Source organism: Agromyces sp. NPDC058126, assembly GCF_042884595.1.
GTDB lineage: Bacteria > Actinomycetota > Actinomycetes > Actinomycetales > Microbacteriaceae > Agromyces.
The window spans coordinates 109,599-167,269 of record NZ_JBHVTS010000001.1; the positions used below are offsets into that span (position 1 = coordinate 109,599).

General features: G+C 70.2%; 45 protein-coding genes (2 of these 45 cut by a window edge). 32 read left to right on the top strand and 13 right to left on the bottom strand.

Translation table 11 applies throughout. The features are described from left to right. On the top strand, positions 1 to 71 hold the 3' end of the coding sequence (locus ACFVTR_RS00550; protein WP_387034050.1) for an alpha/beta fold hydrolase. 994 nt of this gene lie to the left of the window's left edge; the window shows 71 of its 1,065 coding nt (coding positions 995-1,065); its start codon lies off the left edge, out of view; its stop codon occupies positions 69 to 71. Positions 72 to 108: 37 nt separating this feature from the next. Here the strand turns inward: ACFVTR_RS00550 and ACFVTR_RS00555 are convergent, their stop codons facing one another. The 3 genes from ACFVTR_RS00555 to ACFVTR_RS00565 all read right to left on the bottom strand — a co-directional run bounded on the left by ACFVTR_RS00555 (position 109) and on the right by ACFVTR_RS00565 (position 3,228). Then, complete coding sequence (locus ACFVTR_RS00555; protein WP_387034051.1) at positions 109 to 870, bottom strand: amidase domain-containing protein; 762 nt, start codon at positions 868 to 870, stop codon at positions 109 to 111. 103 nt (positions 871 to 973) lie between these two features. Continuing rightward, entirely contained in the window at positions 974 to 1,642 is a 669-nt protein-coding gene (locus ACFVTR_RS00560; RefSeq protein WP_387034053.1) for an ABC transporter ATP-binding protein, read from the bottom strand. 62 nt (positions 1,643 to 1,704) lie between these two features. After that, positions 1,705 to 3,228, bottom strand: a complete 1,524-nt coding sequence (locus ACFVTR_RS00565) for an ABC transporter permease (RefSeq protein WP_387034055.1) — start codon at positions 3,226 to 3,228, stop codon at positions 1,705 to 1,707. Between the two features lie 215 nt (positions 3,229 to 3,443). Between ACFVTR_RS00565 and ACFVTR_RS00570 the strand changes: the two genes are divergently transcribed. The 3 genes from ACFVTR_RS00570 (at position 3,444) to ACFVTR_RS00580 (ending at position 7,786) form a co-directional block, all read left to right on the top strand. Beyond that, complete coding sequence (locus tag ACFVTR_RS00570; RefSeq protein WP_376941608.1) at positions 3,444 to 4,193, top strand: response regulator transcription factor; 750 nt, start codon at positions 3,444 to 3,446, stop codon at positions 4,191 to 4,193. After that, positions 4,190 to 5,800, top strand: a complete 1,611-nt coding sequence (locus tag ACFVTR_RS00575) for a sensor histidine kinase (RefSeq protein WP_387034056.1) — start codon at positions 4,190 to 4,192, stop codon at positions 5,798 to 5,800. Before ACFVTR_RS00570 ends, ACFVTR_RS00575 begins: the two co-directional genes overlap by 4 nt. 138 nt (positions 5,801 to 5,938) lie before the next feature. Beyond that, complete coding sequence (locus ACFVTR_RS00580) at positions 5,939 to 7,786, top strand: Xaa-Pro dipeptidyl-peptidase (protein ID WP_387034057.1); 1,848 nt, start codon at positions 5,939 to 5,941, stop codon at positions 7,784 to 7,786. Between the two features lie 89 nt (positions 7,787 to 7,875). Here the strand turns inward: ACFVTR_RS00580 and ACFVTR_RS00585 are convergent, their stop codons facing one another. Then, complete coding sequence (locus ACFVTR_RS00585; RefSeq protein WP_387034059.1) at positions 7,876 to 8,337, bottom strand: MarR family winged helix-turn-helix transcriptional regulator; 462 nt, start codon at positions 8,335 to 8,337, stop codon at positions 7,876 to 7,878. 10 nt (positions 8,338 to 8,347) lie between these two features. Continuing rightward, a complete protein-coding gene (locus ACFVTR_RS00590) occupies positions 8,348 to 10,081 on the bottom strand; it encodes an MDR family MFS transporter (RefSeq protein WP_387034060.1) in 1,734 nt (577 codons plus the stop codon). A gap of 360 nt (positions 10,082 to 10,441) precedes the next feature. Here ACFVTR_RS00590 and rplJ point away from each other — a divergent pair, with 360 nt between their 5' ends. From rplJ to ACFVTR_RS00610, 4 genes are all read left to right on the top strand, one after another. Continuing rightward, positions 10,442 to 10,930, top strand: a complete 489-nt coding sequence (gene rplJ, locus ACFVTR_RS00595; RefSeq protein ID WP_376941603.1) for a 50S ribosomal protein L10 — start codon at positions 10,442 to 10,444, stop codon at positions 10,928 to 10,930. A gap of 49 nt (positions 10,931 to 10,979) precedes the next feature. Further along, a complete protein-coding gene (gene rplL, locus ACFVTR_RS00600; RefSeq protein WP_157425108.1) occupies positions 10,980 to 11,360 on the top strand; it encodes a 50S ribosomal protein L7/L12 in 381 nt (126 codons plus the stop codon). A gap of 211 nt (positions 11,361 to 11,571) precedes the next feature. Next, a complete protein-coding gene (locus ACFVTR_RS00605; RefSeq protein WP_387034062.1) occupies positions 11,572 to 12,021 on the top strand; it encodes a MarR family winged helix-turn-helix transcriptional regulator in 450 nt (149 codons plus the stop codon). Further along, positions 12,018 to 13,274, top strand: a complete 1,257-nt coding sequence (locus ACFVTR_RS00610; protein ID WP_387034064.1) for an MFS transporter — start codon at positions 12,018 to 12,020, stop codon at positions 13,272 to 13,274. The genes ACFVTR_RS00605 and ACFVTR_RS00610 overlap by 4 nt, the downstream gene beginning before the upstream one ends. A gap of 30 nt (positions 13,275 to 13,304) precedes the next feature. Here the strand turns inward: ACFVTR_RS00610 and ACFVTR_RS00615 are convergent, their stop codons facing one another. Further along, entirely contained in the window at positions 13,305 to 14,330 is a 1,026-nt protein-coding gene (locus ACFVTR_RS00615; protein ID WP_387034065.1) for a LacI family DNA-binding transcriptional regulator, read from the bottom strand. Positions 14,331 to 14,575: 245 nt separating this feature from the next. Between ACFVTR_RS00615 and ACFVTR_RS00620 the strand changes: the two genes are divergently transcribed. From ACFVTR_RS00620 to ACFVTR_RS00650, 7 genes are all read left to right on the top strand, one after another. Further along, positions 14,576 to 15,925 (top strand): ABC transporter substrate-binding protein, encoded by a 1,350-nt coding sequence (locus ACFVTR_RS00620; protein ID WP_387034067.1) that lies wholly within the window; start codon positions 14,576 to 14,578, stop codon positions 15,923 to 15,925. A 113-nt stretch (positions 15,926 to 16,038) separates the two neighbouring features. Further along, positions 16,039 to 17,010, top strand: a complete 972-nt coding sequence (locus ACFVTR_RS00625; RefSeq protein WP_387034068.1) for a carbohydrate ABC transporter permease — start codon at positions 16,039 to 16,041, stop codon at positions 17,008 to 17,010. Continuing rightward, positions 17,007 to 17,999 carry a carbohydrate ABC transporter permease gene (locus ACFVTR_RS00630; RefSeq protein ID WP_387034070.1) on the top strand — a complete coding sequence of 331 codons (993 nt, stop codon included), beginning with the start codon at positions 17,007 to 17,009 and terminating at the stop codon, positions 17,997 to 17,999. The genes ACFVTR_RS00625 and ACFVTR_RS00630 overlap by 4 nt, the downstream gene beginning before the upstream one ends. Positions 18,000 to 18,159: 160 nt before the next feature. Then, complete coding sequence (locus tag ACFVTR_RS00635; protein WP_387035363.1) at positions 18,160 to 20,145, top strand: ABC transporter ATP-binding protein; 1,986 nt, start codon at positions 18,160 to 18,162, stop codon at positions 20,143 to 20,145. An 87-nt stretch (positions 20,146 to 20,232) separates the two neighbouring features. Next, positions 20,233 to 22,446 (top strand): adenylate/guanylate cyclase domain-containing protein, encoded by a 2,214-nt coding sequence (locus ACFVTR_RS00640; RefSeq protein WP_387034072.1) that lies wholly within the window; start codon positions 20,233 to 20,235, stop codon positions 22,444 to 22,446. Between the two features lie 2 nt (positions 22,447 to 22,448). Further along, entirely contained in the window at positions 22,449 to 23,873 is a 1,425-nt protein-coding gene (locus tag ACFVTR_RS00645; RefSeq protein ID WP_387034073.1) for a mechanosensitive ion channel domain-containing protein, read from the top strand. An 82-nt stretch (positions 23,874 to 23,955) separates the two neighbouring features. Beyond that, a complete protein-coding gene (locus ACFVTR_RS00650; RefSeq protein WP_387034075.1) occupies positions 23,956 to 25,449 on the top strand; it encodes a sugar porter family MFS transporter in 1,494 nt (497 codons plus the stop codon). A 49-nt stretch (positions 25,450 to 25,498) separates the two neighbouring features. On the opposite strand, the gene ACFVTR_RS00655 is transcribed toward ACFVTR_RS00650, so the two are convergent. Together ACFVTR_RS00655 and ACFVTR_RS00660 are read right to left on the bottom strand one after the other, a co-directional pair. Further along, the gene (locus ACFVTR_RS00655) at positions 25,499 to 26,221 is read right to left on the bottom strand and encodes a DUF305 domain-containing protein (protein ID WP_387034077.1); all 723 of its coding nucleotides are present in this window, start codon (positions 26,219 to 26,221) and stop codon (positions 25,499 to 25,501) included. Continuing rightward, positions 26,218 to 26,913 carry a DUF3105 domain-containing protein gene (locus tag ACFVTR_RS00660; RefSeq protein ID WP_387034079.1) on the bottom strand — a complete coding sequence of 232 codons (696 nt, stop codon included), beginning with the start codon at positions 26,911 to 26,913 and terminating at the stop codon, positions 26,218 to 26,220. Before ACFVTR_RS00660 ends, ACFVTR_RS00655 begins: the two co-directional genes overlap by 4 nt. Before the next feature lie 321 nt (positions 26,914 to 27,234). On the opposite strand from ACFVTR_RS00660, the gene ACFVTR_RS00665 reads away from it, so the two are divergent. From ACFVTR_RS00665 to ACFVTR_RS00690, 6 genes are all read left to right on the top strand, one after another. Continuing rightward, on the top strand, positions 27,235 to 28,608 hold the full coding sequence (locus ACFVTR_RS00665) for a cystathionine beta-synthase (RefSeq protein WP_387034081.1): 1,374 nt from the start codon (positions 27,235 to 27,237) through the stop codon (positions 28,606 to 28,608). 36 nt (positions 28,609 to 28,644) lie between these two features. Beyond that, positions 28,645 to 29,811 carry a cystathionine gamma-synthase gene (locus tag ACFVTR_RS00670; RefSeq protein WP_387034083.1) on the top strand — a complete coding sequence of 389 codons (1,167 nt, stop codon included), beginning with the start codon at positions 28,645 to 28,647 and terminating at the stop codon, positions 29,809 to 29,811. A 134-nt stretch (positions 29,812 to 29,945) separates the two neighbouring features. Further along, the gene (locus ACFVTR_RS00675) at positions 29,946 to 30,737 is read left to right on the top strand and encodes a slipin family protein (protein WP_387034085.1); all 792 of its coding nucleotides are present in this window, start codon (positions 29,946 to 29,948) and stop codon (positions 30,735 to 30,737) included. Between the two features lie 109 nt (positions 30,738 to 30,846). Next, positions 30,847 to 32,247, top strand: a complete 1,401-nt coding sequence (locus tag ACFVTR_RS00680) for an APC family permease (protein ID WP_387034087.1) — start codon at positions 30,847 to 30,849, stop codon at positions 32,245 to 32,247. Further along, the gene (locus ACFVTR_RS00685; RefSeq protein WP_387034089.1) at positions 32,244 to 33,203 is read left to right on the top strand and encodes a cyclase family protein; all 960 of its coding nucleotides are present in this window, start codon (positions 32,244 to 32,246) and stop codon (positions 33,201 to 33,203) included. Before ACFVTR_RS00680 ends, ACFVTR_RS00685 begins: the two co-directional genes overlap by 4 nt. A gap of 27 nt (positions 33,204 to 33,230) precedes the next feature. Then, positions 33,231 to 34,061 (top strand): aldo/keto reductase, encoded by an 831-nt coding sequence (locus ACFVTR_RS00690; RefSeq protein ID WP_387034091.1) that lies wholly within the window; start codon positions 33,231 to 33,233, stop codon positions 34,059 to 34,061. A 91-nt stretch (positions 34,062 to 34,152) separates the two neighbouring features. Here the strand turns inward: ACFVTR_RS00690 and ACFVTR_RS00695 are convergent, their stop codons facing one another. Next, entirely contained in the window at positions 34,153 to 40,365 is a 6,213-nt protein-coding gene (locus ACFVTR_RS00695) for a GH92 family glycosyl hydrolase (protein WP_387034093.1), read from the bottom strand. A 144-nt stretch (positions 40,366 to 40,509) separates the two neighbouring features. On the opposite strand from ACFVTR_RS00695, the gene ACFVTR_RS00700 reads away from it, so the two are divergent. The 5 genes from ACFVTR_RS00700 to ACFVTR_RS00720 all read left to right on the top strand — a co-directional run bounded on the left by ACFVTR_RS00700 (position 40,510) and on the right by ACFVTR_RS00720 (position 47,460). Further along, positions 40,510 to 41,922 carry an MFS transporter gene (locus ACFVTR_RS00700; RefSeq protein WP_387034095.1) on the top strand — a complete coding sequence of 471 codons (1,413 nt, stop codon included), beginning with the start codon at positions 40,510 to 40,512 and terminating at the stop codon, positions 41,920 to 41,922. Between the two features lie 226 nt (positions 41,923 to 42,148). Continuing rightward, positions 42,149 to 43,189, top strand: coding sequence for a LacI family DNA-binding transcriptional regulator (locus ACFVTR_RS00705; protein ID WP_376941582.1), 1,041 nt, complete (start codon positions 42,149 to 42,151; stop codon positions 43,187 to 43,189). A gap of 160 nt (positions 43,190 to 43,349) precedes the next feature. Further along, positions 43,350 to 44,894 carry a multiple monosaccharide ABC transporter ATP-binding protein gene (gene mmsA, locus ACFVTR_RS00710; RefSeq protein ID WP_387034097.1) on the top strand — a complete coding sequence of 515 codons (1,545 nt, stop codon included), beginning with the start codon at positions 43,350 to 43,352 and terminating at the stop codon, positions 44,892 to 44,894. Then, on the top strand, positions 44,891 to 46,246 hold the full coding sequence (gene mmsB / locus ACFVTR_RS00715) for a multiple monosaccharide ABC transporter permease (RefSeq protein ID WP_387034099.1): 1,356 nt from the start codon (positions 44,891 to 44,893) through the stop codon (positions 46,244 to 46,246). The genes mmsA and mmsB overlap by 4 nt, the downstream gene beginning before the upstream one ends. A gap of 95 nt (positions 46,247 to 46,341) precedes the next feature. Continuing rightward, on the top strand, positions 46,342 to 47,460 hold the full coding sequence (locus ACFVTR_RS00720; RefSeq protein ID WP_387034101.1) for a substrate-binding domain-containing protein: 1,119 nt from the start codon (positions 46,342 to 46,344) through the stop codon (positions 47,458 to 47,460). A gap of 63 nt (positions 47,461 to 47,523) precedes the next feature. Here ACFVTR_RS00720 and ACFVTR_RS00725 read toward each other — a convergent pair whose 3' ends face one another. Continuing rightward, positions 47,524 to 47,910, bottom strand: a complete 387-nt coding sequence (locus tag ACFVTR_RS00725) for a glyoxalase superfamily protein (protein ID WP_376942468.1) — start codon at positions 47,908 to 47,910, stop codon at positions 47,524 to 47,526. Positions 47,911 to 48,062: 152 nt separating this feature from the next. On the opposite strand from ACFVTR_RS00725, the gene ACFVTR_RS00730 reads away from it, so the two are divergent. From ACFVTR_RS00730 to nrdF, 5 genes are all read left to right on the top strand, one after another. Continuing rightward, positions 48,063 to 48,647, top strand: coding sequence for an HhH-GPD-type base excision DNA repair protein (locus ACFVTR_RS00730; RefSeq protein ID WP_387034103.1), 585 nt, complete (start codon positions 48,063 to 48,065; stop codon positions 48,645 to 48,647). A gap of 444 nt (positions 48,648 to 49,091) precedes the next feature. Next, entirely contained in the window at positions 49,092 to 49,325 is a 234-nt protein-coding gene (nrdH, locus tag ACFVTR_RS00735; protein WP_157425078.1) for a glutaredoxin-like protein NrdH, read from the top strand. 50 nt (positions 49,326 to 49,375) lie between these two features. Next, on the top strand, positions 49,376 to 49,795 hold the full coding sequence (gene nrdI, locus ACFVTR_RS00740; RefSeq protein ID WP_376941577.1) for a class Ib ribonucleoside-diphosphate reductase assembly flavoprotein NrdI: 420 nt from the start codon (positions 49,376 to 49,378) through the stop codon (positions 49,793 to 49,795). 5 nt (positions 49,796 to 49,800) lie between these two features. Next, the gene (gene nrdE, locus ACFVTR_RS00745) at positions 49,801 to 51,927 is read left to right on the top strand and encodes a class 1b ribonucleoside-diphosphate reductase subunit alpha (RefSeq protein ID WP_387034105.1); all 2,127 of its coding nucleotides are present in this window, start codon (positions 49,801 to 49,803) and stop codon (positions 51,925 to 51,927) included. A gap of 73 nt (positions 51,928 to 52,000) precedes the next feature. Next, positions 52,001 to 53,023: a class 1b ribonucleoside-diphosphate reductase subunit beta gene (nrdF, locus tag ACFVTR_RS00750; protein ID WP_157425075.1), complete on the top strand. Its 1,023-nt coding sequence runs from the start codon at positions 52,001 to 52,003 to the stop codon at positions 53,021 to 53,023. 106 nt (positions 53,024 to 53,129) lie between these two features. On the opposite strand, the gene ACFVTR_RS00755 is transcribed toward nrdF, so the two are convergent. Together ACFVTR_RS00755 and ACFVTR_RS00760 are read right to left on the bottom strand one after the other, a co-directional pair. Next, positions 53,130 to 54,875: a SulP family inorganic anion transporter gene (locus ACFVTR_RS00755; RefSeq protein WP_387034106.1), complete on the bottom strand. Its 1,746-nt coding sequence runs from the start codon at positions 54,873 to 54,875 to the stop codon at positions 53,130 to 53,132. Between the two features lie 72 nt (positions 54,876 to 54,947). Further along, complete coding sequence (locus tag ACFVTR_RS00760; RefSeq protein WP_387034107.1) at positions 54,948 to 55,427, bottom strand: DNA alkylation repair protein; 480 nt, start codon at positions 55,425 to 55,427, stop codon at positions 54,948 to 54,950. 75 nt (positions 55,428 to 55,502) lie between these two features. Between ACFVTR_RS00760 and ACFVTR_RS00765 the strand changes: the two genes are divergently transcribed. Continuing rightward, a complete protein-coding gene (locus ACFVTR_RS00765) occupies positions 55,503 to 57,041 on the top strand; it encodes an MFS transporter (RefSeq protein ID WP_387034109.1) in 1,539 nt (512 codons plus the stop codon). Between the two features lie 37 nt (positions 57,042 to 57,078). Here ACFVTR_RS00765 and ACFVTR_RS00770 read toward each other — a convergent pair whose 3' ends face one another. Beyond that, positions 57,079 to 57,671, bottom strand: partial view of an APC family permease gene (locus tag ACFVTR_RS00770; protein WP_387034111.1) — the end only. Its footprint extends 853 nt past the window's final position; 593 of the gene's 1,446 nt are visible here — the last part of the coding sequence; its start codon lies off the right edge, out of view — the gene reads right to left on this strand; the stop codon is at positions 57,079 to 57,081.

Consider the following 57,671-nt stretch of genomic DNA (forward strand, 5'->3'; position numbering starts at 1 on the left):
TCCGCACCAAGCTCGGGGTCCCTTCGCGGGCTGCCGCGGCCGCGTGGGCACTGCGGCACGACCTGATCTGACGCGACCGCAGTTCGACCACGGATCGCCTCGCCCCGCTCAGCCGTTGACGCTCCAGTAGGTCACCTGCGTCTCGGGATGCCTCGGGTGGTCGTCGACCGAGCGGTCCCACGTGGCATCCGTGTGGCCGCCGTAGAAGACGTCGACGTTCCCCTCCTCGTCCTCGATGACCGCGGTGACGATCGCGGTGTGGTCGCGGTCACCCGAGGCGTCCCAGTCGAACTGCACGATGTCGCCCGGCTTCACCTGCGCGCGCTGCGCGTCGCCCAGCGCCGTCGCCCGCTCGGGGTGCGCGGCGAGGTACTCGCTGAAGAGCGTCGACGAGCGCCAGGCCGGGCTCGCCGCGTAGGGGTCGCCGTCCTCCGAGTACCACCACTCCTCGTCGGGCAGCCAACCGCGCTCGATCAGGGTCTGCGAGGTGAAGTTCACGCAGTCGTCGTCGCCGAGCACGCCGTAGCGCTCGCTCTCGTCGGCGTCCCAGTGCTCGCGCACGTACTCGAGCTGGCGCAGCACGGGGGCCGGGAGCTCGGGGTCGAGCTCGAGGGCCGCCGCGTTCGGGTGGCTGCCGTCGCCGCCCTGCGTGCCGGGGCCGCGCGGGGCGTTGGCGGCGACGACCGCGCCGATGATCGCGACCGCTGCCCAGACGACGAGCGCGAGCAGCGCGACGAGCGCGCCGCCGACGAGCAGGCGCCGGCGGAGGTACACCCGCCGGTCGGCAGGCGCCGAGGGGCGCGGCGCCGTCCGCTCCGCCACATCAGGGGGCGCCTCGGCCACCCGGCCGGTCTCGCTCACGTCATCCACCCGATCCACCGTACGTGGGTTCAGTGGGCATTCCATCCGTGCGCGGTGGCGGCATGGCGGATGCCCCGCCGTGCCCGCGGCCGGGGCATCCGCCCTGTGCGGCTCAGCGCTCGGTGACCGTGCCCGCCTTGATGTGCAGGCGGCGCTCGGCGCGGCGCGCGACCGCCGAGTCGTGGGTGACCACGATGAGCGTCAGCCCGCGGTCGCGACGGATCCCCTCGAGGATCTCGAGGATCTCGTCGCGGGTCTCCTCGTCGAGCGCGCCGGTCGGCTCGTCGGCGAGGAGCACGTCGGGCTCCTTCACGAGGGCGCGGGCGATCGCGACGCGCTGCTGCTGGCCGCCCGAGAGCTCGCTCGGCAGGTGGCCGGCACGGTCCGCGAGCCCGACCGCGGCGAGTGCCGCCGCGGCGCGCTCCGCCCGTCGGGCGCCGCCCACGGCGAGGGGCTCGAGCGCCGTCTCCACGTTCTCCTGCGCGGTCAGCGTGGGGATGAGGTTGAAGTTCTGGAAGACGAACCCGATCTCCTTCGCACGGATCTTCGCGAGCTTCGCGTCGGGCATCTTCGAGATCTCGTCGTCGCCGATGCTGATCGTGCCCGACGTCGGCCGGTCGAGCCCGCCGAGCATCTGCAGCAGCGTCGACTTGCCGCCGCCGGTCGGCCCCTGGATCGCGACGTGCTCGCCGGTGCCGATCGTGAGGTCGACGTTCTTCAGGGCGTGCACCGTGCGGTTGCCCTGCCGGTACGTCTTCGTGAGCTTCGTGAGTGTGTACATGGTGTCCTCGGTGGTGGTCGTGTCGATGCGATGGATGCCGTCGTGGCGTGGACGGAGCCGGGTCAGCCGACGCTCCGGAGCGCCTCGGCGGGGCGCAGGCGAGCGGCGCGCCAGCCGCCGATCGCGCCCGCGAGCAGGCCGCCCAGGATGGCGATGCCGATCGCGATGGCGATCACCGACACCGTGACGGGGGCGTTGAGCGCGATCTCGGTCGTCGCCGCGGCGGTCTGGCCCATGGGGCCGAACGCGCGCCCGCCGGCAGCGTCGCCACCCGTCGCACCGCCGGGGCCGGCCGCACCGCCGGGTCCGGCGGCCATCTCGAATCCGCCGCCCGAGGCGCTGCCCGACAGGGTGGGCGCGACGAGGTTGATCACCGCGATGCCGACCAGTCCGACCACGAGGCCCGCGGCGCCGCCGATGAGCCCCTGCACGAGCGACTCGCCCGCGACCTGGCCGACGACGCGGCGGTTCGACCAGCCGATCGCCTTCAGCGTGCCGAACTCGCGGGTGCGCCGGGTGACGCCCGAGATGGTGAAGAGGATGGCGATGAGGAACGCCGCGACGAGCACGGCGAGCGAGAGCCAGAGGCCGAGGTTCGACACGAGGCTCGACGCCGTCGAGAGCGATCCCGAGACGCTCGAGGCGAGGTCCTCCTGCGTCGACACGGTCGCGTCGGGCAGTGCGGCCTCGAGGTCGGCCTGCACCTGCGCGATGTCGGTCGACGAGGCCGCCTGCACCGAGATGTTCGAGATCATGCCCTCCTCGCCCGAGAGGGTCTGGGCGACGTCGAGCGGGATGTAGACGTTCGCCGCGCTCGCCGAGTCGGCGGCGTTGGAGGTCACCGTGCCGACGATCTCGAACTCGGTGCCGCCGATGTCGAGGGTGTCGCCGGTCGCGAGCTCGGCGCTCGTCGCGTAGTCGGCGTCGAGCACGGCGACGTGCTCGCCGGTGTCGCCCTCGTCGAGCGCGCGGCCGTCGGTCAGCGAGACGGCCGAGAGCGGGCCGATCGCGTCGGCCGCGGGGTCGAGGCCGAGCACGCTGAACGAGTCGACGTCGAAGGCGCTTCCGCCGGCGCCGTCGGGCCCGCCCTGCGGGGGAGCGGCCTGGCCGGTGCCCTCGTCGGTGACGGAGCCGCCGTCGGTACCCTGCATCTGGCTGAAGTCGGGCATCTCGCCGTTGAAGGTCGTGTTGGTGAGCGAGAGGGTCGCGGCCGCCGCGGCGACGTTGTCGACGCCCTGCACGGTGGCGAGCGCGCTCTCGTCGAAGGTGCTCGAGCCGAAGCCCGCGCTGAGCCGCGACTGGCTGAGCTCGGTGGTGCCGTCGGTCGTGGTGCCCGCGCCCGCGTCGAACTCGAACCGGGGCCCGCCGCCCTCGCCCTCGCCGGGCGGGGTGGGCGACTGGGTGACGGTGATGTCGGTGCCGACGCCGTAGACCGACTCGAGCACGGAGGCCTGCGCGGCTTTCACCCCCGAGGCGACGGAGTTGACGATGATGACGAGGGCGATCGCGAGCGCCATGCCGATGGCGATGATCGCCGTCTGCCTGCGGCGGCCGGCGAGCTCGCGCCGGAGATAGGTGAAGAACATGAGCATCCTCAGGGGGTCGGGAGCGGTCGTGAGGGGACGGGGGAGCACCCCTGTTCGGAGCGCCGATCGCGACGCTAGGCAGTCGTGCTGTGCCCGCTCGATGGCGGGGCTATGACCCCGCTATGCCTGCGGGGCCCGATCGGCACTCGATCGGCGCGCGGCATCCGCTCATGAAAGCCATAGGAAACGCATAGCCGGGTGCGGATACTGGAAGCATGACCACGACCCCCGCCGCCGCGTCCCATCGTGCCCCCGCGATCGCCAAGGGCGACGGTTCGATGGTGCGGGTGCTCGTGGTCGACGACGAGCACTCGCTCACCGAGCTGCTGAAGATGGCGCTCAAGTACGAGGGCTGGGACGTGCGCACCGCCGCAGACGGCCACAGCGCGGTGCGCATCGCGCGGGAGTTCCGGCCCGACGCGATCGTGCTCGACATCATGCTCCCCGACTTCGACGGGCTCGAGGTGCTGCAGCGCGTGCGGGCCGACGGCACCGAGACGCCCGTGCTGTTCCTCACTGCGAAGGACTCGCTCGACGACCGCATCGCGGGGCTCACCGCGGGCGGCGACGACTACGTCACGAAGCCGTTCAGCCTCGAGGAGGTCGTGGCGCGCCTGCGCGGACTCATCCGCCGCTCGACCCTGACCCTCGCCCAGGCGAAGGACCCGGTGCTCACCGTCGGCGACCTCACCCTCGACGAGGACTCCTACGAGGTCGCGCGCGGCGGCGAGCCGATCGAGCTCACCGCGACCGAGTTCGAGCTGCTCCGCTACCTCATGCGCAACCCGCGCCGCGTGCTCTCGAAGGCGCAGATCCTCGACCGGGTGTGGTCGTACGACTTCGGGGGCAAGGAGTCCGTCGTCGAGCTCTACATCTCGTACCTCCGCAAGAAGGTCGATGCGGGCCGGGCGCCCATGATCCACACGGTCCGCGGCGCCGGGTACATGCTGAAGGCCGCAGGATGACCCGGCCCGGCGACCCGGGGCACGCCGCCGCGTCGCGCGAGGCGGTCGTCGCCGTCGCGACCGGTGCGACTGACGCGGTCGTCGACGGGGCGGATGCACCGCGCCGCGGCCGTCCGTGGACCCTCCGCCGCCGGCTCCTCGTCATCGTCGCGTCGCTGCTCGTCGCCGTGAGCGCCGTCGTCGGCCTCGTGAGCGTCGCCGTGTTCCACAGCTCCTCGGTCGCGCGCCTCGACGCGAACCTCGACTCGACGATCTCGCGGGCGAACCTCGCGATCTCGGGCCAGCCGCCCGGGTTCCCCGGCGACCCCTCGGCGGCGCCCTCGCTCGTCCTCAACATCCCGGGCCAGGAGGCGGGCACCCTCGCCGCCCTCGTCCCCGCCGACGGCGAGACGCGGGCCGGCTACATCACCGAGGGCGGCCGGGTGCTCGACCTGCCCGCCGAGCTCGCCGACGTGCTCGCCCACGTGCCGACCGACGGCGAACCCCACTCGATCCGGGTCGGCGAGCTCGGCGACTACCGCGCGCTCGCCCTCGAGCAGACCGAGTGGAACGGCGTGCGGATCGTGCTGGCGCTGCCGCTCGCCGAGGTGAACGCCGACAGCTCGCAGCTCGCCCTGACCATCACGATCGTCGCCCTCGCGGGGCTCGTCGTCGCGATGGGGCTCGGCTCGGTCATCGTCGCGAGGGCGCTCAGCCCGCTCGAGCGCGTCACCGCGACCGCGCAGCGCGTCTCCGAGCTGCCGCTCGACCGCGGCGACGTCGCGCTCGCCGAGCGGGTCGACGTCGACGACGACGGCACCGAGGTCGGACGCCTCGGCTCCGCATTCAACCGCATGCTCGGCCATGTCGCCTCGGCCCTCACCGCCCGCGAGCAGAGCGAGCAGAAGGTACGCCGCTTCGTCGCCGACGCCTCGCACGAACTGCGCACTCCGCTCGCCTCGATCCGCGGCTACGCCGAGCTCACGCGCCTGCACGGCGGGGAGCTGCCCGACGACGTCGTGCACGCGCTGTCGCGCATCGAGTCGGAGTCGCTGCGCATGACCGGGCTCGTCGAGGACCTGCTGCTGCTCGCCCGGCTCGACGAGGGCCGCGAACTCGTGCACGGACGGGTCGACCTGCGCGCCATCGTGGTCGACGCGGTCGGCGATGCGCAGGCTGCGGGTCCCGACCACGACTGGTCGGTGGACGCGCCCGACGACGCCGTCGAGGTCTCTGGCGACGACGCCCGCCTGCGGCAGGTGCTGACGAACCTCCTCGCGAACGCGCGGCTGCACACGCCGGCGGGCACCGAGGTCGTCGCCCGGCTCCGCGTCGACGGTGACCGAGCCCGGCTCGAGGTCGTCGACGACGGCCCCGGCATCGACGAGTCGGTGCGGGCCACGCTCTTCGAGCGATTCGCACGCGGGGATGCCTCGCGCTCGCGCCGCGCCGGATCGACGGGCCTCGGCCTCGCCATCGTGCGCGCCGTGGTCGAGGCGCACTACGGCACCGTCGAGGTCGCGAGCGAGCCGGGGCGCACCGCCTTCACGGTGGAGTTGCCGCTCGCGACGGCCGCGGCGCCCGCACCGGCGCCGGCGCCGACGTCGGCCGCCGCGGCCGCCGAGTAGGCAGCGGAGCGGGCGACTCCGCGGGCGTCTGGCGTGTCGTGCGCGCGCGCCCGTAGCGTGTGGAGCAGCCACGGGGCGGTGGCACCGCGCCCGGCGCGGGTGGAGGCCATGCCCCGGCACGACCGAAGGAGCATCCGCATGATCCGAGCGGTACCTACCACCGCAGGGCGGCGACGCGGTCAACGCGTCGCCGTCGCCATGACGGTCGCGCTCGCCTGCGCGGGCGTCGCGATCGCGTCGCCCGCGTACGCCAGCCCCGAGCCCGCCGAGCCCACGTTCGTCGACGGCCTCTCGCAGGCCGTCTTCACCAAGAACTCGGCGGAGTGGGTGAACGAGGAGGCGTGGGTCGAGAGCGAGGTCGACTCCGACCGCGACGGCCTGCCCGACCTCGTGCACATCGACGTGAGCCGGGTGCCCGAGACCGAGTCGGCGGGCCTCAAGGTGCCCGTGCTCATGGAGCTGAGCCCGTACTACGCCGGCGGTTCGCAGGTCACGAACTGGTCGGTCGATCACGAGATCGGCGACCCGCCGAGCGAGAAGGAGCCGTGGCCCGCCTACGTGCCGCGCAACCGCACGAGCCCGACCATCTCGCGCTCGCTCGAGAGCACCTGGGTGCCGCGCGGATTCGCCGTGGTGCACGCCGAGGGCTTCGGCAGCGGCTGGTCGGAGGGCTGCCCCACCTCGGGCGGCACGAACGAGTCGCTCGCGGGCAAGGCCGTGGTCGACTGGCTGAACGGCCGCGCGACGGCGTACACGAGTCCCGACCGCACGACCGAGATCGCGGCCGACTGGACGACGGGGAGCGTCGGCATGATCGGCACCTCCTACAACGGCACCCTGCCGATCGGCGTGGCCTCGACGGGCGTCGAGGGCCTCGACGCGATCGTGCCGGTCTCGGCGATCTCGAACTGGTACGACTACTACCGCGCGAACGGTGCGGTGCGGGCGCCCGGCGGCTACCAGGGCGAAGACCTCGACGTGCTCGCCGACTACGTCTACACCCGCTTCGACCAGGAGATCTGCCAGCCGGTCATCGACGAGCTGCGGGCGAACCAGGACCGCGTCACCGGTGACGAGAGCGCCTTCTGGGACGAGCGCGACTACCTCGCGAACGCCGACGAGATCACCGCGGCGACCCTCGTCGCGCACGGGCTCAACGACTGGAACGTCATGACGAAGAACGCCGCCGACCTCTACGAGGCCCTCAAGGCGAACGACGTGCCGCACCAGATCTACCTGCACCAGGGCGGCCACGGGGGCAACCCGAACGACACCCTGCTGAACCGCTGGTTCACCCGGTACCTCTACGACGTCGAGAACGGCGTCGAGGCGCTGCCGAAGGCGTACGTCGTGCGCGAGGACCGCACGCTCACCGAGTACGCCGAGTGGCCCGACCCGGCTATGTCGGAGGTCAAGCTGAAGCTCGGCGGTGCAGCGACGGCCGACGGGGTCGGCACGATCGCGGTGTCGCGGTCGGGCTCGAAGGCGAGCGAAGACCTCGTGGATGACACGAGCCTGCTCGCAGCGGACCTCGCCGCCGCGGCGTCGTCGCCGAACCGCCTCGCCTACCGCACCGAGGTGCTGGGCGAGGCGATGCGCCTCTCGGGCACGCCCTCGGTGTCGTTGCGCCTCTCGGTCGACCGGCCGAAGGCGAACCTCACGGCGCTCCTCGTCGAGTACCCGACGACGGGCGCGCCGAAGATCATCACCCGCGGGTGGATGGACGTCGAGAACCGCGACTCCGCCGCGGTGACCGACCCGATCACCCCCGGCCGCGCGTACGACTTCGCGTTCGAGCTCGAACCGAAGGACTACGTGTTCTCGGCCGGCTCGCAGATCGGGCTCGTCGTGCTCTCGAGCGACAACGAGTTCACCGTGCGCCCGGCGCCCGGCACGACGCTCACGGTCGACCCGTCGAAGTCGACGGTGCACCTGCCGCTCGTCGGCGGCATGGGCGCGCTGCAGCAGTCACTGCACGCGGGCTGAGCCGGAGCCCGTCGGGCGGGAACAACGACGGGGCGGCTCGAGAACCTCAGCGGTTCTCGAGCGGCCCCGTCACCCGTCCACCGGGTCGGCTACGCCTCGGCGAGCCCGCCGAGCATCTCGGCGAAGAGCTCGAGCTCGGCGACCGAGCGCTCGCGCAGCACCGCGTGCAGTCGCGACTGGTTGCGGGCCCGCACCGCCGTGATGCGCTCGACCGCCAGGGGGGTGGGCGCGAGCACCCGCACCCGGCCGTCGCGCTCGTCGGGGCGGCTCTCGACGAGCCCCACCTCTTCGAGCATGCGGATCTGCCGGCTCACGACGCTCTTGTCCATGTCGAAGAGCTCGGTGAGCACGTGCGCGTTCGTCGAACCGAGCCGCACGACCGTGGCGAGCAGCTTGTACCCGGCCGGGTTGAGCTCGGGGTGGATCTGCTGCGCCGCCTCCTTCCACACCGCGCGGGCACGGCCGAAGACGAACGACAGCTGATCCTCCACGTGGGCGATCGCCTCGTCGACGGTGGGCTCGGCGGCGGGTTCGGCGGTGGGCTCGGTCACGACGCTCATGCTACTTGCGGGCTCCTGAGGCTTCGGCTCCGGCATCGCGGGCGGATGCCTCGTCGCGGCGGCCGCTCGTGGCATCCGAACCGTCGACGAGCTGGATCGAGGAGGTGACCGGCGCCGCGATCTCGGCCTCGGCGAGGTCGATCGCTACCTGCTCGGCCTCCTCGGCCAGCGTCTGCGCGGCGTTCTTCGTCGACAGCGGCTTGTTCGGGAGGAACGCGATCGCGATGAGGCTGACGACCGCGAGCGGCACGGCGATCCAGAAGACGTCGGCGATGCCGTGGCCGTACGACCCCTCGACGATCACGCGGATCGTGTCGGGCAGCTCGGAGACCTTCGGCAGGCTGCCGCTCGCGAGCGACTTGAGCGCGTCGACCTCGTCGGCGGAGGTCGGCGTGAACTTCGAGAGGCCGTCGGTGATGTGGGCCGTGACCTGGGTGGCGAGCACCGAGCCCATGATCGTCACGCCGATGGTGCCCGCGATCGAGCGGAAGAAGTTCACGTTCGAGCTCGCCGCGCCGAGCTGCGAGGCGGGGGTGTCGTTCTGCACGATGAGCGTGAGGTTCTGCATCACCATGCCGAGGCCCGCGCCGAGCACGAACATGTAGACCGAGACGAGCGAGAAGTCGGTGTCGTAGCGGAGCGTCGTCATGAGGCTCACGCCGGCGAGGGTGAGCACGGAGCCGAGGAGCATCCAGCCCTTCCACTTGCCGAAGCGGCTGACGAGCGCGCCGATGCCGATCGAGGCGCCCATCTGGCCGACGATCATCGGGATGGTCATGAGGCCCGACTCGGTCGGGGTCGCGCCGCGGGCGAGCTGGAAGTACTGCGCGAGGAAGACGCTCGTCGCGAACATCGCCACGCCGATCGAGATCGAGGCGATCACCGAGAGGGTGAAGGTGCGGTTCGTGAAGAGGGTCATCGGCACGATGGGCTCCTCGACGAGGAACTCGGTGACGATGAATCCGATGATCGCCGCGGCCGAGACGCCGATGATGGCGAAGCTCTCGACGGAGTTCCACTCGAACTGGTTGCCGCCCATCGACACCCAGATGAGGAGGAGCGAGACGCCGACGGTGAGGAGGATCGCGCCGAGGTAGTCGATCTTCACGCGCTCGCGGTTCGGCTTCGGCAGGTGCAGCGTGCGCTGGATGAGGATGATCGCGGCGATCGCGAACGGCACGCCGATGAAGAAGTTGGCGCGCCAGCCGAAGGCGTCGGTGATGACGCCGCCGAGCAGCGGCCCGCCGATCGTGGCGAGGGCCATGATGCCGCCGACCACGCCCATGTACTTGCCGCGCTCGCGCGGCGAGATGATGAGGGCGACCGCGATCATCACGAGCGACATGAGGCCGCCGGCGCCGAGGCCCTGCACGACGCGCACGGCGATGAGCATGCCGGTCGACTGCGAGAAGCCGGCGACGACGGTGCCGACGACGAAGAGCGAGAGCGCGATCTGCAGCAGCATCTTGCGGTCGACGAGGTCGGCGAGCTTGCCCCAGATCGGGGTGGAGACGGCGGTCGCGAGCAGGCTCGCGGTGATGACCCAGGTGTAGGCGGACTGGTCGCCGCCGAGGTCGGCGATGATGACGGGCATCGAGGTCGAGACGACCGTGCCCGAGAGCACGGCGACGAACATGCCCATGATGAGGCCCGAGAGGGCGGTGAAGACCTGGCGAGGCGTGCGTGTCGTCTCGAGGTCGTTCGGAAGCGTGGAGGTCACAGAGGTTCCTTGCATAAGTAGTTGATCGACATCAACTATAGAGAAAGTCGTTGCATTCGTCAACTGTCGATGTTCGTCAACTATTCCCGCACACCGCTCGATCAGCCCTCTGTGGTGGATTTGGCGGAGCCCGGGGCATCCGCTACTCTTGACGGAGCCGAAGACCGCTGGTTGTCGTGCGCGCTCGTGAAAACGGGTGAACGCGACCGAAGTCTTGCGAAAGCAAGGGCCCGCGCAGGTGTGACGAAGACTTTCCGAGTGATCGGGCCGAGCTCCGCGCAACTGCGCCGGAGCTTTTTCTTTCTCCCCATTGCTTCCAGCGCTCCAGGCCGTGCATCGCCTCCGCGGTGCACGTTGAATTCACAAGGAGTGGCCATGGCGAACAAGGAAGCCTCGGTTGCCGAACTCACGAACCTGTTCGAGAGCTCCGCTGCCGTTCTGCTGACCGAATACCGCGGCCTGACGGTTGCCCAGCTCAAGCAGCTGCGCAACAGCATCCGTCAGGACGCGAGCTACGCCGTGGTGAAGAACACGCTGACCAAGATCGCCGCGAACAACGCGGGGATCACGACGCTGGACGCCGACCTCACCGGTCCGTCCGCCGTCGCCTTCGTGCATGGTGACTTCGTCGCCACCGCCAAGGCCGTGCGTGACTTCGCCAAGGCGAACCCGAATCTTGTGATCAAGGGCGGCGTCTTCGAGGGCAAGACCCTCGACGCCGACGAGGTCAACAAGTACGCCTCGCTCGAGAGCCGCGAGGTTCTGCTTGCGAAGGCAGCGGGCATGATGAAGGCGACGATGGGCAAGGCTGCCGCCACCATCGACGCGCTTCGCGAAAAGCTGGAGACCGCCGAGGCCGCGTAAGCGCCCGACGGACTCGTTCTACAAAAACCCCACCATTAGGAGAAACATCATGGCGAAGCTCACCACCGAAGAGCTGCTCGAGCAGTTCGCTGGTCTCACGCTTGTCGAGCTCAGCGAGTTCGTGAAGGCGTTCGAGGAGAAGTTCGAGGTCACCGCTGCTGCTCCCGTCGCCGTTGCCGGCGCCGGCGGCGCGGGCGCTGCCGAAGAGGTCGAGGAGAAGGACTCCTTCGACGTCATCCTCGAGGCTGCCGGCGACAAGAAGATCCAGGTCATCAAGACCGTCCGCGAGCTCACCTCGCTCGGCCTCGGCGAGGCCAAGGCCGTCGTCGACGGTGCTCCCAAGGCCGTGCTCGAGGGCGCGAACAAGGAGACCGCCGAGAAGGCGAAGGCTGCCCTCGAGGAGGCCGGCGCGACCGTCACCCTCAAGTAATCGCCGCCCTCTCGGAGGGCAGCAATACCTGAGCGTGCGACCGTCACCCTCAAGTAATCGCCGCCCGCGCGAGCGGGTTCGCAGCTTGAGGTGACCTGCGTCACCAAGCACACGGATGCCCCGTGGTCGATCTCGACCACGGGGCATCCGTCGTCTCCGGGTCGCGCGGGCAGGCTTCGACACATGCATAGCATGGCTATATAGTTAGGCTATGCAAATCTCGGACCTCATCGGCGATCTCGTCGCCGTGAACCACCGACTCACCCGGCTCGCCGCCTCGGCGACCGACAACACCGAATCCCCTGCGGTCTGGCGCACCCTCAGCGTGCTGCGCGACCTCGGCCCCATGCGCCTCGGCGAACTCGCCCGCGTCAGCCGCGTCAGCCAGCCCACGATGACGAAGCTCGTGCACGCGCTCGACGACCGCGGCTGGATCCGTCGCATCGCCGACGCGAACGACGCGCGTGCCTGGCTCATCTCGGCCGACCCGAGCGGCCTCGCCGCGCTCGACGCCTGGCGCGACGAGCTCGCCGGCCAGATGGCCCCCTACTTCGCCGACCTCGCCGACGACGAGCGCGAGACGCTCGCCCGTGCGGTCGCGATCATCCGCACCAGGATCGAGCGGGCCGACGCCGCCGCACGGAACGGAGCCACCGCGTGACCGCGCACGCCGGCCACGGTGCCTCCGCCTCGATCCTCAAGCAGCCCAAGGCCGTCTGGGCCGTCGCCTTCGCGTGCGTCATCGCCTTCATGGGCATCGGCCTCGTCGACCCGATCCTTCCCGCCATCGCCGAGAGCCTGCAGGCGACGCCCACCGAGACCGAGATGCTCTTCACGAGCTACCTGCTCATCACGGGGCTCGCGATGCTCGGCACGAGCTGGCTGTCGAGCCGCATCGGCGCGAAGAAGACGCTGCTCATCGGGCTCGCGCTCATCATCGTGTTCGCGGCGGCCGCCGGACTCTCGCAGAACGTCGAGTCGGTCATCGGCTTCCGCGCCGGATGGGGCCTCGGCAACGCGCTGTTCATCTCGACCGCGCTCGCGACGATCGTCGGCGCCGCCTCGGGCGGCACGGGCTCGGCGATCATCCTCTACGAGGCGGCGCTCGGCCTCGGCATCGCGGTCGGGCCGCTGCTCGGGGGCCTCCTCGGCCACGTCAGCTGGCGCGGCCCGTTCTTCGGCACCGCCGCGCTCATGGCGGTCGGCTTCATCGCGATCGTCGCCTTCCTGAAGGACGACGCGGATGCCTCGGCGCGGACGGAGCCGACGAGGCTCTCGGCGCCGATCCGGGCGCTGCGGCAGCCCGCCCTCGCCGTGCTCGCGGCGGCGGCGCTCTTCTACAACATCGGCTTCTTCGTCCTGCTCGCGTACTCGCCGTTCCCGCTCGGCTTCGACGCGCTCGGCCTCGGGTTCACCTTCTTCGGCTGGGGTCTCGCGCTCGCGATCACCTCGGTCTTCGTCGCGCCGCTGCTCACCGCGAGGTTGCCGCGCACCCGCGTGCTGTGGATCGCGCTGCCGCTGCTCTCGCTCGACCTCATCGCGGCGGGCCTGTTCATCGACGACCCGGCCGCGCTCGTCGTCTGCATCGTCGTCGGCGGACTCGTGCTCGGCGTGCTCAACACGGTGCTCACCGAGTGCGTGATGGAGGCGACCGACCTCCAGCGGTCCGTGGCGTCGAGTGCGTACTCGGCGGTGCGGTTCCTCGGCGGCGCCCTCGCGCCGCCCGCCGCCGCCGAACTCGCCCACCTGATCTCGCCGTCGGCGCCGTACTTCGCGGCCGCCGGCTCGGTGCTCGTCGCGGCGCTCATCGTCGTCGGCGGACACCGTGCGCTGCGCCGCGTCGACCGGGTCGAGCACGACGTCGCGGCCGCCGAGCGCGAGGCCGAGGCGATCACGGTGGGCGACGCCGCCTGAGGCCGCCCTGCGCGGTCGCGCCCGTCGCGCTCAGCCGCGCGGCGGCGCGGTCGTGCTCGAGCGCACGACGAGACGGGTCGGCAGCGGGGCGCCCGAGTCGGGGAGCGGGTCGGCGACCTCGCCCTCGCCCAGCAGGCGCAGCACGGCCTCGACCGCGAGTCGTCCCTGCTCGCCGGGGGACTGCTCGATCGTGGTGAGGCCGAACATCTCGGCGTACTCGTGGCCGTCGACGCCGATGACCGAGAGTTCGCCCGGCACCGCGATGCCGAGTCGCTCTGCGGCGATCATGGCGCCGAACGCCACCTCGTCGCAGGCGGCGAACAGCGCGGTCGGGCGCGGGCCGGGCTGGCCGAGCAGCTGCAGCGCCGCGGTGCATCCGGCGGGCATCGTCGTGTCGGTCTCGAGCACGAGGGCCTCGTCGGGTGCGAGGCCGGCGGAGGCGAGCGCGTCGAGGTAGCCGCGCAGCCGTTCGCCCGGCACGGTGCCCGGCTCGGCGGCGGCGTCGGGGCCGGCCAGGTGCGCGATGCGGGTGTGGCCGAGACGGAGGAGGTGCTCGGTCGCGAGGGTGCCGACGGCGCGGTCGTCGACCGACAGACGGGCGTCGACGGCGCCCCGCCCGCCCAGGCAGACGAGCGGCTTGTCGCTCTGCGAGAGCCGGGCCGCCTCGTGCTCGGCGAGGTCGACGCCGACCGCGATGACCGCGTCGACGCGCTTGCGGGCGAGGAAGAACTCGAACACCCGATCGCGCTCGGGGCCGACGTCGGCGACGTTGTAGAGCGTCAGGTCGTACCCCGCCGAGAGCAGGGCGCGCTCGATGCCCTCGAGCACCTCGCCGAAGAACCAGCGGTTCACGATCGGGATGACGACGCCCACGTTCTTCGTGCGCCCGGTGACGAGACTGGCGGCGGCTGGGGAGGCGATGTACCCGATCTCGGATGCCGCGGCCTCGACCCGCCTGCGGGTGGCGACGGCGACGTGGCCGCCTCCGGAGAGCGCTCGCGAGGCGGTCGCCTTCGAGACGCCCGCAAGGCGCGCGACATCGCCGATGGCCGCCATCCGCAACCCCCTCCGTCGGGCAGTTCCGGAGCCGAGCCTAGCGGCAGACCGGCTTCGGATGGAACCGGTTCCGGCGAATTCGCCGCTCGAGGCGTGGGAGCGCTCTCGCACTGCGAACCCGGACGTCGGCACGGTGACTGATTCGTGACCCGGGTTCCCTTGTGGACGCCCGCAACACTGGCCTACCGTGGGGTCTGGAACCGGTTTCCGGCTCCGCCCTGCACCACACTCAACGAGGAGATGACATGAGATTCACACGGCATCGCCGTCTGATGGCCCCCGTCGTGGTGGCCGCAGCGGTCGGTCTCACGCTCACGGCCTGCACGGGCGACGTTGCGAACGAGGAGTCGGCGACCGGGGACTGCGGCCCTTACGAGACCTACGGCTCGTTCGACGACGGCACCGAGGTCGACGTCTACGGCACGATCCTCGACCCCGAAGCCGAACTGCTGAACCAGTCCTGGGCCGACTTCGAGAACTGCACCGGCATCGACATCGTCTACGAGGGCTCCGACCAGTACGAGGAGCAGCTCAACGTCCGCATCGAAGGCGGCAACCCGCCCGACCTCGGGATCACCCCGCAGCCGGGCCTCATCGCACGCCTCGCCCAGCAGGGCGACCTGCTGCCGGCTCCCGAGTCGGTCGCCGACAACGTGGCCGAGTACTGGTCAGAAGACTGGGCGGCCTACGGCACCATCGACGGCACGCTGTACGGTGCACCGCTGATGGCGAACATCAAGGGCTGGGTCTGGTACTCGCCGACGCTGTTCGAGGAGAACGGCTGGGAGGTGCCCGAGACGCTCGACGACCTCGCCGCGCTGACCGAGGAGATCCGCGGATCCGGTGCGGTCGACAAGCCCTGGTGCGTCGGCTTCGCCTCCGGCGTCGCGACCGGCTGGCCCGGCACCGACTGGGTCGAGGACTTCGTGCTCCGCATGTCGGGCCCCGAGGTCTACGACCAGTGGACGACGCACGAGATCCCGTTCAACGACCCGGCCATCGCCGAGGCGTTCGACTCGGTCGGCGAATTCATCCGCACCGACGAGAACGTCAACGGCGGTCTCGGCGACGTGCGCTCGATCGCGACGACCGACTTCGGCGACGCGGGCCTGCCCATCATGGACAACGCCTGTGCGATGCACCACCAGGCCTCGTTCTACGAGGGCTTCTGGCCCGAGGGCACGACGGTCGCCGAGGACGGCGACGTGTGGGCGTTCATGCTGCCGGGCACCGAGGCCGGTGCCAACGCGGTCACGGGCGGTGGCGAGATCGTCGCGGCGTTCTCCGACGCCGACGAGGTCGTGGCCGTGCAGACGTACCTGTCGAGCCCCGAGTGGGCGAACTCGCGCGTCAGCCTCGGCGGCGTCATCAGCGCCAACACCGGGCTCGACCCCGAGAACGCCGGCAGCGCACTGCTGCAGGAATCGGTCGCCCTCCTGCAGGACCCGAACACCACGTTCCGCTTCGACGGCTCCGATGTGATGCCCGCCGCGGTCGGTTCCGGGACGTTCTGGACCGGCATGGTCGACTGGATCGGCGGCAAGAGCACGGCCGACACGCTCGACTTCATCGAAGCGAGCTGGCCGCAGGAGTGACGGATGCCCCGGGGTCGCGCCGCGCGCGGCCGGCCCCGGGGTGACCCGTCCCACCGGCCGCGCCGCAGCGCGCCGGACCGTCGTCGTATCCGCTTGCGATCGGAGGCCTCCGGGTGACCACCGCCGACCTGATCGGCAAGATCTTCCAGATCCTGCTCGGGCTCGCGATCTTCGCGGCCGTCATCGGGCTGATCCTGTTCCTGATCGACCGCGCCCCCAAGCGCGGTCGTGACTGGTACCAGCTCGTCCTGTTCCTCGCCCCCGCCTGCATCCTGCTCGCGGTGGGCCTGCTGTACCCGGCGGTGCGCACCGCCTTCACGTCGTTCACCAACCGCGCGGGCGACTTCATCGGCTTCGACAACTACGTCTGGATGTTCACCCAGCCCGAGGCCCTGCTCACCCTCGGCAACACGATCCTCTGGGTCATCCTGGTGCCGACGCTCTCCACCGCGGTGGGCCTCGCCTACGCGGTGTTCATCGACCGCTCGCGCGGCGAGCGCATCTACAAGTCGCTCGTGTTCATGCCCGTCGCGATCTCGTTCGTCGGTGCGGGCATCATCTGGAAGTTCGTCTACGAGTACCGCCCGGCCGCGAGACCCCAGATCGGCCTGCTCAACCAGATCGTGGTCTGGTTCGGCGGCGAGCCGGTGCTGTGGCTGCAGGAGCCGATCGTCAACACGATCCTGCTCATCATCGTCATGATCTGGGTGCAGACCGGCTTCGCGGTCGTCGTGCTCTCCGCGTCGATCAAGGGCATCCCGTCCGAGCAGCTCGAGGCGGCCGAGCTCGACGGGGCGACGAACTGGCAGCGGTTCCGCAACGTGACGCTGCCCGGAATCAGGGGCGGCCTCGTCGTCGTGGTCACGACGATCACGATCGCGACGCTCAAGGTGTTCGACATCGTGCGCGTCATGACCGGCGGCAACTTCAACACGAGCGTCATCGCGAACGAGATGTACACCCAGGCGTTCCGCGCAGCCGAGCCGGGTCGCGGCGCGGCGCTCGCGCTGGTGCTGTTCCTGCTCGTCGTGCCGGTCGTGGTCTACAACATCCGCGTGCTCCGCAAGCAGAGGGAGATCCGATGAGCCAGACCACCGGTTCGACCGACAAGGCCGTCGTCAGAGAGCTCGACGCCGCCGCCCGGCGAGGCTACAACCTCGACGGCACGAAGGCGGCACGCGTCAAGCGCCGCCTGACCTCGCGCCCGGCGACCGTCTTCGCCCTGCTCATCGCGGTGCTGTGGACGCTGCCCACCTTCGGACTGTTCGTCTCGTCGTTCCGGCCCGCCGAGCTCATCAACACGACGGGCTGGTGGACGGCCTTCGAGAACTGGGGCTGGACGCTCGACAACTACAACGAGGTGCTCTTCTCGGCCTCGTCGTCGGCGCCCCAGCTCGGCTCGTACTTCGTGAACTCGCTCGCGATCACGATCCCCGTCGTCGTCTTCGCGACCGTGCTCGCCGCGATGGCGGCCTACGCGCTCGCCTGGATCAAGTTCCCCTTCGCCGACTGGGTGTTCGTGATCATCTTCGCGCTGCAGATCGTGCCGCTGCAGATGGCGCTCATCCCGCTGCTCCAGATCTTCACCACGACGCTGAAGCCCGCGCAGGAGTGGCTGCACGGCGTCGTGCCGATCATCCCCGATGAGACCTACGTGCAGGTGTGGATCGCGCACACGATCTTCGGCCTGCCGCTCGCGATCTTCCTGCTGCACAACTTCATCTCCGAGATCCCGCGCGAGCTCATGGAGGCCGCCCGCGTCGACGGGGCCACGCACGGCCAGATCTTCCTGCGCATCGTGGTGCCGCTCTCGGTGCCGATCCTCGCCTCCTTCGCGATCTTCCAGTTCCTCTGGGTCTGGAACGACCTGCTCGTCGCGCTCGTGTTCTCGGGCGGCACCGCCGACGTCGCGCCGCTCACGCAGCGCCTCGCCGAGCTCGCCGGGCAGCGCGGGCAGACGTGGCAGCGACTGACGGCCGCGGCCTTCGTCTCGCTCGTCGTGCCGCTCATCGTGTTCTTCAGCCTGCAGCGCTACTTCGTGCGCGGGCTGCTCGCCGGATCGTCGAAGGGCTAACCCGAACGGGCTGGGGGAGCCGGATGCCGCGTGGTGAGCCACGCGGCATCCGCGTCGCCCGCCGACCGCCCGCCGCCCGCATGCCGCGCCGCGGTCGGCTCCGCTCGGGGCGAACCGGGGCGGCCCCGTGCGACCGCGGTCGTAGGGTGAAGCCATGAGCATGCATGGCGGTGGGGGTGGAGGCGGGGGCGCGCAGGTCGGCCGCTACGGCAAGGCGCGCACACGCATCGCCTCCTCCGACGAGTCGGCGCAGCGGGCGGCCAACGCCGAGGCGCCGAAGATCCCGCACCTGCTGCGGCGCATCGCCGAGCTCTTCGCCCCGCACAAGGCCGCCCTCGTCACGACGGTCGTGCTCGTGCTCGTCGGTGCGGCGCTCAGCGTGATCCCGCCGCTCCTCACCCAGCGCGCGTTCGACGACGGGCTCTTCCCGACCGGCCCGGGCGGCGAGGCATCCCCGCCGAACGTGCCGGTGCTGACCGGCCTCGTGCTCGCGATGATCGCCGTGTTCGTGGTGTCGGCGCTGCTCGGCGTCTGGCAGACCTGGCTCACCTCGACGATCGGCAACAAGGTGATGGGGGCGCTCCGGGTGCGCCTGTTCAGCCACCTGCAGGCGATGGAGCTGAGCTTCTTCACCCGCACGAAGACGGGCGTCATCCAGTCGCGCCTCCAGAACGACGTCGGCGGCGTCGCGGGCGTGCTCACGAACACCGTGTCGAGCGTGCTCGGCAACACGGTCACGGTCATCTCGGCGTTCATCGCGATGCTGCTGCTGAACTGGCAGCTGACCCTCATCGCCCTCGTGCTCATGCCGTTCATGGTGATCGCGCAGCGCCGGGTCGGGCAGGTGCGCGCACGCATCGCGGGCAAGACGCAGGAGTCGCTGTCGGAGATGACCGCGATCACGCAGGAGACGCTGAGCGTCTCGGGCATCCTGCTGTCGAAGAGCTTCACCCGGCAGCAGAGCGAGATCGAGCGGTACGCCGACGAGAACCGCAACCAGATCCGGCTGCAGGTCAAGCAGCAGATGACCGGTCAGTGGTTCTTCGCGATGGTGAACATCTTCATGTCGTCGATCCCGGCGATCGTGTACCTCGTGTCGGGCTGGCTCATCGCGGGCGGCACCGCCGGGCTCACCGCCGGCACCATCGTCGCGTTCACGACCGTGCAGGCGCGGCTGCTGTTCCCGCTCATGGGGCTCATGCGGGTCGCGCTCGACCTGCAGACCTCGAGCGCCCTGTTCGCGCGCATCTTCGAGTACCTCGACCTGCGGCCGACGATCACGGATGCCCCGGAGGCGCGCGAGGTGCCGGGCGAGCCGCGCGAGGCGGCCGACGGCGAGGTCGTCGGCGACGGCGTGCCCGACGCCCCGGGCGTGCTCGGCCGGGTCGAGTTCGACGAGGTCTCGTTCCGCTACCCCGACGCCGACGAGGAGTCCCGGCCGACGCTCGACGGCGTGAGCTTCACGATCGAGCCCGGCCGGTTCGCCGCCTTCGTCGGGCCGAGCGGCGCCGGCAAGACGACGGTCTCGTACCTCGTGCCGCGGCTGTACGAGGCCTCCTCGGGCAGCGTGCGCTTCGCGGGCGTCGACGTGCGCGATCTCCGACAGGAGTCGCTCATGTCGCACATCGGCATCGTCAGCCAGGAGACGTACCTGTTCCACGCGACCATCGGCGAGAACCTCCGGTACGCGAAGCCCGGCGCCACCGACGCCGAGCTCGAGGCGGCGGCGCGGGCGGCGAACATCCACGACACGATCGCCTCGTTCCCCGACGGCTACGACACCGTCGTGGGCGAGCGCGGCTACCGTCTCTCGGGCGGTGAGAAGCAGCGCATCGCGATCGCGCGGGTGCTGCTGAAGGATCCGGCCGTGCTCGTGCTCGACGAGGCGACGAGCGCGCTCGACACCATCTCCGAGCGCGTCGTGCAGCAGGCCCTCGACGACGCCGCACGCGGCCGCACGACGATCGCGATCGCGCACCGACTCTCGACGGTCGTCGCCGCCGACGTCATCTTCGTGGTCGTCGCCGGCCGTATCGTCGAGCGCGGCACGCACGCCGAACTCGTCGACGCCGGCGGTGTCTACGCCTCGCTCTACCGCCAGCAGGAGGAGCGGCCGGTGCAGGGGGCCGAGGTGCTCGAGGCCTGATCCCGCTCGAATCCACCCTTGCGGAAGGTGGGGGACAGCCCAATAGAGTGTGGATCGTGACGTGCCGGGGGGCCGAGGGGGACGAGCTTGTCGACGACTGAGATCGGGGTGCCGCCGACCGGAACGGGGGACACGGGGGTCCAGCCCCCGACACCGCAGCAGGCACCGCCGCCCTCGGCATCACCGCGTCCGAAGCCCGCGCGGCAGCGACGCGTCGGCCTCAGCATCCAGTCGAAGCTGCTCATCATGCTGCTCGGCGTCAGCCTCGTCTCCTCGATCATCGTCGGGGTCATCGGCTTCGTGAGCGGCCGCGAGTCGCTCAAGGCGGCGGCGATCGACCAGCTGACCACGATCCGCGAACTGCGGACGGGTGAACTCGAACGCGTCATGCAGGGCGTCCAGACCGGGGCCGCCCTCGATTCGCGCAACCTCAGCGCCCAGACCGCGTCGAAGGCGTTCAACGCGGGGTGGGCCGAACTGCAGGACGTCGCGCTCGGCCAGGCGGACGAGGACGAGCTCGAGCGCTTCTACGACGAGGGGTTCATCCCGCGGCTCGAGGACGCGACCGGTGAGGACTTCGCGAGCGGCGGGTTCATCCCCGACTCGCCGGCCGGCAGATACCTGCAGCTGCACTACACGGCGCCGTTCGACGGCGACTACGACGCCGCGTTCGAGCAGATGGACGCCGGCGACGGCAGCGCCTGGAGCGCGGCGCACGCCCGGTTCCACGACTACTTCCAGCGCATCATCGCGGCCTCCGACTACGAGGACGTGCTGCTGCTCGACACCGCCGGCAACATCGTCTACTCGGCCTACGGCGGTGTCGACCTCGGCACGAACGTGCTCGACGGGCCGTACGAGAACAGCCTGCTCGGCGGCGCCTACCGCGACGCGATGGCGACGAACACGGTGAACACCGTGATCACGACCGACTACGAGCGGTACCAGCCCTCGCTCGGCGTGCCCTCGCTGTGGATCGTGTCGCCCGTCGGCAACGACACGACGATCACCGGGGCGCTCGCGTACCAGATCCCGATGGACATCGTGAACGACGCGCTCACCGGCGACGAGCGATGGAAGGAGCAGGGGCTCGGCGACACGGGGGAGATCTACGTGGTCGGCCGCGACCGGCTCATGCGCAGCATCTCGCGCATGCTCGTGGAGCACCCCGACGAGTACATCGCCGCCGCGACCTCGAACGGCACGCCGCCGAAGGTCGCCGAGCGCATCGTCGAGGTCGGCGGCACGGTGCTGCTGCAGCCGATCGACTCGCCCGCGGTGGAGCGCGCGCTCGAGGGGGCGTCGGGGACGGGCGAATCGATCGGCTACACCGGAACGGACGGCATCACGGCCTACACGCCCGTCGAGATCGACGGGGTGGACTGGGTCGCGGTCGCCCGGATCGACACCTCGGAGGCCTTCGCGCCGGTCGACGTGTTCACTCGCAACCTGGTCATCTCGACCCTCGCCATCCTGCTCGCGGTGAGCCTGCTGTCGATGCTGCTCGCCCAGGTGTTCACCCGGCCGGTGCGGCGCCTCTCCGACGCGGTGCGCCGGGTGGCGGGCGGCGACCTCTCGGTGCAGGTGCCGGCCGGTACCCGCGACGAGTTCGGCGACCTCGGCAACGCGTTCAACGACATGAGCTCGAGCCTGCGCATCAAGCAGGAGCTCATCGAGGAGCAGCGCGACGAGAACGAGCGGCTGCTGCACACCCTCATGCCCGAGACCGTCGCGAAGCGGTATCGCGACGGCGAGGAGACCATCGCCGAGGTGCACCAGGACGTCGCGGTCATCTTCGCCGAGCTCGTCGGCTTCGACGACTACGCCGCGACGCTCGACGACGACGCGGAGCTCGGCCAGCTCAACGCCCTCATGCGCAGCTTCGACGAGGCGGCCGAGCGGGCCGGGGTCGAGAAGGTGCGCACGCTCCGCAACGGCTACCTGGCGAGCTCGGGACTCATCGTGCCCCGCGTCGACAACGTGCGCCGGGCGGTCGACTTCGCGGTCGAGCTGCGCAGCGTGATCTCGCGCTTCAACGCCCAGCACGAGGCATCCGTCGAACTGCGCGCCGGGGTCTCGAGCGGCAGCGTGACGAGCGGCCTCGTCGGCCGGACGAGCCTCGCCTACGACCTGTGGGGCGATGCGGTGAACCTCGCATACCGGGTGCGCGGGGTGACCGGCAGCCCCGGCATCTACGTCAGCCAGGCGGTGAAGGACCGGATGCTCGAAGGCGCGCGGATCGTGTCGGCCGGCACGATCGAGACGGCGGACGGCGCCGAGACCGTCTGGCGGGTGGAGTAGCCGTGGAGGAGCTCTTCGGCTCGGGCTGGCTCGTCTGGGCGATCGTGCTCGCGCTCGGCGTGCCGCTGCTGCTCGTCGTGCTCACCGAGGTGCTCGGCTGGCTGACCCGGCGCGGCAGCGCCGCGGCGAAGCCCGTGCGGCTGCTGCGCAACTGGGTGGTGCCGGTCGCCGCCCTGTTCGGGCTCCTCGTCTTCGCCGTGCAGTCGCCGGCCGACCAGGTCTGGGCGCGGGTCGTCGCGACCGTGCTCGGCTTCCTCGTCATCCTGCTCGTGCTCAGCGCCCTCAACGTCGCCCTGTTCGCGAACGCGAAGCCCGGCAGCTGGCGCGAGCGGATCCCGTCGATCTTCGTCGACCTCGGGCGGCTCGTGCTCATCGTCGTCGGGCTCGCGATCCTCTTCTCCTGGGTGTGGAACGCCGACGTCGGCGGCCTGATCGCGGCCCTCGGTGTCACCTCGATCGTGATCGGCCTCGCGCTGCAGAACGCGGTCGGCGGCATCATCTCGGGGCTCCTGCTGCTCTTCGAGCAGCCGTTCAAGCTCGGCGACTGGCTCGACGCGGCGGGGGTGCGCGGCCGGGTCGTCGAGGTGAACTGGCGGGCGGTGCACATCGACACGGGCGCGGGCGTGCAGATCGTGCCGAACTCCTCGCTCGCGGGCGCCTCGTTCACGAACCTCAGCCTGCCCACCGAGCTGCATCGGGCGGGCACCACCGTCGCGTTCTCGACCGACGACCCGCCGCACGAGGTCATCGAACTGCTCGTCGAGGTCGCCGGCACGCTGCCGATGCGGATGCCGGGCGAAGCGCCGTCCGCGCGCTACCTCGGGGCGGCGAAGTACGAGGTCGACGTGCCCGTGCAGGGCCCGGCGACGGCCGACGCCGCCGTCTCGCTGCTGCTCGCGTGGCTCTGGTACGCGGCCCGGCGGCGCGGGCTCTCGCTCGACGGCGACGCGAGCGACCCGATCGCCGAGCCCGATCGGCTCGACGCCGCGCTCGCGCAGGTCGCCCCCGCGTTCCGGCTGAGCGGCGAGGATCGTGCGCGCCTCGCGCCGAGCTGCCGGCTCGAGCGGTACGGCACGGGCGAGGTCGTGCAGCAGCCCGACCGGGTGCCCGACGTGATGCGGGTCGTCGTCGACGGCCGCCTCCGGCTGGCGGTCGTGACCGACCGAGGGCCGATCGAGTCGGGCGTCGCCGACGTCGGCGACTCGGTGGGCCAGACGGTGCTGACGCGCGAACCCTCGTTCGTGCGCGCCACCGCCGCCGAGGTCACGACGGTGCTCGTCATGCCGCTCGCGGTGATCGACGAGATCGTGCATTCGAACCCCGCGGTCGCCCGCGACATCGGCCAGGCGATCGAGACGCGTCGCCGGGCGGCGGCCGAGGCGCTGGCGTCGGCGGGGATCGTGCGGGGAACACTCGACCGGCGCTGAATCACGACGTCGCCGTGCCGACGTCCGAGCACGGGAGCCCGGCCGCAGTAGCGTGGTCGACACGATGCCGAGGGGGAGACACATGGCGGATCAGCTCGGCGAGGGCGGCGCACCGGCGGCTGCGACGACGACGGGGCCGAACGCGAAGGCGCTGAACCGGCGGGTCGTCGGGCTCGCGGCGGCGGGTGCGGTCGGCGGCTTCCTCTTCGGGTTCGACTCCTCGGTCGTGAACGGGGCGGTCGACGCGATCGAGGACGAGTTCGGGCTCTCGGCCGCGGCGACGGGCTTCGCCATCGCGAGTGCCCTGCTCGGCTGCGCGATCGGCGCAGAGCTCGCGGGGCGCCTCGCCGACCGCTGGGGTCGCATCCCGGTCATGCTGCTCGGCGCAGCGCTCTTCCTCGTCTCGTCGATCGGCTCTGGGTTCGCCTTCGCGGGGTGGGACCTCACGATCTGGCGCATCATCGGCGGGATCGGCATCGGCATCGCCTCGGTCGTCGCGCCCGCCTACATCGCCGAGATCTCACCGCGGAAGCAGCGCGGTCGCCTCGCCTCGCTGCAGCAGCTCGCGATCGTCTTCGGCATCTTCGCCGCCCTGCTGTCGGACGCGCTGTTCGCGACCGCGGCGGGCGGGGCCGGCGAACCGTTCTGGTTCGGCCTCGAGGCGTGGCGGTGGATGTTCCTCGCCTGCATCGTGCCCTCGGTGATCTACGGGCTGCTCGCGCTGCGACTGCCCGAGTCGCCGAGGTTCCTCCTGAAGCAGGGCAAGGAGGAGGTCGCGCGCTCCGTGCTGGCGCAGATCCAGCCGGCCGACGAGATCGACCGCTCGGTGCGCGAGATCCAGGACACGATCGCGAACGACAGGCTCGCGAACCGCAAGGGCGCGCTGCGCGGCCCCGTGCTCGGCCTGCGCCCGATCGTCTGGATCGGCATCCTGCTGTCGGTGTTCCAGCAGTTCGTCGGCATCAACGTGATCTTCTACTACTCGACGACGCTCTGGAGCGCCGTCGGCTTCGACGAGTCGAACTCGCTGCTGATCAGCGTGCTCACCTCGGTGACGAACATCGCGGTGACCTTCGTCGCCATCGCGCTCGTCGATCGCGTCGGCCGGCGGCCGCTGCTGCTCGTCGGCTCGGTGGGCATGACGCTCGCGCTCGCCACGATGGCGGTCTCCTTCGGCAACGCCGTCACCGTCGACGGCGAGCTCAGCCTGCCGGGTGGGTGGGGGCCGACCGCGCTCGTCGCCGCGAACGTGTTCGTCATCGCGTTCGGCTTCTCGTGGGGCCCGCTCGTGTGGGTGCTGCTCGGCGAGATCTTCCCGAACAGCATCAGGGCGCGAGCGCTCGGGCTCGCGGCGTCGGCCCAGTGGATCGCGAACTTCCTCGTCACGGTCAGCTTCCCGGTGATGAGCGACTTCTCGCTCGTCTTCACCTACGGCATGTACGCCACCTTCGCCGCACTGTCGTTCTTCTTCGTGCTGACGAAGGTGCCCGAGACGAACGGCATGTCGCTCGAGCAGTCGGAGACGCTGTTCCCGCCCAAGGGCTCGGCGAGGAAGAAGCGGGCGGCGGCCGAGTAGCACGGGCTTCGCACCCCGACCGGCCGGGGCGCTAGGCGGCTGGCGGGGCTCAGCGCTCGGCGAGCATCGACTCCATGAGCTCGATCTCGCTCGTCTGACTGTCGACGATCGACTGGGCGAGCGCCACGACCACCTCGGTCGAGGAGCGGTCGAGCACGGCCTCCGCCATGTCGACGGCGCCCTGGTGGTGGGCGATCATGAGCTCGAGGAACCGCACCTCGGCGTCCACTCCGGAGAGTGTACGGAGTTCCGCGACCTGTTCGGGCGTCGCGAGTCCGGGCATCGGGGCGCCGGGCTGGTGGGCGGCGCCGTCGGCGCCCGACCCGGCGCCGTGCGAGGCGTGACCGGAGCCGTCGGCGGCGGGGCGGGTCATCCACGTCATCGACGGTTCGCGACCCGCCTGCGGGAGCCCCCAGCTCGCGAGCCAGCCGTACATCTGCCCGGCCTGCTGCGCCTGCGTGGTCGCGATGTCGTAGGCGAGCAGCCGCACCTCCTCGTCGGAGGTGGCATCGCGGACGATCATCGCGAGCTCGACGCCCTGCTGGTGGTGCACCTGCATGTCGCGCGCGAAGCCGGCCTCGGCACTCGTCGTGGTCGGGGTCGGCTCGGCGAGCGTCGAGAGGCGGCCCACCGAGAACGCGGCGACCGCCACGACCACGACGGCGAGCACGGCCACGACCGCGACGGCGACGCGACCGCCGCGGCCCCGGCGGGGCGACCGCGACGGCGCTGCGGCGGGCATGGAGCCGGTCGCGGTCTCGAGTGCGGTCACGACACCTTGCCGGGTGCGTCGAACGCGCCCGTGCACGAGGCGCCCTGCTCGGGCACGTTCTGGCTCTGCCAGTACTCCTCGAAGAAGGCGGGGATGCGCGGGTCGTCGGCGTCGTCGAGCTGGAGCTGCGAGTTCCAGCCGCTCAGCACGATGGGCGAGGGCAGGCCCTCGAACGGCGACAGCACCACGTAGCTCGAGGGCAGCTTCGACTTCAGCGTCGCGAGCTCGTCGTCCGAGACCTTCGCGGCGTCGTAGGTGACCCAGATCGCGCCGTGCTCGAGCGAGTGCACCGCGTTCTCGTTCGGCACGGGCTGCTCGTAGACGCCGCAGTTCAACCACACCTGGTTGTGCTCGCCGCCGGCGGGCGGGGTCTGCGCGTAGTCGACGGTGCCCTCGACGTGACCCGCGCCGTTCTCGAAGGTCTCCACGCCCTCGATCGCGGCGCCGTCGCTGCCCGCGCCGTAGCTGGCGGGCTGCGGGGTGAGCACGATCGCGGTGATCAGCAGCGCGATGACGGCCACGCCGCCGGTGACGCTCGACCACAGCACGATCTTGCGATTGCGCTTGGCCCGCGCCTCCTTCTTGCGGAACTCCTCGAGCTTGCGCTGGCGCTCGGCGGCGCGCTGCTCCTTGATGCTCTGTTGCTTCGCCTGCTGCTTCGCCTTCGGGGGGATGGGCGGGGTCGCGCTCACGCGGGCCTCTCTCGATTCGGGGACGCCGACGGAGTCGAGGAGCCCGCCGACGTCGGGGGGACGTCAGAACCATACGAACGCATGCGGCTGGGAGAACGCCGCATCGCGCGCACGGCATGCGGCATGCGGCATCCGCCTCGCACCCCCGTCATCGTGACAGGCCGCGCGCCGCCGGGCTAGAGTTGTCCACGTGATCCTCTCGCTGTGTTGTCGCTGACGCCGACGTCTCCCGACCCCACGCACGCACGCACACTCGCCCCGATCGTTCGCCGCCCGTCATTCCGCCGGCCGAACCGCCGCGGCCGATACGCAAGGACACCCATGAAGTACGCAGAATCCATCGTCGATCTCGTCGGCGACACCCCGCTCGTCAAGCTCCAGCACGTCACGAAGGGCGTCACGGATGCCACGGTGCTCGTCAAGCTCGAGTACCTGAACCCGGGCGGCTCCTCGAAGGACCGCATCGCCGGCCGCATCATCGACGCCGCCGAGCGCGACGGCCTGCTGAAGCCGGGCGGCACGATCGTCGAGCCGACGAGCGGCAACACCGGCGTCGGCCTCGCGCTCGTCGCGCAGCAGCGCGGCTACCGCTGCGTGTTCGTGTGCCCCGACAAGGTCGGCGAGGACAAGCGCAACGTGCTCACTGCGTACGGCGCCGAGGTCGTCGTCACCCCGACGGCGGTCGCACCCGACAGCCCCGAGTCGTACTACGGCGTCTCCGACCGGCTCGCCCGCGAGATCCCCGGGGCGTTCAAGCCCGACCAGTACTCGAACCCGAACGGCCCGCGATCGCACTACGAGACCACCGGCCCCGAGATCTGGCGCGACACCGACGGACGCGTGACGCACTTCGTCGCGGGCGTCGGCACGGGTGGCACGATCACCGGCACCGGGCGGTACCTGCGCGAGGTGTCGAACGACGCGGTGCGCATCATCGGCGCCGACCCCGAGGGCTCGGTCTACTCGGGCGGCACGGGCCGGCCCTACTTCGTCGAGGGCGTGGGCGAGGACTTCTGGCCGACGGCGTACGACCCGAGCGTGCCGCACGAGATCATCGCCGTGAGCGACGCCGACTCGTTCGCGATGACCCGGCGGCTCGCCCGTGAGGAGGGCATCCTCGTCGGCGGCTCGAGCGGCATGGCCGTCGTCGCGGCGCTCGAGGCCGCGGCGGCGCCCGGCGTCACCGCCGACGACGTGTTCGTCGTGCTCCTGCCCGACGGCGGCCGAGGCTACCTCGGCAAGATCTTCAACGACAAGTGGATGCGCGCCTACGGCTTCGGCAACGCGCCCGCGGGCCACACCGTCGCCGAGCTCCTCGCGGCGAAGGCCGACCGCACCGCACCGCTCGTCTACGTGCACCCGAGCGACACGGTGAAGGAGGCCATCGACCGCATGACCGAGACCGGCGTCTCGCAGCTCGTCGTGCTGTCGGCCGAGCCGCCCGTCGTGCTCGGCGAGGTGCTCGGCGCCCTGCACGAGGAGGCGCTGCTCGACCAGGTGTTCTCGGGCGTGGTGAAGCTCACCGACGAGGTGAGCACCGTCGTCGGCGATCCGCTGCCGCTCATCGGCGTGACCGAGCCCGTCGCGTCCGCGCGCCAGGCGTTCGCCGGAGCGCCCGCGATGCTCGTCACCGACGGCGGCAAGGCGCTCGGCGTGATCACCCGCACCGACCTGCTCGGCTACCTCTCCCACTAGACCCACGACGTTCACCACTCACGAAAGCTCATCACCATGCACGACGACGCACGCTTCGACACCCGCGCGATCCACGTCGGCCAGGCCTTCGACCCGACGACCGGCGCGGTCATCCCGCCCATCTACCAGACCTCGACCTACGTGCAGGACGGCATCGGCGGCCTCCGCGGCGGCTACGAGTACTCGCGCGGCGGCAACCCCACGCGCACCGCGCTAGAGACGCAGCTCGCCGCCCTCGAAGGCGGAGCGCACGGCCTCTCGTTCGCCTCGGGCCTCGCCGCCGAGGACGCGCTGCTGCGCACGGTCGTGAAGCCCGGTGACCACGTGCTCATCGGCAACGACGTGTACGGCGGCACCCACCGGCTCATCCGTCGCATCTTCGGCGACTGGGGCGTGCGCCACTCGACCGTCGACACGAGCGACGTCGACGCGGTGCGCGCGGCGATCGAGCCGGGCGCGACGAAGGTGCTCTGGATCGAGACCCCTTCGAACCCCCTCATGAAGATCTCGGATGTCACGGCGCTCGCCGAGCTCGGACACGAGGCGGGTCTCCTCGTGGTCGTCGACAACACCTTCGCGTCGCCCGCGCTGCAGCAGCCGCTCGCGCTCGGCGCCGACGTCGTCGTGCACTCGACGACGAAGTACCTCGGCGGGCACTCCGACGTGGTCGGCGGTGCGCTCGTGTTCGGTGCGGGCGAGGGCCTCGACGAGGTGCACGAGCGGGTGCAGTTCACCCAGTTCGCGGCGGGCGCCGTGTCGGGCCCCTTCGACGCGTTCCTCACCTCGCGCGGCATCAAGACGCTCGGGGTCCGCATGCAGCGGCACAGCCAGAACGCCCTCGCGATCGCCCGTCGCCTCGACGAGCACGCCGCGATCGAGCGCGTCTACTACCCGGGGCTCGAGTCGCACCCCGGGCACGAGCTCGCCGGCCGGCAGATGTCGGGCTTCGGCGGCATGCTCTCGATCTCCCTCGTCGGCGGCGGTGCGGCGGCGCGTCGTTTCGCGGAGTCGACCGAGCTGTTCCAGCTCGCCGAGTCGCTCGGCGGGGTCGAGTCGCTCGTGAACTACCCCTCGGAGATGACCCACGCCTCGGTGAAGGGCACCGAGGCGGAGGTGCCCGAGTCGGTCGTGCGCCTCTCGGTCGGCATCGAGGACGTCGACGACCTGCTCGCCGACATCGACCAGACGCTCGGTCGCCTGTAGCGCGACCGGCCGGCCGCCGGAATCCGGCAGCCGGCCGCGAGGTCGACCCGATTCGGCGGTCGTGGCCGCCGTCGGTGCGACAATGGAGGTGACGGCGCGCGGCCCGTCACCGGCGCCGCTGGGAGATGAGTCTCATGGTCTGGCTCTGGATCACCGTGATCGTCGTCGTCATCCTCGCGATCATCCTCTTCTTCATGTCGGTGAAGATCGTGAAGCAGTACGAGCGCGGCGTCGTGCTGCGGTTCGGCCGGCTGCACAGCGTGCGCGATCCCGGCATCCGGTTCATCATCCCGATCGTCGACGTGATGACCAAGGTCTCGCTGCGGGTCGTGACGCTGCCCATCCAGTCGCAGGGCATCATCACGCGCGACAACGTGAGCGTCGGCGTCTCGGCGGTCGCGTACTTCCGCGTGACCGACGCCGTGAAGTCGGTGATCGTGATCGAGAACGTGAAGTCCGCGATCGACCAGATCGCCCAGACCACGCTGCGCAAGGTCATCGGCCAGCACCACCTCGACGAGGCGCTCTCCGACACGGCGGTCCTGAACGTGAACATCCGCGAGATCCTCGACGTGACGACCGCCGAATGGGGCGTGCAGGTGACGCTTGTCGAGCTGAAGGACATCCTGCTGCCCGACGCCATGAAGCGGGCGATGGCCCGCCAGGCGGAGGCGGAGCGCGAGAAGCGGGCGAAGATCATCGCCGCCGAGGGCGAGGCGCTCGCCGCCACGCAGCTCGGTGTCGCGTCCGACACGATGATGTCGCACCCGCTCGCCCTGCAGCTGCGCACCCTCCAGACGCTCGTGGAGGTCGGGGTCGACAAGAACACGCTCGTGGTGGTTCCGGCGCCCCTGCTCGGCTCGATCGGCGAGCTGACCTCGTTCATCGATCGGGAGACGGCGGTCGCGCAGCTGCGCGCGCGCTGACCGGCGCTGCGCCCCCCGCGGCCGGGTGTCCCGTCGAGTGGCAGGATATCGATGAAGAGTGTCGATCCAGCCATCGCGGCGCATCGTCGGGATGCCCCAGAATGAGCGGGTGACTTCGAACGACACCGCCGCACGCGCGGCCGAGCCCGCCGCGAGCGGCGAGCACCACGGCGGCACCCTCGGCCTCGGCCAGGGCACGGCGCTCTACATCGCGAGCGTGCTCGGCACCGGCATCCTCGTGCTGCCCGGCCTCGCCGCCGAGGCCGCCGGCCCCGCCTCGATCGTGGCCGTCGCCGCGGTGCTCGTGCTCTCCATCCCGCTCGCCGGCACCTTCGCCGCGCTGGCCGCGCGCTACCCCGACGCGGGCGGCGTCGCGAGCTACGTGCGACGGGCGCTCGGCGACACCGCCGCGCGCATGGCGGGCTACTGGTTCTACTTCGGCGTGTGCATCGGCGCCCCGGTGCTCGCGGTGCTCGGCGGCGAGTACGTCGTCGCGGTGCTCGGCATCGACCGCTCGGCCGTGCCGCTCATCGGCCTCGCGGTGTTCGTGCCGCCGTACATCGCGAACTGGTTCGGGGTGCGCGTCGCGGGGTGGGTGCAGTTCGTGCTCTCGGGCCTCCTCGTCACCGTCGTCGTCGGAGTGGTCGCCGTCACCTTCCCGGCGGCCGACGCCGCGAACTTCCAGCCGTTCCTGCCGAACGGCTGGGCGGGCGTCGGCGTCGCGATCAGCCTCTTCGTCTGGGCGTTCGCCGGCTGGGAGGTCGGTACCCACATCGCGGGCGAGTTCAAGAACCCCCGCCGCACGATCCCGCTCGCGACGGCGATCGCGGTGGCGGTGGTCGGCGTCGGCTACCTCGCCCTCCAGTTCGTGACCGTCGCCGTGCTCGGCGACCAGGCGGGCGAGGGGCAGGTGCCGCTGCTCGCCCTCGTCGAGACCACCGCGCCCGGCATCGGTCCCGTGCTCGTGGCGATCATCGCGGCGATCGTCACCGTCGGCGTGATGAATGCGTACCTGCCGGCGTTCGGCAAGCTCGGCGCCGCACTCGGCCGCGACGGCGACCTGCCGAAGTTCCTCGCGAAGGGCGCCGCCGACGGCGAGGTGCCCCGCCGCGCCCTCGCCGTGACCGGCGTGCTCATCCTCATCTACTACGGGCTGATGCTCGCGAACGACCTCGACCTCTCGGGATTCATCCTGATCCACACGAGCAACATGGTCGCGATCTACGCCGCCGGCATGCTGGCCGCGACCCTGCTGCTGCGCCGCTGGTCGTTCGGCTGGTGGCTCGCGGTCGTCGCGACCGTCATGACCGTGGGCCTGCTCGTGCTCGCCTGGGCGAACCTGCTGGTGCCCGCGGCGCTCGCGCTCGCCGCGGTCGCGGTGACGGTGGTGCGCCGCTGGCGGGCACGGCGCGCCCCGGGCTCGACGGATGCCACGGCCGAACCCGCCGACCTCGTCGCCGTGGGCGCCGACACGACCCCCGCCCCCATCGCCGAGGAGCAGCACGCATGACCGAGTACCGCGCCCGATTCGACGCCGAGATCGACTTCGTCAACGGGGGAGGGCTGCGCGCGGAGGGGTTCCGCCTCGACCTGCCCTCGCCCGACCTCGGCGAGGCCGAGATCGGCGAGCTGCTCGTGCGGCACCTCGGGCTCGCGCTCGTCGGCCGGGTCGCGCTCGCGAACCTCGAGATCGTCGCCGAGCCGCACCGCGGGTCGCGGGGCGTCGACGCGGTGGGCGACGCGAGCGGGGCGGCGCCCGAGGCATCCGCGGCATCTCGCACCGAGCGCCCCGTGCTCGTCGACCTCAGCCACCCGATCTCGGCGGGGCTCGTGACCTACCCCGGCCTGCCCGCGCCGACGATCACGCCGCACCTCACCCGTGAGGCCTCGCGCGAGCACTACGCGCCGGGCACCGAGTTCGCGCTCGACGTCATCACGATGATCGGCAACACCGGCACGTACCTCGACAGCCCGTACCACCGCTACGCCGACGGCGGCGACCTCGCGAGCCTGTCGCTCGAGACGCTCGTCGGCCTCCCGGCCGAGGTGTTCAGGCTGACGGATGCCACGGAGCGGGGGATCCCCGCCGAGGTCTTCTACGATCGCGAGCTGGCCGGAACCGCCGTGCTGCTGCACACGGGGTGGAGCCGGCACTTCGGGCGGCCCGAGTACGCGACGGGGGCGCCGTTCCTCACCGAGGCCGGGGCGCGGCACCTCGTCTCGGCCGGTGTCGCAGCCGTGGGCATCGACTCGCTCAACATCGACGACGCCGAGTCGGCTGGCGAGCGCCCCGCGCACTCCGTCCTGCTCGCGGCGGGCGTGCACGTGGTCGAGCACCTGACGGCGCTCGACCGGGTGCCCGTGCGCGGGGCGCGGTTCACGGCCGTGCCGCCGCGCGTCGAGGGCTTCGGGACCTTCCCGGTGCGCGCATTCGCCGAACTGCCGTCGGGGAGCCCTGTGGCGTGAGGGCCGCGCGTGCGTGAGTATTGAGGAATGAGCGTTCCCGCCTATTCCCTTCGCGACGGCAACACGATTCCCGCGATCGGGCTCGGCACCTACGGGCTGAACGACCAGCTCGGCATCGATGCGATCACCTCGGCCATCGCCGACGGCTACCGCCTCATCGACACCGCCTACAACTACGGCAACGAGGAGGCGGTGGGCGAGGCGATCGAGCGCACCGACGTCGACCGCAGCGACCTCGTCATCACGACGAAGCTGCCCGGCCGCCACCACGGCTTCGACGAGACGCTCGCGAGCTTCGAGGAGTCGCGGAAGCGGCTCGGCCTCGAGTGGGTCGACCTGTACCTCATCCACTGGCCGCTCCCGCGGATCGACAAGTTCGTCGAGAGCTGGCGGGCGATGATCTCGCTGCGCGAGAAGGGGCTCGTTCGTGCGATCGGCGTCTCGAACTTCACGCCGGCGATGCTCGAGCGACTCACCGACGAGACGGGCGTCGCCCCGGTCGTCAACCAGGTCGAGCTGCACCCCTACTTCCCGCAGGACGAGCTGCGGGCATTCCACGACGAGCACGACATCCGCACCGAGAGCTGGAGCCCGCTCGCGCGTCGCACCGAGCTGCTGCGCGAGCCGGTCGTCGTCGAACTCGCAACGGCCCACGGCGTGAGCCCCGCGCAGCTCGTGCTGCGCTGGCACGTCGAGCTCGAGGCGGTGCCGATCCCGAAGTCGTCCGACCCCGAGCGCCGGCGCGAGAACCTCGACGTGTTCGGCTTCGCGCTCAGCGCCGAGGAGGTCGCGGCCATCTCGGCGCTCTCGCGGGGCCGCATCTGGGGCGCTGACCCCGACACCCACGAGGAGTTCTGAGCGGCGCGAGCCCGAGGCATCCCGCCCGGACGTGCTTCGGCCCGGCGTGCCGGAGGCGGCACGCCGGGCCGAAGCGGGGTTCACCCGAGCATCACCAGAGCAGGAGCGGCACCGGGATCGTCCGCGAGTCGCCGTAGCCGGCGTCGCCCTCGAACTCGCCGTGGATCAGGTGCAGCCCGCCCTTCAACTTGGGCAGCTTGACGGTCACCTCTCCGCCGTCGCGAGCGGTCACCGGCACCTCCGCGATCGCGCGGTCGCCGTCGTACACCGTGAAGGTGCCGACCGGTGCGCGTCCGTCGAGCGCGAACACCCGTGCCGTGAACCGAATCGCCGATCCGGCCTTGGCGAGCAGCTTGTTCGGGGCGCCGATGGAGATCGTCGCGACCTCGACCGTCGTCGCGGTCACGGTGAGCACCGCCTGGGCGCTGAGCCCCGACACCGCACCTTCGGCGACGATCGTGTGCTCGCCGACCTCGGCGGTCGCCGGGATCGTGACCTGCGCCTCGAACGCGCCGTGGTCGTCGGCGGCGACCTCGGCGAGGCGCACGGGCTCGGAGTGCAGCCTGATCGTCACGAGCTCGCCCGGACCGAAGCCCGTGCCCGCGATGCCGAGCGTTCCGCCCTGTGCGGCGCTGTCGTCGCTCAGGGTGAGTTCGGCCGGCTCCACGGGGGCGTCGCCGACCTCGATCGCGAACGGCTCCGAGACCGACGGCAGGAAGGCCTCGGGGCTGTCCGGAACGAAGCGCGCCGTGTACGTGTGCAGCCCTGAGGTCTCCACCCGCACGTCCGCGGTCGCGGTGCCCGCTGTGACGGTCGCCGTGCCGACGACGGTCTCGCCCTCGAGGATCTCCACCAGGCCGGTGGCCTCGCTCGGCGCGACGGTCGCGTTCAGCCCGATGAGGTCTCCGGCGACGGGCGCCTCGGCGTCCGAGCCGAGGGTCACCGTGGTGGCCCGTGCCGGGGTGCGCACGGTGACCGGCGCAGACGCCTCGACTGCCGACACCGCTCCGACCGCCGTCACCGCGTAGTCGCCGTCGACGACGTCGGCGGGGATGGTGAGCTCGTCGTCGATCGCGCCTTCTGCGGTCGAGGTCGTGCTCACCGGGTCACCGCCGTCGAACCGCAGCTCGACGGTCTCGCCGGGCGCGAACCCGTCGCCGGTCACGCGGATCGTGCCGCCGGGCGCGGCCTGGGCCGGCTCGACCGCGATCTCCGGCGTGTACACCGGGGCGGGCTCGTCGACGACGATCTCGAGCGTGGTCGACGCCGACCGGACGCCGTCGTCCACCGTCACGGAGACCGTGTAGCTGCCCGCGACCGCGTAGGTGTGTCCACCCGTGACGGCCCCCTCGGTCACCGGCAGTGCCGACACCGGCGTGCCGTCGCCCCAGTTGACGATGGCGCTCTGCTCCGACGCGCCGCCGACGGTCGTGGCGAGCGTTGCCTCGAACGCCTGGGCGGCGATCTGGGCGTCGACGGCCTGCGGCTGCACCTCGAGCGCCGAGGCACCCGAGCGGTCGCCGTCGGAGGCGACGGCGAAGACGTGCACGCGTCCGTCGCGGAGCGTGCCCTCCTCCGCCGGCATCGTCAGCGACTCGACGACCTTCGGTGCTCCGGCGTCGTCGGTGTCGATCGTGATCGGCGCCGTCGCGTAGATCGCGGTGTTCTTGACCGAGGACTCGGCTGCGGTGCCGGAGAGGCGACCCTCCGAGATCGCGACCACGCTGTTGCCGAACGCCGGGTTGCCCGACGCGCCGACCCAGTCGCCGAACGAGATCTTCACGGTCTGCGACGTGCCGTCGGTGAAGTGCAGCACCGCCTCGGGCTGACGACCGTTCTCGGTGGCCGTGCCGACGAAGGCGAGCTGCGTCGCCCCCTCGCCGAGGCCGAGGCGCACCGTCTGCCCCTCGCCTGTGAGGTTGTCGGGCTTGCCGGCCGCCACCGCGGGGAGGTCGTAGCTCAGCTCGGTGCCGGGGATCGCGATCGTCGAGCCCTGCACGAAGCCGTCGGCGGCGAGCTTGTCGCGGAAGTACCCGAAGCCCTGGCCGTCGCAGTTCGCGGCGGTCGTGCCGAGGTCGCCGATGCAGGTCGAGTCGAACGAGCCGACGAGCGTCTCGTCGCGGGTGACCGCGACGTTCGTCGACGCCGAGGCGAGTGCTCCGGTCGAGTCCTGCACGATGACCGAGGCCGTGTAGAGGCCCGGCGCCGTGAAGGTGTGCGGCGCCGTGACGCGCCACCCTCCGAGATCGTCGCGCTTCAGCGTGCCCTCGACCGTGCCGGTGCCGTCGCCGTAGTCGACGGAGACCTGGTAGCCGGAGGCCGAGGTCTCGGTGCCGACGATCGTCGCGAGCGGGCCCGCGAACTCGGTGTCGACCGCTGCGGACTGCGCCGCGGCGGGGCTGACCGTCAGACCCTCGGCGGTGCCCGCCGAGGCGAACAGCTCGACCTCGGACAGCGTCAAGGGCCCGCCGGCCGACTCCACCGCGAGCCGGAGGCTCGTGAAGACCCCGTCGGCGTCGATCGAGAAGGGTCGCGTCTGCGTCGGCCAGTCGAAGGACTCGCCGTCGCGGTGATCGAGCTCGGTCCAGTTCTCGCCGTCGGTCGAACCCGACAGCGTCCAGGATGCGGGCGCCGTGCCCGGCGCCGCGCCGGTCAGCGTGTACTGGCCGACCGTCACCGGCCCGGACTGCGAGGTCCAGGTCAGCTCGGCGGTGCCCGAGTCGAACGTCGTCGTCGTGTTCATGCTGTCGTCGACGATCGAGGCCGTCGACGTGCCGTCGCCCGCCGAGAGCGTGCCGCGGTCGACCTTGGTGGCGTCGACGAGGGTTCGCGGGACGTCGAGCTGCTCGCCCAGGTCCTTCGCCCCCCACTCGCTCGGCTCGTCGCTCATCGCGAACGCGAGCTCGCCCCCCTCGCGCAGCAGGTCGCCGTCGAGGGTGGTCTCGTCGACCGGCGCGCCGTTCAGTTCGACGCCCGAGACGAACGTCTTGCCGTCGGAGGCGCCGGGCGCCGAGATCACGAGCTCGCGGTCGCCGATGGTGAGCGTCGCGCTGTCGAACAGCGGGGTGCCGATCGTGTAGTCGCCCGAGCCCACCTCGAGCGGGTAGAGACCGAGCGCCGAGAACACGTACCAGGCGGAGAACTCGCCGTTGTCCTCGTCGCCCGGGTAGCCCTGGCCGATGTCGGAGCCCACGAAGAGCCGCTGCTGGATGTCGCGGATCAGCGCCTGCGCCTCGGCGGGGTCGCCCGCCTCGGCGAGCACGTACGGGATGTGGTGCGCGACCTGGTTCGACATGCCGAGCATGCCGAGGCGGACGTCGCGGGCCTCCCGCGCCTCGTGGATGCCGGAGTAGTCGGCCTTCTCACGGACGGTGAGGAACTCGTCGAGCTCCTCGATCAGCCCCTGCCGGCCGCCGTATAGTGCGGCGAGCCCGGCGACGTCGTGCGGCGCGTGGAACCCGAAGGTCTTCGCGCTCGCCTCGGTGAACGCGCCGCCCCAGGCCTTCTGGTCGAAGTCGGCGCCGACCGGCCAGCTGCCGTCCGCATTGCGGGCGGTGAAGGTGTCGGCCTCGGGGTTGAACATCTCGACGTAGTGGCTGGCGCGCGCCTGGAAGTACTCGGCCTCCTCGAGGAGCCGCTCGACTCGGTCGGCGGGGGTGTTCGGGTCGTCGGCGAGTGCCGCGGCCATCTCGCCGATGCCGAAGTCGTTGATGAAGCCCTCGAGGCCCCACGACGCGCTCTCGTGCGTGCTCTCCTCGGTGTAGCCGAGGAAGATCGACTGCGCGAGGCCCTTGCGGCCGACGGCGTTCGACGCGGGCAGCACGGTGGCGTTCTTCACCGCAGCGTCGTAGGCCTCGAGCGCCGTGTCGGTGTCGAGGGCGCCCGCGAGGTACGCCTCCGCGAAGGCGACGTCGGAGCTGGTGCCGGTCATGAGGTCGGCGTAGCCGGGGGAGGACCATCGTGCGATCCAGCCGCCGTCGCGGTACTGCTGCACGAACCCGTCGACGAGCTCTTCGGTGACGTCGGGGTAGAGCAGCGAGTAGAGCGGCCATGCGGTGCGGTACGTGTCCCAGAACCCGTTGTTGACGTAGATCTTGCCGTCGACGAGCTTCGCGTTCGTCGTGGTGTCGGTCGCGGCGCCGGTCGTGGCCGACACCGGGCTCGCGTACTTGTAGTCGGGGTCGCCGGCCGTGCCGACGTTCTCGAACTGCGAGTTCGGGTAGAGGTTCAGGCGGTACAGGCTGGAGTACAGGGTCACCAACTGGGTCTCCGTTGCGCCCTGCACGTCGTGCACGACGCCGAGGCGATCGTTCCAGGCGTCCCGCACGGCGGCGTGGGCGTCGTCGAACGAGACGCCCGCGAGCTCGAGCTCGTGGTTGCGCTGCGCCTGCTGCTGCGAGATGAAGGACGACGCGATGCGGAGCTCGACCGTGCGGTCGCTCGACGTGTCGAACGCCGCGAAGCGCGCGCTGCCGTTGCGGTTGCCCTGCGTGGTCGGCCCGGCCTTGGTCGGCTGGGCGTCGAAGGTGCCGTACACGAACATCCGGGTGCGGCCGGGGTAGCCGGACCCGCCGTCGACCCAGCCGGTGACCGTGTCGCCCGTGATCGTGAGCTTCGACGAGTTCACGAGCTGGTCGACGATCACCGAGCTCTGGTCGCCGGTGAAGGCGAAGCGGTAGACCGCGCCGTGATCGGTGGCCGTGACCTCGGTCGAGATGCCGTTGTCGAACTCGACCCCGTAGACGTCGGGCCGCGCCACCTCGTTCTCGTGGTGGAAGGTGAGGCGCCGGTCGTCGAGCGTCGAGGTCGGGTTCGCGCCCACCGCGGGCAGGACCGCGAGCTGGTTGCGGTCGCCCATCCAGATGCTCGGCTGGTGCGAGAAGCCGATGCCCTCGAGGGCGGGGAGGTTCTGCGCGGTGTTGGCGCCCTGGTACTGGTACAGGGTTCCGGTGTTGTCGGCGTTCGTCATCGGGGTGATGAAGTTGAAGCCGTTCGGCCAGCCGACCGCCGGGATGTTGTTGCCGCGCGAGAACCCGCCGGTGGAGTTCGTGCCGCGGCGTGTGTCGACGTAGGAGACGAGTCCGTCGGAGTCGTCGTGCGGCTCAGCCTCCTCGATGCGGATGTCGTCGAGCCATCCGAGCACGGTGGTCCCGGCGGCCGGGGTCTCGACCCCGGTGACGCCGTCGCCCGGGTGGTCGTAGTCGAGGTGGACGCCGGTGACGGTGCGGCCTGCGAGGGCCCCGAGGTCGACGGTCACCTTGTTCCACTGGTCGGGCCAGAGGACGTTCGCGAGGCCCTGCGAACGCGCGTCCGCGCCGTACCCGTACGAGTCGGTCAGCTCGCTCGCCGCGAGCGTCGTCCCGTCGTCGAGCACGAGGTCGACCGCGACGAAGGTCGACGCGTAGCTCTGCCCCGAGTCGAGCACGGGGAAGACGGTGTACGAGAGGCGGCTGTCCTCCTCGACCGCGATGTCGAGGTCGGAGTAGATCACCGACGTCGACGCCGCGGGGCCTGCGCCGAGGTGGGTGCCGGCGTAGCGGAGCGCGTGGGTGCCCGAGAAGCCGACGTTGGTCTTCGCGGTGTAGGAGCTCGTCGGGCCGGAGTCGACCTCGAGCGCCAGGTCGGTGGGGGTCGGCTCGGCGTCGGCGTCGGAGATGGGCTCCCAGCCGGCGAGCTGGATGAGGCCGCCCGAGTGGTTCGCGGTGATGTCGAGGCGGTAGTAGCGGTAGGCGGCGCTCGGCGCCGGGAGCGTGAAGCTCCGGGTCTGCCCGCGCGTCGAGAACGACTCGCCGCTCCGCGTGTCGACGACGGTCCAGTCGGTGCCGTTGTTCGAGCCGAGGACCTTGAAGTCGCGCGGGTCGCGCTCGGGGGCGTCGTTGCCCGAGGTCAGCGTGTAGGCCTCGATGGGCCGCGCCTCGGCGAGTTCGTACTGCGCCCACCCGGTGGCGCTGAAGACCAGCCACTTCGATCCGGGGTTGCCGTCGGCGAGCTTCTCCGCGGTCTCGTTCGGCGGGTTCTGGCCGGAGGCGGTGACCGCCGTCACCTGCGGCAGCAGGCTGCCTGGTACGTTGCGATCGCCGCTGAGGTTGACCGATTCCCCGGTGCCCGCGAGCGCCGGCACCGCGTCGCCCGCTTCGAAGGAGGACTGGAACGTCACCTCCCCGGGGGCCGCTGCTGCGGCCGAGATCGGCGTCAGCGCCGCCGCGGCCATCGCCATCGTGATCACTGCTGTTGCGGTCGCCCGCGTTCGGCGGGCGCTGCCCGACCGGTTGAAGTGCTTCACCGTCGCTCCCTGTCGCTTCACTGCGAAAATGTATGACACCGCTGTCATAACCTCTGGACGGTACCACGTCGCCGCCGCGGGCGGAAGACCGTGACGACCCCGGGACATGCCGTCGTGCACGACGGGCTTGAGTTGAAGGGCACTTGAGGTCGTAGGCTCGATCGGGTGAGTGAGCCGACCGCCGAGACACCGATTCCGACCCGCGAGACCGGGGAGATCGAGGCCGCGGCGACCCCCACGGCCGAAGCGAAGGGGCCGCTCTCCCCGCCCTACCGCTGGCTGTCGATCGGCATGTTCTCGCTCATCTTCCTCGCGGCGTTCGAGGCGATGGCGGTCACCACGGTCATGCCGATCGTCGCCCGCGAGCTCGACGGGATCGCCCTCTTCGCGCTCGCGTTCGCCGTTCCGCTCGCCGCGGGCATCGTCGGCATGGTCATCGCCGGCAACTGGACCGACCGTTCGGGGCCGCTGCCCTCGCTCATCACGGCGGCGGTGCTGTTCGTCATCGGCCTGCTGATCGCGGGCACCGCGACCGACATGACGGTGCTCATCATCGGCCGCTTCGTGCACGGGCTCTCGGGCGCCGCCGTGATCGTGCCGCTCTACGTCATCGTCGCGCGCGTCTACCCCGAAGCGCTGCGCGCCCGCGTGTTCGCCGGGTTCGCGGCGGCGTGGGTGATCCCGTCGATCATCGGGCCGGCGGTCGCGGGCGTCATCGCCGAGGTGTTCAGCTGGCACTGGGTGTTCCTCGGCGTGATCGCGCTCGTCGCCCCCGCGGCGGCGATGGTCGTGCCGCCCATCGTGCGGGTGCGCGAGAAGATCCAGGGCGACCCGGTGGTCGCATGGAGCCTCGGCCGGGTCGGCTGGGCGGTGCTCACGGCGACCGCCGCCCTCGGGTTGTCGCTGTCGAAGGAGTTCGTCGATCCGTGGCGCTGGGTGGTCGCCGCAGTGGCGATCGCGCTCATCGTCGTCGCGGCGCGCCCGCTGCTGCCGGTCGGCACGCTGCGGGCCGCGCGCGGACTGCCCGCGACCGTGCTGCTTCGCCTCATCGTGGCGGGGGCCTTCTTCGGCAGCGAGATCTACCTGCCGTACCTCTTCATGGAGCGCTACGAGTTCTCGGCGAGCCTCGCGGGCGCGGTGCTCACGGGCGCCGGGGTCAGCTGGGCGATCGCGTCGTGGCTGCAGGGGCGCCTGGGCGATCGCGTCTCGAACGCGCAGGCCGTGATGGTCGGCTCGGTGCTGCTCACGATCTCGCTCGTCGGGGTGCTCGCGGTCGCGGCGTTCACGCTGCATCCGGCGATCGCCTTCGTGGCGTGGACGTTCGCGGGCGCCGCGATGGGGTTCATGTACCCCCGCCACTCGGTCGCGGTGCTCGGACTCTCGCCGGTCTCCGCGCAGGGCTTCAACAGCGCGGCCCTCTCGATCGGCGAGTCGCTCGGTGCGTCGTCGGCGCTCGCCGTCACGGCGCTCGTCTCGAGCGCGGTCGCCGCGTCGGCGTTCACCGCCGACTTCTCGGTGACGGTCGTCATCGCGCTCGTGGCCGTGGTGCTCGCGCCGCGCGTGCGCCCGCGCGACTGAGGCCCGCCGCCCGGCCCGCTCGCCGGTCGCTCGCGTCGGCGGCCGCCGGGCCGCGTTGCGCCCGTCGATCGGGCGAATGATCGACGGTCGAATCGGTGCGCAGCGGTCGAATCGAATCGACCCCGCGATGTGACTGTCACATGGCGACGTTGTGCGATCGCGCCGGGCGTGCATAATGGAAACACCTTCGATGTGAACGTGCACATCGACGTCGATCGGTCTGGCAGTGAATCCTGATTCTCCCAAGGGGCGGGCGCCCAGCATCCGTGATGTCGCGCGCCTGGCGGAGGTCTCCCATCAGACCGTCTCCCGGGTGCTGAACGACCACCCGAGCATCCGGCCCGAGACCCGCGACCGCGTGCTCGCCGCCATGGAGACGCTGCAGTACCGGCCGAACCGCGCCGCCCGGGCGCTCGTCACGAGCCGCTCCCACACGATCGGCGTGCTCGCCGCCAGGAGCACCGAGTACGGCCCCGCGACGAGCATCGCCGCGATCGAGGACGCGGCGCGCGAGCACGGCTACTACGTGAACACCGCGAACATCGCCGACCCCTCACCCGAGGGCATCGCCGATGCGCTCGAGCACCTGATGCTGCAGGCGATCGAGGGGCTCGTGGTCATCGCCCCGCAGGTGCGCGTGTTCGAGGTGCTCGCCGGCTCGCCCGTCGGGGTTCCCTTCGTGAGCCTGCAATCGACGGGGCGCAGCGACCACCTCGCGCTCTCGGTCGACCAGGTGACCGGGGCGCGGCGGGCGACGCAGCACCTGATCAACCTCGGCCACCGCGAGATCGTGCACCTCGCCGGCCCGCAGGACTGGATCGAGGCCGAGGCGCGCATGCGCGGGTTCCTCGACGCGATCGGCGACGCCGAGCTCGACCTGCACCCGCCGATCCTCGGCGACTGGAGCGCCGACTTCGGCTACTTCGCCGGCCGGGAGCTACTGCGCCACCGCGACTTCACGGCGGTGTTCGCGGCCAACGACCAGATGGCGATCGGGCTCATGCACGCCTTCCGGGACGGCGGGGTCGACGTGCCCGGCGAGATCAGCGTCGTCGGCTTCGACGACATCCCGGTGGCGCAGCACGTGTGGCCGCCGCTCACGACCGTGTACCAGGACCACCGAGAGAGCGGGAGGCGTGCCGTCGCGCTGCTCCTGAACCAGCTGCACGGCGAGCAGGTGCTCGAGGTCGAGCAGATCGTGCCGCGCCTCGTGGTGCGCGGTTCGACGGCCGAAGCCCCGGTACGGCGCCCGCTCGCCCGCGCCTGACGCACGGCCGTGTTGCGACCCGCGCTTGACAGCGGCGCATGTCGGATGCACCATAGGTCTCGATGTGAACGGTCACACGCGTCACATCACGTCCCGAACCACTGACACCGAGGTCGAGAATGTACCCGTCGATGATGACCGCAGCACCGAGAGGCCGCCGATGAGCGCGCCGCCGATCCTCGAGATGCGATCCATCACCAAGGAGTTCCCGGGCGTGAAGGCCCTGTCGGAGGTCTCGCTCACGGTGATGCCGGCCGAGGTCCACGCGATCTGCGGCGAGAACGGCGCCGGCAAGTCGACCCTCATGAAGGTGCTGTCGGGCGTCTACCCGCACGGCACCTACACGGGCGAGATCTTCTTCCGCGGCGAGGAGGTGCAGTTCCGCGACATCCGTGCCAGCGAGCAGGCCGGCATCGCGATCATCCACCAGGAGCTCGCCCTCATCCCCGAGCTCTCGATCACCGAGAACATCTTCCTCGGCAACGAGATCGCCCGCGGCGGACGCATCGACTGGGCCGCGGCGAAGCTCCGGGCCATCGACCTGCTCGCCCGGGTCGGCCTCGACGAAGACCCCGACACCCAGATCAAGCACCTCGGCGTCGGCAAGCAACAGCTCGTCGAGATCGCGAAGGCGCTCGCGAAGGACGTGAAGCTGCTCATCCTCGACGAGCCGACCGCCGCGCTCAACGAGGACGACTCGGAGCACCTGCTCGACCTGATCCGCGGCCTCAAGGGCAAGGGGATCACCGCGATCATCATCTCCCACAAGCTCAACGAGATCGAGGAGATCGCCGACGAGATCACGATCATCCGCGACGGTCACACGATCGAGACGCTCGACGTGAAGGCCGGCGGGGTCGACGAGGACCGCATCATCCGCGGCATGGTCGGCCGCTCGCTCGAGAGCCGCTTCCCCGACCGCACCCCGCACATCGGCGACGTGTTCTTCGAGGTGAAGGACTGGACGATCCAGCACCCGCAGGTGCCCGAGCGCCTCGTCGCCAAGGGCTCGAGCTTCAACGTCCGCCGCGGTGAGATCGTCGGACTCGCCGGGCTCATGGGGGCCGGGCGCACCGAGCTCGCGATGAGCGTCTTCGGCCGCTCCTACGGCAACTACCTGTCGGGCACGATCGTGAAGGACGGCAAGGAGATCGTCCTGAAGGACGTCGAGGCCGCGATCAACCACGGCCTCGCCTACGTGAGCGAGGACCGCAAGCAGCTCGGCCTCAACCTCCTCGACACGATCAAGCGTTCGATCGTGGCGGCGAAGCTCTCGAAGATCGCGAAGCGCGGCGTCATCGACGACTCGCGCGAGTTCGGCATCGCGGAGGACTACCGCAAGCAGCTGCGCATCAAGACGCCGAGCGTCGAGGCGGGCGTCTCGAAGCTCTCGGGCGGCAACCAGCAGAAGGTCGTGCTGGCGAAGTGGATGTTCACCGACCCCGACCTGCTCATCCTCGACGAGCCGACCCGCGGCATCGACGTGGGCGCGAAGTACGAGATCTACACGATCATCCAGTCGCTCGCGGCACAGGGCAAGGGCGTCATCCTCATCTCGAGCGAGCTGCCCGAACTGCTCGGCATCGCCGACCGCATCTACACGGTCTTCGAGGGCCAGATCACCGACAACATCCCCGCATCAGAGGCGAACCCCGAGGCGCTCATGCGCAGCATGACCTCGGCGAAGAAGAAGGCGAACGCATGAGCACGGCGAGCACCCCTGCGAGCACCCAGAAGAAGAAGGGCGGCCTCGCCGACATCCGCAAGGTCTTCGGCGGCGGGCAGTCGAGCCTCCGCCAGTTCGGCATCCTCGGCAGCCTCATCGTCATCATCGTGATCTTCACCATCTGGACGAACGGGCTCACGCTCTCGCCGACGAACCTGATCAACGTCGTCAACCAGTACTCCTACATCCTGATCCTCTCGATCGGCATGGTGATGGTGATCATCATGGGCCACATCGACCTCTCGGTCGGATCGGTGGCGGCCTTCACGGGCATCATCGTGGCGAAGTCGATGGCCGAGTGGAACCTGCCCTGGCCGCTCGCGATCGTGCTCGGCATCGCGGTCGGCGCGGCGATCGGCGCGTGGCAGGGCTTCTGGGTGGCGTTCGTCGGGGTGCCGGCGTTCATCGTGACGCTGGCCGGCATGCTCATCTTCCGCGGCGGCAACCAGCTCATCGGCCAGTCGACGACCACCCCCGTGCCCCAGGAGTTCGGCGTCATCGGCGCCGGCTACCTGCCCGAGCTCGCACTGCCGCTGGCCTTCAACGTGCTCACGATGGTGCTCGGCGTGCTCGGCGCCGGGTGGATCGTCTGGAACGAGTTCCGACTGCGCCGCGCGCAGAAGAAGCTCGGCTCCGAGATGGCGCCCGTCTGGGTGAGCATCGTCAAGGTGGTCGTGCTCGCCGGTGTGATCCTCTGGGCCGCGTGGCTGTTCGCGACCGGCCGCCCCGGCACGAGCTTCCCGATCTCGGGCATCATCCTCGTCGTCCTCGTGATCGTCTACTCGTTCGTCACGAACAACACGATCTTCGGCCGCCACATCTACGCGGTCGGCGGCAACCGCCTCGCGGCCACGCTCTCGGGCGTGAAGGACCGCCGGGTCGACTTCTTCGTCATGATGAACATGTCGGTGCTCGCCGCCCTCGCGGGCATGATCTTCGTCGCCCGCTCGACGGCCTCGGGCCCGCAGGACGGCAACGGCTGGGAGCTCGACGCGATCGCGGCCGTATTCATCGGCGGCGCCGCCGTCTCGGGCGGCATCGGCACCGTGATCGGCTCGATCGTCGGTGGTCTCGTGATGGCGTTCCTCAACAACGGCCTCCAGCTCATCGGCGCCGGCGCCGACGTCGTCCAGATCATCAAGGGCCTCGTGCTCCTGCTCGCGGTGGCCGTCGACGTGTGGTCGAAGCGCCAGGGCGGCCCGTCGATCTTCGGCATCTGGTCGAACCGCCGCAAGGCGAAGCTCGAGTCCGAGGGGCCGGTCGAAGCCCCGGCGGTCGCTCCGACGTTCGTGTCCAACGAGTCCTCCCAGCCGAGCGATCTGCCCCGCTGAGCGAGAACGGATGCCTCCGCGTCGACCGCGTGGCATCCACCCAACCCTTCCCCTCCAAGAGAAGTCAGCAATCCCAACAAGAAAGTGAATGATCAATGAAGAAGCTCACTCTTGCGGCCGCAGCGGTCGCAGCGGTCGCGGCGCTCGCGCTCGCGGGCTGCTCGTCCGACCGCGGCGGTTCGACCGGCGGCGACGAGTCCGGCTCAGCGGGTTTCGCCGCCGACGCCACGATCGGCGTCGCCCTCCCCGACAAGACCAGTGAGAACTGGGTGCTCGCGGGCGGCCTCTTCGAGGACGGCCTCGCCGACGCCGGGTTCAAGGGCGACGTGCAGTACGCCCCCGCCTCGAACACCGTCGCCGAGCAGCAGAACCAGATCTCGTCGATGGTCACCAACGGCGCGAAGGTCATCGTCATCGGCGCGAAGGACGGCAAGCAGCTCGGCACGCAGCTGCAGCAGGCGGCGGACGCCGGCGTCAAGATCATCGCCTACGACCGCCTGATCGAGAACACCGAGAACGTCGACTACTACGTCGCGTTCGACAACTTCGAGGTCGGCAAGCTGCAGGGCCAGGCGCTGCTCGACGGTCTCGCGGCGCGTTCGGGCCACGAGGCGCCGTGGAACATCGAGCTCTTCTCGGGCTCGCCCGACGACGCCAACTCGGCCGTGTTCTTCAACGGCGCCATGGAGGTCCTCCAGCCCAAGATCGACGACGGCACGCTCGTCGTCGTCTCGGGCCAGACCGACATCGCGCAGACCGCGACCCAGGGCTGGGAGGCCGAGAACGCGCAGAGCCGCATGGACTCGCTGCTCGCCGCGAACTACGCGGACAAGGACGTCGACGGCGTGCTCTCGCCGAACGACAACCTCGCCCGCGCGATCATCACCTCGACGAAGCAGGCCGGCAAGGACATCTCGAAGGTGACCGTCACCGGTCAGGACTCCGAGGTCGAGTCGGTGAAGTCGATCATGGCGGGTGAGCAGTACTCGACCATCAACAAGGACACCAACCTCCTCGTGGAGCAGACGATCAAGATGATCCAGCAGCTCCAGAAGGGCGAAGAGGTCGACGTCAACGACACCGAGCAGTACGACAACGGCGTGAAGGTCGTGCCGGCGTACCTGCTCGCTCCGGTCATCGTGACGAAGGAGAACGCGGCCGAGGCGTACGCCAACAACCCGAACCTCCTCGACATCGTGAACGCGGCCGGCTAGTCCCACCTGCCGAACGCACGGAACGACGGCCCCCGCTCCTCGGAGCGGGGGCCGTCGCCGTGTTCACTGCGCCTGCTGCGACCAGTCGGGCAGCTGCTGCAGGGTCCACCGGTTGCCGTCGGGGTCGGCGAAGGTGACGAACCGCCCCCACGCCTGCTCGTCGACCCCCTGCGCGTCGACGCCGGCTGCGCGCAGCTGCTCGAGCGCCGCGTCGGCGTCGGCGACGACGGCCTGGATCACGTCGAGGGCGCCCGGCTCGATCGTGCCGCCGATGCCCTCGCCGAAGGCGATCGAGCAGGCGGAGCCGGGCGGCGTGACCTGCACGAAGCGCATCGTGTCGCTGACGCGCTGGTCGTGGTCGGCGTTGAAGCCGCATTGGTCGACGTAGAACGCCTTCGCGCGGTCGATATCGGTGACGGGGACGTGGATGAGTTCGATCTTGACGTCCATCGCGAGTGCCATTGAATCTCCTCCGTTGATCAGCTGGATTGGAATCGTTCGGATCTCGGGTTCGCAGTGCAGGGCGTTGCGGGCTCGGGCCCATTCCAGCACTGTCGGCCGACATCCGCACCCCGTGGCCGCCCGGGCCGGTCGGTGGGAGGATGAACGGCATGGCATTGCACATCACGGGGGACCGGGCGGCCGACGAGCTGCTCTCGAACGACGCGTTCGCGCTGCTCACGGGCATGCTGCTCGATCAGCAGGTCGCGATGGAGACCGCCTTCGCCGGGCCCGAGAAGATCCGCGAGCGGCTCGGCACGATCGACGCCGGCGAGATCGCTGCGACCGACCCCGAGCGTTTCGCCGAGGTGTTCAAACAGACCCCGGCCGTGCACCGGTTCCCGGGGTCGATGGCGGGGCGGGTGCAGGCGCTCGCGGCGGCCGTGCGCGACGACTGGGGCGGCGACGCGGCCGCCATCTGGACGAGGGGCGAGCCCAGCGGCGCCGAGGTGCTGAAGCGGCTGAAGGCACTGCCGGGCTTCGGCGAGCAGAAGGCGAGGATCTTCCTCGCGCTCCTCGGCAAGCAGTGCGGGCTCGAGGCACCGGGCTGGCGCGAGGCGGCCGGCGCCTACGGCGACGAGGGGTCGTTCGCCTCGGTGGCCGACATCGTGAGCCCCGAGTCGCTCGCGAAGGTGCGCGCCTCGAAGCAGGCCGCGAAGGCGGCGGCGAAGGCCGCGAAGGCCTGACCGATCCAGTACGGCGGATGCCACGGGGCCGACCCCGTGGCATCCGCCGTGCTGCTGCCGTCGCGCCCCGCGGCGACACGCTCGCCCGATGCCCGGCGATGTCGGTGGGTAGTGGCATCGTGGGGGTTACAACACCATATGTAGGGGTGGTGGCATTCGAGGGCCCCCAAGTGTCGTGCATCGCGACACGCCGGGGTGTTCATCCACAGCCGTGCGATCTCGATTTCGCCCGTCTGTGGATAACCGCACGACACCCCAGCAAACAGGCCGATCATCGCGACATCCGTTGTTCACAATCGGTGGATAACCCCGTGGATAACTACATGAATGTAACTACATCATGTTGTGGCGGTTCAGTTCGGCAGACACTAGATGTAGTATTGAGGTAGTCAATCAGCAACACGGGGGACGGGTCCTCCAGGGCCCGAGAACGAGGGGAAAACCATGACGGTCACGGTCTACACGAAGCCTTCCTGCGTCCAGTGCAACGCGACGTATCGCGCCCTCGACAGCAAGGGGATCGAGTACGAGGTGCTCGACCTCTCAGTCGACGAGAACGCGCTCGCCCAGGTCAAGGAACTCGGCTACCTGCAGGCCCCCGTCGTGATCACCGACGAAGACCACTGGTCGGGCTTCCGCCCCGACAAGATCAACGAGCTCGCCTCGCGTCTCGCGTAATCGCGACCGGTGAGCTCGGGGGAGTGAACCGGAACGCGAAGGAGAAGATCATGACGAACCTGGTCTACTTCTCGAGCGTCTCGGGCAACACCAAGCGCTTCATCGAGAAGCTCGGCCGCCCGGCTGCGCGGATTCCGCTGCATGCCCGCGAGCCGGCTCTCGAAGCCGACGAGCCCTACGTGCTCGTCGTGCCGACCTACGGCGGCGGTGACGGCAAAGGCGCCGTGCCGAAGCAGGTCATCAGATTTCTCAACGACGAGCGCAATCGCGCACTCATCCGAGGCGTGATCAGCGCAGGCAACACCAACTTCGGGTCGGCCTTCGGTCTGGCCGGCGACATCATCGCCGCGAAGACCGGGGTGCCGCACCTCTACCGCTTCGAAGTATTCGGAACCCCAGACGACGTTCGCGCCGTCACTGATGGATTGGACGCATTTTGGCGAAGTCAGCAGCAGCAACGGACGGCGTAGCCCTCATGGAGGCGCCGCGCACGGCGATGGACTATCACTCGCTCAACGCGATGCTGAACCTGTACGGTCCGAACGGCGAGATCCAGTTCGACAAGGACCGCGAGGCGGCGCGCGAGTACTTCCTCCAGCACGTCAACCAGAACACGGTCTTCTTCCACTCGCTGAAGGAGCGCCTCGACTACCTCGTCGAGAAGGAGTACTACGAGCCCGAGGTCATCGCGCAGTACGACTTCGCGTTCATCCAGAAGCTCAACGACCTCGCGTACTCGAAGAAGTTCCGCTTCGAGACGTTCCTCGGCGCGTTCAAGTACTACACGAGCTACACGCTGAAGACCTTCGACGGCAAGCGTTACCTCGAGCGCTTCGAGGACCGTGTCGTGATGACCGCGCTCGGCCTCGCGCAGGGTGACGAGCAGCTCGCGATCGACCTCGTGGAGGAGATCATCGGCGGCCGCTTCCAGCCGGCGACCCCGACCTTCCTCAACACGGGCAAGGCGCAGCGCGGCGAGCTCGTCAGCTGCTTCCTCCTCCGCATCGAAGACAACATGGAGTCGATCGCCCGCGGCATCAACTCGGCACTGCAGCTCTCCAAGCGCGGCGGCGGCGTGGCCCTCCTCCTCTCGAACGTGCGCGAGTCGGGCGCCCCGATCAAGCAGATCGAGAACCAGTCCTCGGGCATCATCCCCGTGATGAAGCTCCTCGAAGACAGCTTCAGCTACGCCAACCAGCTGGGTGCCCGCCAGGGCGCCGGCGCGGTGTACCTCTCGGCCCACCACCCCGACATCATGCGGTTCCTCGACACGAAGCGCGAGAACGCCGACGAGAAGATCCGCATCAAGACGCTGTCGCTCGGCGTCGTCGTGCCCGACATCACCTTCGAGCTCGCGAAGAACAACGAGGACATGTACCTGTTCTCGCCGTACGACGTCGAGAAGGTCTACGGCAAGCCCTTCGGCGACGTGCCGATCACCGAGCACTACCGCGAGATGGTCGACAACCCGCGCATCAAGAAGACGAAGATCAACGCGCGCGAGTTCTTCCAGACGATCGCCGAGATCCAGTTCGAGTCGGGCTACCCCTACATCGTGTTCGAGGACACGGTGAACAAGGCGAACCCGATCAAGGGCCGCATCAACATGTCGAACCTCTGCAGCGAGATCCTGCAGGTGAACACGCCGACGACGTACAACGAAGACCTCTCGTACGACCAGATCGGCAAGGACATCAGCTGCAACCTCGGTTCGCTGAACATCGCCCTCACGATGGACGCGCCCGACTTCGGCAAGACCGTCGAGACGGCGATCCGCGGCCTCACCTCGGTGTCGAACCAGAGCCACATCTCCTCGGTCCGATCCATCGAAGACGGCAACGACAAGTCGCACGCCATCGGCCTCGGCCAGATGAACCTGCACGGCTACCTCGCCCGCGAGCGCATCTTCTACGGCAGCGACGAGGGCATCGACTTCACGAACATCTACTTCTACACGGTCCTGTTCCACGCGCTGCGCGCGTCGAACAAGATCTCGATCGAGCGCGGCGAGACCTTCGAGGGCTTCGCCGACTCGAAGTACGCGTCGGGCGAGTTCTTCGACAAGTACACGGATGCCGCGTGGGTGCCCGAGACCGCGAAGGTCACGCAGCTCTTCGCCGACGCCGGTGTGCACATCCCGACGCAGCAGGACTGGCAGGAGCTCAAGGCCTCCATCCAGGAGCACGGCATCTACAACCAGAACCTGCAGGCGGTGCCGCCGACCGGCTCGATCTCGTACATCAACAACTCGACGGCGTCGATCCACCCGATCGCCTCGAAGATCGAGATCCGCAAGGAGGGCAAGCTCGGGCGCGTCTACTACCCGGCGGCGTTCATGACGAACGACAACCTGGAGTACTACCAGGACGCGTACGAGATCGGCTACGAGAAGGTCATCGACACCTACGCCGCGGCGACGCAGCACGTCGACCAGGGCCTCTCGCTCACCCTGTTCTTCAAGGACACGGCGACGACCCGCGACATCAACCGCGCGCAGATCTACGCGTGGAAGAAGGGCATCAAGACGATCTACTACATCCGCCTCCGCCAGCTCGCGCTGGAGGGCACGGACATGACGGAGTGCGTCAGCTGCATGCTCTGACGCCGGTCGAGTAGCGAAGCGCATCGAGACCCATCAGCCACGCGGCATCCGCCCATTTCTTGAAGGAACAGCAATGACCCTCACCGATCCGGTCAACTCGGCCAGCAACGACCCGGCGCACGTCGGCGGCAAGCTGAAGCTCGTCGACCACGTCAACGCGATCAACTGGAACCGCATCCAGGACGACAAGGACCTCGAGGTCTGGAACCGCCTGGTGAACAACTTCTGGCTGCCCGAGAAGGTGCCGCTGTCGAACGACATCCAGTCGTGGAACACGCTGACGCCCGAGGAGCAGACCCTCACGATGCGCGTGTTCACCGGTCTCACCCTGCTCGACACGATCCAGGGCACGGTCGGCGCGGTCTCGCTCATCCCCGATGCGATCACCCCCCACGAGGAGGCCGTCTACACGAACATCGCGTTCATGGAGTCGGTGCACGCCAAGAGCTACTCGTCGATCTTCTCGACGCTCTGCTCGACGAAGGAGATCGACGATGCCTTCCGCTGGTCGGTCGAGAACGAGAACCTTCAGAAGAAGGCCGCGATCGTCATGGAGTACTACCAGGGCGACTCGCCGCTGAAGCGCAAGGTCGCTTCGACGCTGCTCGAGAGCTTCCTGTTCTACTCGGGCTTCTACCTGCCCATGTACTGGTCGAGCCGGGCGAAGCTCACCAACACGGCCGACCTGATCCGCCTCATCATCCGCGACGAGGCCGTGCACGGGTACTACATCGGCTACAAGTTCCAGAAGGGCCTCGAGCGCATCTCGCAGGCCGAGCGCGACGAGCTGAAGGACTACACCTTCTCGCTGCTCTACGAGCTCTACGACAACGAGGTGCAGTACACGCAGGACCTCTACGACGGCGTCGGCCTGACGGAGGACGTCAAGAAGTTCCTGCATTACAACGCGAACAAGGCCCTCATGAACCTCGGCTACGAGCCGATGTTCCCCAAGCAGGTCACCGACGTGAACCCGGCGATCCTGTCGGCGCTCTCGCCGAACGCCGACGAGAACCACGACTTCTTCTCGGGGTCGGGCTCGTCGTACGTCATCGGCAAGGCCGTGGTCACCGAAGACGAGGACTGGGACTTCTAGGTCCTGCGGCCTTCCGACGTGAGGGGTGGATGCCACGTGGCATCCACCCCTCATCGTCTGTGGGCACGCGGAGCGATCACACTTCGCCGGACGGGCGGATCGCCACTCAACCGTCGGTCGTGCCGCCGGCATCCGAGGGACGCCCCGGGTGCTCGAGCTGCGCCGTGACCGCGCGGTCGACGTTGCCGTGGATCCGGTCGGGGCCGAGGCGCTCCAGCACGCCGTCCCGCGCGAGCGTGGCGCGCACGACCTGCTTCACCCTGGCGAGGCGGAGGGTGACCTCGGAGTCCTTCGCGAGCTCAACGATGTCGCTGAACTTCGCGCATCCCTGCGAGTCGATGAAGTTGATGCCGCCGCAGTCGAGGACGATCCCGGTGAGGTCGGGCGTCGAGTGGATGATCTCGCGGATGCGGTCTTCCAGGGCGTCGGAGGTCGCGAAGAACAGGCCGCCGTCCATGCGGATCACGACGACCCCGGGCACACGCTCGTCGGCCGGGTGCTCGCTCACGTCTCGGAACACCTGGGTGCCCGGCTCCCGCGCGAGGGTCGCGATGTTCGGGTGCGTGGCGACGCCGATGAGCCAGACGATCGACAGCCCGATGCCGATCATGACCCCGGCGAGGACGCCGAACGCCAGCGTGCCGACGATGGCGGCGACGGCGATCCAGAAGTCGAACGGCTGGACCCGGAGGAGTCGGCGCATCTCGGGAAGGTTGATCATGCCCATCACGACCGCCTCGATGATGAGCGCGGCGAGGACGGGCTTGGGCAGGCCGGAGAAGAGCGGCGCCAGGATCAGCAGCGTCAGGAGCACGGTGACGCCCGACGTGATCGACGCCAGCCCGGTGCGTGCGCCTGAGTGGTCGTTGAGCGAGCTCGCGGACAGGCTCGTCGAGACCGGCATGCCCTGGAAGAAACCTGCCCCGGCGTTGGCCATGCCCTGCGCGATCGACTCCTGGTCGATGTCGACCTGGTAGCGGTGCTTGGCGGCGAACATCCTCGCGTCGCCGGCGGTCTGCGAGAAGCCGATCAGCACGAGCGCGACCGCCGCGATCCCCACCGTCGCCGCGTTGTCCCACATCAGGCCGAGGTCGGGGAGGGTGAACGCCGGCAGCCCCCGCGGCACGTCGCCGACGAGCGCGACCCCGCGCTCGCCGAGATCGAGGAGCCACGAGGCCAGCAGGCCGCCGACCACGAGCACCAGCGCGCCGGGCAGGCGGGGCGCGACCCGGCCGACGCCGAAGACCACGACGAGCGACACGGCGCCGACGATGAGCGTGGTCGGGTGCGTCTCGCCGAGGGTGCCGAACCACGACCACAGCTCCTGGAGCGCGTTCGAGCCGTCTGCCTCGGTGCCGGTGAGCTTCGGGAGCTCGGAGATGACCACGTCGACGGCGGCGCCGAACAGGAAGCCGGTCACGACCGCCCGTGAGAGGAACTGCGCGATCCAGCCCATCCTGAGCACGAACAGGAGCAGGAAGAGCACCCCGGAGGCGAGGGTGATGCCCGCCACGAACGACGCGATGTCCGCCTCGTCGGTGAGCCCCGTCGCGATCACGGCGCTGGCGGCCACAGCGGCGAGCGCTGAGCTCGGACCCATGGAGATCTGGCGACTCGTGCCGAAGATCCCGTAGAGGAGCGCGCCCGCCGCTGCCGCGTAGAGCCCGTTCTGCAGCGGGATGCCGGCGATGCCCGCGTAGCCGAGGTTCTTCGGCACGATCAACGCCGCGACCGTCACTCCGGCGATCAGGTCGCCGCGAAGCCAGCGGCGATCGTAGCCGCGGATCCAGCCCGCGATCGGAACCAGTCCGGCGGCCCTGCGCGGCCGGTTGATGTCGCCAGTGCTCGCCATGCGACCCTCCCCGTTCGACGAAGTCTGGCATACGCGCGTCGCCGCAGGCGAGGGTCGGATTCCCCGTGGCGGTCAGGCTCCGCCCATGGCCTCGCGAGCCGCTCTGCGGAGCGCCCGCGACGGATCGTCGGCCCAGCGGGCGAGCACGCCGTCGGCCCGGCGACGGGAGCCGGCGCCGAGCCCGCCGATGAGCGGTCGCAGCACGTCGGCGATCAGCGGCTCGATGAGGGCGTCGACGGATGCCTCGCGCAGGAACCCCTCGATGCGGGTGAGGTCGCCGTTGCCGAGCATCCGCACGTTGCGCTGCAGCAGCACGACGGCGGCGAGGCGCCGCTCGAAGACCGGCACCGACCAGAGCTCCGAGGCGAGCGCGGTGATCGCATCGTGGTCGAGCCCGCGGTAGCGGTTGCCCACGTCGCGGATCGTGCCGCGCACCGCGCCGACCGAGGCGCCGTAGGAGTCGAGCCCGAGCTGCTCGCGCACGTCGTCGGCACGGTACTCGTCGCCCTCGTACCGCAGCGTGCGGTCGACGAAGTCGGCGGGTTCGGTCACGCTCCCATTCTCGGCGCCCGGCGGCGTTGCGCGCGCCTCTTGTCCACGCCCTCCGCCCGGTGGTAGGAACAGCGCATGGGGGAAACGGTGGATGTCGCCGGCTCCGCCGCGACGGCTGCGGCCAAGCGGGCGGCGCTCGCCGCGCTGATCGCGACGTGCGTGTCGGCGCTGGTGGTCAATGCGAACACGTCGGCGGTGTCGATCCTGATCCCGGCGATCTCGGCCGACACGGGAACGCCGACCGACACGCTGCAATGGGCGGTGACCGGGTACTCGCTCGTGGGCGCAGCCGTGATCGTCACGTCGGGTTCGCTCGGCGACGTCTTCGGCAGGCGTCGCATCTTCTTCTGGGGCCTCGTGCTCTTCATCGCGTCGTGCGTGCTCATCGCCCTGTCGCAGGAAGGCGTCGGCGTCATCGCGGGCCGATGCATCCAGGGCGCGGCGGGAGCGACGATCCTCGCGTGCGGCATGAGCCTCCTCTCGGCGGCGAACACCGGCAAGGAGCAGTTGCGCGCGGTCACGCTGTGGGGCGCGGCATCCGCGGTGGGCGCGGCGGCGGGCCCGCTCGTGGGCGGTTTGCTCGCTTCGACGCTCGGCTGGCAGGGCCTGTTCTGGATCGACGCCGCGATCGCCGCGGTGTGCATCCCGATCACCCTCATCGGCGTGAAGGAGTCCTCGGACCCGACGAAGCCGCGCTCGATCGACCTCGTCGGTTCCGTGCTCATCGCCGCGACACTGGCGCCCCTCATCTTCGCGCTCACGAACGGCACCGCGTGGGGTTGGCTCTCCTGGCAGACGATCGGATGCTTCGCCATCACCGTCGCCGCAGCCATCGGGTTCGTGGTCGTCGAACGCCGCGTCGCCGCACCGCTGCTCGACCTGAAGCTGCTGCGCAACGCGGTGCTCGTGGGCGCGACGCTCTCGATCCTGCTCGGCTCGGGGACCGTGAACGGCATCATGTACGTCGTCAGCCTCTACTTCCAGAACCCGGCTGCACTGCAGATGGACGCCTTCCAGGCGGGGCTCGCGACGCTGCCCGTCGCGGCCGCGGCCGTCGTGCTCTCACCGCTCATCACGCCGATCGTGGGTCGCATCGGCGTTCGCGTGACGATCGTGCTCGGCTTCGTGATCATGTCGGCCTCGTTCGCGGTGCTCGCGTTCGTCACCGATTCCTGGGGGTACGGCATGTTCGTGCTGCCGCTCGTCGGCGTCGCTGCGGGCATGAGCCTGCAGAACGGCCCGTGCTCGTCGCTGTCGACCTCGAGCGTCGAGCCGCGCGAGGTCGGGGCGGCATCGGGCGTGTCGAACATGGCGCGCTACGTGGGCGCGGCGGTGATGACGGCGATCGTCGCGTCGGTCTACAGCGGGGTCAACGCCCGACAGCTCGCCGACGGTGCCTCGGACTCCGCGGCCCTCGCGCAGGCGTTCTCGTGGTCGTCGATCTCGATGGGCATCTGGTGCGTGCTCGGCATCGGGCTCGTCTTCCTCGTCGCGCGTCGCGTGCGCCGGAACTCGGGTCAGTTCGAGGCCGTGGCGGCCGCGGCGTCGTTCTCGCACACGATCGTGCCGCCCGAGCCGGTCGCGGCGGAGACGACGAGCGGCGACCCGCGCTGACCGTCACGGTCGTCGCGAGCCGCCGCTGCGGCATCCGCTACTTGTCGTTCGACGTGCCCTCTGCAGCGTCGAGGAGCGCGCGGTCCTCGGCGAGCAGTGCGTCGGCGCCCTCGTCGCCCTCGGCGATGACCTCGTCCTCCTCGAGCGACATGCGCAGCTTCCGCCGGAAGAACCGCGTCATCACGAGGAGCGAGACGAGGCCGACGGCGAGCCAGATGAGGCCGTACATCATCGCCTCGCCGCTGAGGTTCACCCAGAGCAGCACGGTGAGCACGACGCCGATGACGGGCAGCAGGATGTTGCGCACGATCTGCCCCGCGGTCTTCACCTCGCGGCGGCGCACCGCGAAGTGCAGGATCACCGTGACGTTCACGACCGTGAACGCGATGAGCGCACCGAAGTTGATGAGCGAGAAGACGAAGTCGAGGTCGGCGACCGCGGCGAAGAGCGAGACGACGCCGACGAACACGATCGCGACCGCCGGAGTCTGGAACCGCGGGTGCACGTACGACATCCGGCGCCCGATCGGGCCCGAGCTGTTGCGGCCCATGACGTAGAGCATGCGCGAGACGCTCGCGTGCGAGGCGAGGCTCGACGCGGCGACCGCCGCGACGGCCGCGGCGACGAACA

Excerpts from the sequence above, each read along its gene's own strand:
- ACFVTR_RS00560 (WP_387034053.1), bottom strand. The coding sequence starts at position 1,642 with ATGTACACACTCACGAAGCTCACGAAGACGTACCGGCAGGGCAACCGC.
- ACFVTR_RS00565 (WP_387034055.1), bottom strand. The coding sequence starts at position 3,228 with ATGTTCTTCACCTATCTCCGGCGCGAGCTCGCCGGCCGCCGCAGGCAG.
- ACFVTR_RS00570 (WP_376941608.1), top strand. The coding sequence starts at position 3,444 with ATGACCACGACCCCCGCCGCCGCGTCCCATCGTGCCCCCGCGATCGCC.
- ACFVTR_RS00575 (WP_387034056.1), top strand. The coding sequence starts at position 4,190 with ATGACCCGGCCCGGCGACCCGGGGCACGCCGCCGCGTCGCGCGAGGCG.
- ACFVTR_RS00580 (WP_387034057.1), top strand. The coding sequence starts at position 5,939 with ATGATCCGAGCGGTACCTACCACCGCAGGGCGGCGACGCGGTCAACGC.
- ACFVTR_RS00590 (WP_387034060.1), bottom strand. The coding sequence starts at position 10,081 with ATGCAAGGAACCTCTGTGACCTCCACGCTTCCGAACGACCTCGAGACG.
- rplJ (WP_376941603.1), top strand. The coding sequence starts at position 10,442 with ATGGCGAACAAGGAAGCCTCGGTTGCCGAACTCACGAACCTGTTCGAG.
- rplL (WP_157425108.1), top strand. The coding sequence starts at position 10,980 with ATGGCGAAGCTCACCACCGAAGAGCTGCTCGAGCAGTTCGCTGGTCTC.
- ACFVTR_RS00605 (WP_387034062.1), top strand. The coding sequence starts at position 11,572 with ATGCAAATCTCGGACCTCATCGGCGATCTCGTCGCCGTGAACCACCGA.
- ACFVTR_RS00615 (WP_387034065.1), bottom strand. The coding sequence starts at position 14,330 with ATGGCGGCCATCGGCGATGTCGCGCGCCTTGCGGGCGTCTCGAAGGCG.
- ACFVTR_RS00620 (WP_387034067.1), top strand. The coding sequence starts at position 14,576 with ATGAGATTCACACGGCATCGCCGTCTGATGGCCCCCGTCGTGGTGGCC.
- ACFVTR_RS00630 (WP_387034070.1), top strand. The coding sequence starts at position 17,007 with ATGAGCCAGACCACCGGTTCGACCGACAAGGCCGTCGTCAGAGAGCTC.
- ACFVTR_RS00635 (WP_387035363.1), top strand. The coding sequence starts at position 18,160 with ATGCATGGCGGTGGGGGTGGAGGCGGGGGCGCGCAGGTCGGCCGCTAC.
- ACFVTR_RS00650 (WP_387034075.1), top strand. The coding sequence starts at position 23,956 with ATGGCGGATCAGCTCGGCGAGGGCGGCGCACCGGCGGCTGCGACGACG.
- ACFVTR_RS00665 (WP_387034081.1), top strand. The coding sequence starts at position 27,235 with ATGAAGTACGCAGAATCCATCGTCGATCTCGTCGGCGACACCCCGCTC.
- ACFVTR_RS00670 (WP_387034083.1), top strand. The coding sequence starts at position 28,645 with ATGCACGACGACGCACGCTTCGACACCCGCGCGATCCACGTCGGCCAG.
- ACFVTR_RS00675 (WP_387034085.1), top strand. The coding sequence starts at position 29,946 with ATGGTCTGGCTCTGGATCACCGTGATCGTCGTCGTCATCCTCGCGATC.
- ACFVTR_RS00685 (WP_387034089.1), top strand. The coding sequence starts at position 32,244 with ATGACCGAGTACCGCGCCCGATTCGACGCCGAGATCGACTTCGTCAAC.
- ACFVTR_RS00690 (WP_387034091.1), top strand. The coding sequence starts at position 33,231 with ATGAGCGTTCCCGCCTATTCCCTTCGCGACGGCAACACGATTCCCGCG.
- mmsA (WP_387034097.1), top strand. The coding sequence starts at position 43,350 with ATGAGCGCGCCGCCGATCCTCGAGATGCGATCCATCACCAAGGAGTTC.
- mmsB (WP_387034099.1), top strand. The coding sequence starts at position 44,891 with ATGAGCACGGCGAGCACCCCTGCGAGCACCCAGAAGAAGAAGGGCGGC.
- ACFVTR_RS00720 (WP_387034101.1), top strand. The coding sequence starts at position 46,342 with ATGAAGAAGCTCACTCTTGCGGCCGCAGCGGTCGCAGCGGTCGCGGCG.
- ACFVTR_RS00725 (WP_376942468.1), bottom strand. The coding sequence starts at position 47,910 with ATGGACGTCAAGATCGAACTCATCCACGTCCCCGTCACCGATATCGAC.
- ACFVTR_RS00730 (WP_387034103.1), top strand. The coding sequence starts at position 48,063 with ATGAACGGCATGGCATTGCACATCACGGGGGACCGGGCGGCCGACGAG.
- nrdH (WP_157425078.1), top strand. The coding sequence starts at position 49,092 with ATGACGGTCACGGTCTACACGAAGCCTTCCTGCGTCCAGTGCAACGCG.
- nrdI (WP_376941577.1), top strand. The coding sequence starts at position 49,376 with ATGACGAACCTGGTCTACTTCTCGAGCGTCTCGGGCAACACCAAGCGC.
- nrdE (WP_387034105.1), top strand. The coding sequence starts at position 49,801 with ATGGAGGCGCCGCGCACGGCGATGGACTATCACTCGCTCAACGCGATG.
- nrdF (WP_157425075.1), top strand. The coding sequence starts at position 52,001 with ATGACCCTCACCGATCCGGTCAACTCGGCCAGCAACGACCCGGCGCAC.
- ACFVTR_RS00755 (WP_387034106.1), bottom strand. The coding sequence starts at position 54,875 with ATGGCGAGCACTGGCGACATCAACCGGCCGCGCAGGGCCGCCGGACTG.
- ACFVTR_RS00765 (WP_387034109.1), top strand. The coding sequence starts at position 55,503 with ATGGGGGAAACGGTGGATGTCGCCGGCTCCGCCGCGACGGCTGCGGCC.